Here is a 57,671-nt window from a genome sequence, read left to right as displayed (position 1 = left end):
GTTGCTGCGTCCGACACCGCCGGAGTCAGCAACATCCCTGATCCTGCGCGGATCTTGACGACGAGCCCGCCCCGACAGGCCGGAGCGAGGTCTGGGCGCCACCGCCCCTCAAGGTCACGCTCGAACCAGGATGTGGTGGCCTCACCGATGCACCGACACCACTACAACCAGGATGCTGCGCGATCTTGAGATCGGGACGCCCCGCACACGGGCATCCATGGCCGTTCCGGGCAGGCAAGCCGCAGCACCGCCCAGGCCCCCGTTGATCCACTCGGGTTCAAGGAAGTCGCGCTTTCCACCTCGCTCGAACACCGTGTTTTCAAGGAAGCCGAGTGGATCACGGTGCAAGCGCCGAGGCGGTGGTCACCCGGACACCGGTTCTGCTGGCCGCTGACACCAGGCACGGCCAGCGGCGACACCAGGCACGGCCGGCCGGTGTCACCCAGCACGACCAACGGCGACACCAGGCACGGCCGGCCGGTGTCACCAAGCACGACCAGCGGCAACACCGGGCACGGCGGGCGATGGCGATGAAGCCGGACCTGACCGTCGACACGGCCGACACGGCGCAGCCCGCCCACGGCCGGGCGGGTCTAGAGGGTCTGCACGGTGGCGATGCGTTCCTCAAGCTGCTCGATGGTGGCCTGGGCGCTCGGCGGGCCACCGCAGAGCCGGCGCAGCTCGGCATGGATCTTGCCGTGCGGCTGACCGGTGCGATGGTGTCGGGCGGCCACCAGAGCGTTCAGTTGGCGCCGGAGCGCCACGCGACGCTGGGCGGCGCTCATGGGTGCGGGTGGCGCCGCCGTGACCGCAGCGGCCGGCTGAGCGGCCCCGTCGGCCGTACGACGGCGTTGGGCGGCGAGCTGCGCGGCCTGCCGCTTGGTCAGCAGCAGCGAAACCTGGTCGGCGGTGAGCAGACCGGGCAGGCCGAGGTATTCCTCTTCCTCGGGGGTGCCGGCCTGGGCCGCGGTGCCGAACGACGCGCCGTCGAAGATCACCTGGTCCAGCTCGGCGGTGGCCGAGAGCGCCGCGAACCGCTTCTCCAGTTCCCCGCTGGCCTGGTCGTCGCGCTGCGCGCGTTCCAACAGGTCGTCGTCGAAACCGTCGGCTTCCTTGGGTTTACCGAGTACGTGGTCGCGCTCGGTCTCCATCTCGCTGGCCAACCCGAGCAGGTGCGGCACGCTGGGCAGGAACACCGACGCGGTCTCCCCGGACCGGCGGGCCCGCACGAACCGGCCGATCGCCTGGGCGAAGTAGAGCGGCGTGCTGGCGCTGGTGGCGTAGACCCCGACCGCCAGTCGCGGGATGTCGACCCCCTCGGACACCATCCGCACCGCTACCAACCACCGCTGGTCGGATGCCGCGAACGTCGCGATCCGGGCGGACGCGCCCTGGTCGTCGGACAGCACCACGGCGGCCTTCTCGCCGGTCACCTGCTCGATCAGCTTGGCGTACGAGCGGGCGGTCTGCTGGTCGGTGGCGATGATCAGACCACCGGCGTCGGCCATGCCCGCCTTGCGCAGCACCGTGAGTCGGGCGTCGGCGGCCCGCAGCACCTGTGGCATCCAGTCACCGGCCGGGTCCAGGGCGGTACGCCACGCCTGGGCCACCAGGTCCTGGGTCATCGGCTCACCCAGCCGGGCGGCCAGCTCCTCCCCCGCGTTGGTACGCCAGCGGGTCTCCCCGGAGTACGCCAGGAACAGCACCGGCCGGACCACCCCGTCGCGCAGCGCGTCGGAGTAGCCGTAGACCGAGTCGGCGCGGGAGCGCAGCAGCCCGTCCCCGCCCCGCTCGTAGCTGACGAACGGGATCGGGTTGTCGTCGGAGCGGAACGGCGTCCCGGTGAGCATCAGCCGGCGTACGGCGGGTTCGAAGGCGTTCTTCACCCCGTCGCCCCAGGACCGGGAGTCGCCGGCGTGGTGGATCTCGTCGAGGATGACCAGGGTGCGTCGGGTCATGGTGCGTCGCCGGTGCACCTGCGGGGCCATCCCCACCTGCGCGTAGGTGACCACAGCGCCGTGGAAGTCGGCCGCGGAGTGCAGGTCGGCGTTGCGGAACGCCGCGTCGAGTTGGATGCCCACCCGGGCCGCGGCGTCGGCCCACTGGTTCTTCAGGTGCTCGGTCGGCGCGACCACTGTGATGGCCTCCACGGTGCCGTCACCGAGCAGCTCGGCCGCGATCCGCAGGGCGAAGGTGGTCTTGCCGGCGCCGGGCGTGGCGACGGCTGTGAAGTCCTCGCTACGGCGACGCAGGTACTCCACCAGCGCCTTGCGCTGCCAGGCGCGTAGCGCCGGGAACGTCTCGAGCACCGGCGTCCGGGCTGCCACGCGAAGCTCCTCTCCGACCGCACGATGGCGGACCCCGGGCGAGGGCCACGAGGATCCGCCGCCCATGAAAACGCCTCCGCGCAGAAGCTGCCGCGAAGGCCGACTCAGCATAACCAGCACGGGCCGCCGGGCCCAGGCGACGCCACGCTGGTCACAATCCCGCACTCGAACGAGCGCCGGCCCGACCGTCTCACCACTCCCGGTCGGTGCGTGGATCCGCCCCGTCGGCGCGCGGCGGGCGCAGCGTGGCCACCGGCGCGGACCAGCGTCGACGCAGCGCGATCAGGCGTAGCCCGAAGACCAGGACGGCGGCGGCGGTGAGCGGCGCGGGGCCGGTCTGCCCGGTGACGTACAGCAGCACCACCAGGATCGAACCGGCCAGCGCGGCCAGCGCGTAGATCTCCCGGCGCAGCACGACCGGGATCTCGGCGGTGAGCAGGTCGCGGCCGAGGCCGCCGCCGATCGCGGTGAGCATGCCGATCAGGCAGGCGCCGACCGCCGGTACCCGGGCGTCGAGCGCCTTGAGCGTGCCGGTGACTGTGAACAGCGCCAGGCCGGCCGCGTCCAGCACCAGCACTGTGGTGCGCAGTCGGGCCAGTTGCGGGTGCAGCCAGAAGACGGCGAGTGCGGTGATCGCGGCCGTGGCCACATACCGCCAGTCGGCGAAGGCCAGCGGCGGCACCTCGTCGATGACCAGGTCCCGGAAGATCCCACCGCCGAGGGCGGCCACGAAGCCGACGAACGCGACGCCGAACAGGTCCAGTCGCTTGGCCACCGCCGCCGAGGCCCCGGACGCGGCGAACACCGCCACCCCGGTCAGGTCGGCGAGGAGCAGGGCGGTGGAGGTGGTCACCGCCGCAGGCTACGTCGCCGGTCGGAGCACCGGCCGAGGTTCACTCACGGTACGAGTCGTAGATCTCCTTGCACTTGGGGCAGACCGGCGAACCCGGCTTGGCCGCCTTGGTGACCGGGAAGGTCTCGCCGCAGAGAGCGACGACGAAAGTGCCCATGACGGCGCTCTCGGCGATCTTCTCCTTGCGGACGTAATGGAACATCTCTGGACCGGTATCGGCGTCCTTCAGCTCCGGACGCTCGAGAACCTCTGTGCTCACGTCTGCACCTCCAACCGACAAGTTTGGCAGGTCATCACGGCCGGGTCCACTTGAGGCCAGCCGAGGCCCCACCCCGTACGGTGCCCGTGTGACTGACTTTCACATCAGCTACGGCACCGAGGTCGCCGAAGCCCTGCGCGACGGCCGGCCCGTCGTCGCCCTGGAGAGCACCATCGTCTCGCACGGTCTGCCCCGACCGGAGAACCTGCGCGTGGCCAGGGAGATCGAGCGGACGGTTCGGGACGCCGGGGCCGTTCCGGCGACGATCGGCATGATCGCCGGCGAGCTCGTGGTCGGCCTGGACGACGCGCAGCTGACCCGGCTGGCCACCGTCGACGGCGTGACCAAGCTCTCCGTCCGCGACCTCGCGGTGGCCGCCGCGACCGGCGCGGACGGCGCGACCACGGTGGCCGCTACCAGCGCGGTGGCCGCGGCCGCCGGCATCGGCGTGTTCGCCACCGGCGGGCTGGGTGGGGTGCACCGGGAGGCCGCGCACACCTTCGACGAGTCGGCGGACCTGGTCACGCTGGCGCAGACCCCGATCGCGGTGGTCTGCGCCGGGGTCAAGTCGATCCTCGACGTGGGCGCGACGCTGGAGCGCCTGGAGACCCTCGGGGTCGCTGTGGTCGGTTACCGCACCCGCCGGTTCCCCGGCTTCTACCTCACCGACGCCGGCTTCGACCTGGACTGGTCGGTGGACTCGCCGGAGCAGGTCGCCGCAGTGCTCGCCGCCCGCGACGAGCACGCCGTGCACACCGGTGGGATGCTCATCGCCAACCCGCTGCCGGTCGACGAGCAGCTCGACCCGGAGCTGCACGACCGGACGCTCACCGAGGGTCTGGCCCTGCTGGAGCGGGACGGGATCACCGGAAAGGCCGTCACGCCGTACCTGCTCGCGCACTTCCACTCGGCCACCGAGGGCGCGAGCCTGGCGGTGAACGTGCGGATCATCCTGCGCAACGCCGACCTGGCCGCGCGGATCGCGGTCGCCTCGGTGGCCCGCGGCACCGCCGTCCCGGCATGACCCGACCGGCCCGGATGGTCGTCGTCGGGGACGTGATCACCGACGTGGTCGCCGTGTTGTCCGGGCCGCTCGCGGCCGGCTCGGACACCGGGGCCGCAATCAGTCTCGGCGGCGGCGGTCAGGCGGCCAACACCGCCGCCTGGATCGCCGCGCAGCGGGTGGACGTCACGCTCGTCGGGGCCGTCGGTCACGACGACGCCGGGCGGGACCGGGTGGCCGAGCTGGAGCGGGCGGGCGTCGACTGCGCCATCGAGCGGGTCGAGGGCGCCGCCACCGGCACTGTCATCGTGTTGGCCGCCGACGACGAGCGCACCATGGTCAGCCAGCGGGGCGCGAACCTGCGGCTGAGCGCCGCGCACGTCGAGCAGGCCCTCGCGGCGGCGCCCGGCGCTGGGCATCTGCACCTGTCCGCGTACACCCTGTTGGACGCGGAGTCGCGCGGCGCGGGGCTGCGGGCGTTGGCCGCCGCCCGCGAGCGCGGGCTGACCATCAGCGTCGACGCGGCCTCCGCGGCGCCGTTGCGGCGGGTCGGCGCGGCGGCGTTCCTGAGTTGGGTACGCGACATCGACCTGCTCCTGGTCAACGCGGACGAGGCCACGGTGCTGGCCGGTGGGTTGGACCCGGCGGCGCAGGGGCGGGTGCTGTCGGCGACGGCTCGGCGGGTGGTGGTGAAGCGCGGCGCGGCCGGCGCGGTCTGGGTGGACCGCACCACGCCGGTCTGCGTGGCTCCGGCCAACCGGGTGGCGGTGGTGGACGTCACGGGCGCGGGCGACGCCTTCGCGGCCGGTCTGCTCACCGCGTGGCTCGCCGGCGCCACCCCGACCGCGGCACTGAGCCGCGCCACCGACCTGGGCGCGCTTGCCGTCTCCACGGCCGGGGCTCGACCACAGGCGTAGCGGCTGTCACACGGCCACAGCCCCGACTGCTCGAACCCTGGCCCGTTGGCGGGTCAGGGTTCGACGTCGATGACCTTGTGTGGGCGCTCATCGGCGGTGAGGCTCATCGGCGGGGTGTCGTCCGTGTGCCGGCGGTGGAACCGATTGGCCAGCCGGTGCTCTTCCTTCGGCGGCCGGTCGTTGGCCAGCAGCACGGCCAGCCAGGGGATGAGCACCATGCCGAGGGCGCACAACGGCAGCCAGAGCCAGAGCAGTGGGGCGTTCGCACCGACCAGGATCGCGCCGACGATGATGCAGGCCACCCGGATGCCCATCATCAGGACATAGCGGCGCTGACGGCTGTTGAGCTGATCACCCTGGCTGCGCGAGGCGTCGGTGATCAGGATCGGCTGGTACGCCTGACGCTTCACCATGGACCTCCTCGAGGGGGTTACGCCTCATCCTGTCACCGCGGGTCCGTGATCAGCGAACTTCGACTCATCCCGCCGCGTGTTACGCGCGTGGTACGCTCCGCGATGTGGGCAGCAGGTTCAGCTTCACCGACGAGGCGTTGGCCAACCTGAGGGTCTACGACGTCACACCCGGGGAAGTCTGGGAGGCGCTGCACAGCGCCCGACGGGTGATCCGTCATCTGGGTGACGACGTGATGGTGGTCTACGCCGCCGCCCGTCGGGGCCGCAGGCTGGCGGTGCTGCTCGCCGAGGCCGATGGCACCGACAACGACTGGGACATTCTCTCCGCCCGCGAGTTGAGCGACGTCGAGTCCAAGCGCTACGACGAGGCCGTGCGGAGATCTCGGTAGATGAGGAGGCCGTGACGATGCACCGTAACGACGCGACCAAGCAGTTCCACGGAGGCGGCGAGCGCATCGCCGAGCTGATCGACGAGAGCCCGGCGGCGGAGCTGCCCACCCCCGACAGCGACGTGCCGATGGTGAGCCGCTCGGTGCGGCTGCCACTGGACACCTACGAGCGGGTCCGCGCCGCCGCCGACGCCCGGGGCATCGGGGTCACCACGCTGATGCGCCAGTGGATCGAGGCCGGCCTGGCCGACCTGGACGACTCGGCGACCGTCTCACTGGCCGACGTCCGGCGGGCGCTGGCCTCGCTGGCGCACCCCACCGCCGCCTGAACGGACGGCTCAGCCGCCGGCCGTCTTCGCCTTGGCCGCCGCCTTCATCTGCTGCTTGAACTCCCGCACCCGACGCAGCGAATCGGCGTCGGTGACGTCGGCCACCGACCGGTACGCGCCCGGGTCGCCGTAGTCTCCGGCCGCCTTCCGCCAGTCCTGCGGGGTCACCCCGAACCGCTTGCCGAGCAGTGCCACGAAGATCTGCGCCTTCTGCTTGCCGAAGCCAGGCAGCGCGGAGACCCGGCGCAGCAGCTCCGGCCCGTCGACGACCTCGGCCCAGAGCAGCGCCGCGTCACCGTCGTACCGCTCCACAAGCACCTGGCAGACCTCCTGCACCCGGGCCGCCATGGCCTTCGGAAACCGGTGCAGCGCGGGCGGCTGGGCGAAGAGCGCGACCAGGGCCTCCGGGTCGTACCCGGCCAGCTCCGCCGCGTCCGGCTCATGGCCGAGCCGCTGCGCCAGCACGTACGGCGACGAGAACGCCTTCTCCATCGGCACTTGTTGATCAAGAACCATGCCGAGCAGCAGGGCCAGCGGGCTGCGCTCCAGCAGCCGGTTGGCCTCCGGGTCGATGGGCAGAACAAGCGTCATGCGGACCATCCTGCCTGGCGTACCGAGCCGGGCGGACACCGACGCTCCGACACCTTCCGGCGGGTGACGCTGATCCGGGACGCGACGGGAGGCAGGATGTCGGGGTGGACGAACACGACATGCTGCTCTCCCCCGCCGGCGTCGACGCGCTGCGCGGCGCACTGACCCGGACCGGATTCACCAGCCACGGCATCGCCGAGCGGCTGGGCGCCCAGGCGACCGCTGCGGTCGCCCGCAACGACTACCGGGCCGCGCTGCGCGCCACCGAGGACGGCGACCCGCTCGGCACCCTGATCCGGCTGTTCATCTGCGCCCAGACCGAGTCGGAGGCTGCGGTGACCGCCGCGCTGGCGCCCCTGAGCCTGGCCGAGGCCCTCGCTGGCGGGCTGATCGAGCGGTACGGCGACGGCCTGCGTGCCGGCATCGACCTGGAGCCGTACGGCGAGGACTGGTGGGTGCTCGCCGACGTGCCGGCCAGCGCCCGACCGGGTCGCCCGTTGCACGCCGAGCACGTCCTCGGCGTCGGCGGGGCGACCCACACCCTGATCGGCGCGACCATGCGCCGGCCGGTCGACACCGCACTGGACCTGGGCACCGGCTCCGGCATCCAGGCCCTGCACCTGGGCACCCACGCCAGGTCGGTGACCGCCACCGACCTCTCCGAGCGGGCGCTGCGTTTCGCCGCGACCACCGCCGCCCTCAACGGTCAGGACTGGGAACTGCTCCGCGGCGACCTGGTCGCCCCGGTGGCCGGTCGGCGGTTCGACCTGGTGGTGAGCAACCCACCGTTCGTGGTCGGCCCCGGCACGACCACGCACGTGTACCGCGACTCCGGCCGGGTCGGTGACGCGATCGGCGCCGAACTCGCCGCCGCGGCCCCGGGCCTGCTCACCGAGGGCGGCACGATGCAGTACCTGGCGAACTGGGTGCACGTCGCGGGCGAGGAGTGGGACGAGCGGGTGGCCGGCTGGTTCGCCGGGACCGGCCTGGACGCCTGGGTGATCCAGCGGGAGGTGGCCGACCCGATGGCGTACGTCGACCTGTGGCTCACCGACGTCGGCGAGACCGCCGACCCGCAGCGGATGGCCGCCTGGCTGGACTGGTTCGACGCGCACAAGGTGGAGGGCATCGGCTTCGGCATCGTGTCGCTGCGTCGGGGCGGGCACGCCGACCCGGTGGTCCGGGTGGAGGATCTGCGCCAGCGGGTGCAGCCACCGCTGGGCGACCGGGTCGCCGCCTGGTTCGACCGCCAGGACTTTCTCCGGGTACGCGACACCGAGGCGTTGCTCGCCGAGCGCTACCGGGCCGCCGAAGGCCTCCAGCTGCGACAGGAGGCCACCATGGGCGACGACGGCTGGGGGGTGGACCGGCAGGTCCTCGCGATGCCGCACGGCCTGCGCTGGACCGAGGAGATCGACCCGCTGGTGCTGGCGCTGGTCGGTGGCGCCGACGGCCGGCTGCCGCTGCGTGACCAGCTCGCACTGCTCGCCGCCGCGCACGACGTCGAGCCCGACGAGATGGCCGAGGCCGCCGGCCCGATCGTGGCGCACCTGGTGGAGCGCGGCTTCATCGAGCCGGTGAACGCCTGATGCGGGCGGTGGTGCAGACCGTCGGGCGGGCCAGCGTGACGGTGGACGGCGAGGTGGTCGGCGCCATCGAGAACGGCCTGCTGGTGTTGCTCGGGGTGACCCACACTGACACCGTGGAGACCGCTCAGACGATGGCCCGCAAGGTGCACGAGGTGCGCATCCTGGACGGTGAGCGGTCCGCCGCCGACACCGGCGCGCCGATCCTGGTGGTCAGTCAGTTCACCCTCTACGGCGACGTCCGCAAGGGCCGCCGACCGAGCTGGACCGCCGCCGCTCCCGCCGAGGTCGCCGAGCCGCTGGTGACAGCGGTGGTCGACGCCCTACGGGAACGAGGAGCAAAGGTCGAGACCGGCCGTTTCCGCGCCCACATGCTGGTGGAAAGCATCAACATAGGCCCCCAAACCCTCCTCCTGGACCTCTGACCCCACCCCCACCCCCTGTTGATCATGAAGTTGTTACCCGCCGGCTCGGCGTGTCATGGCAATAACTTCATGATCGACGGACGGGGCTGGGGGTGCGGGGCTGGGTGGGATTAGGAGAAGAGGCCTCGGCGGGTTAGGGACTGGCGGAGCCAGTTGTCGAGTTCGGCGGTCCAGTCGGTGCGGTCGGCGGTGGCGTGGTCGACAGTGAACCGGCCGAAGGCGTCCCGGCCCTCGGTGAAGACACCGCCGCGCTTGTCGACCTCCAGCACCACCTGCATCTGCTGCGCGTCGGCGACGAAGGTGACCTCCAACTGGTTGATCGAGCGGGCGTACTGCGGCGCCGGGCTGAACTCGATCTCCTGGTAGAACGGCAACGTCTGGCGTACGCCGTAGATGTGACCACGCTCCACATCGGCGCGTGCGAACCGGAAGCCCAGCCGCAGCAGCGCGTCCAGCAGTCGCCCCTGCGCCGGCAGCGGGTGCACCGACACGGCGTCCAGGTCACCCTTGTCGACCGCGCGAGCGACCTCCAGCTCGGTACGCAGACCCATCGTCATCCCGTGCAGGTGCTGCCCGTACAGCTCGGTGACCGGCGTCTCCCACGGCACGTCGAAGCGGAACGGGATGTCGTAGCGCTGTCCGGGCTCCAGCCGGAACGCTCCGGTGACCTGCTGGCGGTGGAATTCCTGAGCGGTGTCGTAGTCGTTGTCGCCGCTCTCCACCTCGACCCGGGTGACCAGGCCGAGGGCGACGTGGTCGATGTCGACCTGGTGGTCGCCGCCCAACACCTGGATCCGGCCCTCCAACTGGCCGCCCGGGCGGCAGTTCGGGTTGGCCAGCACCGTCTCCACCGACGGACCACCGACGCCCATCGCCTTCATGAGCCGCTTGAAGACCACACCGTCCTCCAACTGTCGTTTCCAACCGACCAGAGGTGGCCGGCCGTCCGCAACGTAGCCGGGGCGGGCAACCACACACTCCGACGACACACCGCACCAGCGATCCGACGCGATTCCTGTCGGGTGCCCGATCGCCTCACTCCCGTTTTACGCCCCGCCCGCCAAGCTGTTGTTCACACCGGCACCACTGGGCCGGGAACACGGCACCGACGTGGAAACGGGGAGAGACAGAGATGGTTCTGCAGATGACGGAACACCGGACGCGCCCGGCCACCACGACCGACACCGACCGGGCCTCCGAGGCCCTCGTCGACCTGGACGCCACCGACGAGCGCGGCATCTCCACCGACCTGGTCCGGGCCTACCTCAACGGCATCGGCCGGACGAAGCTGCTGACCGCCGCGCAGGAGGTCGACCTGGCCCGGCGCATCGAGGCCGGCCTGTTCGCCGGCGAGAAACTGGCCACCTGCACCCCGGTCTCCGCGGAGCTGCGAGCCGACCTGGAGCTGATCGTCGCCGAGGGTCGGGCGGCCAAGGACCACCTGTTGGAGGCGAACCTGCGGCTGGTGGTCAGCATCGCCAAGCGCTACACCGGCCGTGGCATGGCGTTTCTCGACCTGATCCAGGAGGGCAACCTCGGTCTGATCCGGGCCGTGGAAAAGTTCGACTACGCCAAGGGCTACAAGTTCTCCACGTACGCCACCTGGTGGATCCGACAGGCCATCACCCGCGCCATGGCCGACCAGGCCCGCACCATCCGCATCCCCGTGCACATGGTCGAGCAGGTCAACCGGATGGTCCGGGCCCGCCGCGAACTGGCGGTGACGCTGGGCCGCGAACCGACGGTCGCCGAGGTGGCGCGCGCACTGGAGATCCCCGAGATCCAGGTCATCGAGCTGATCTCCTACGACCGGGAGCCGGTCAGCCTGGACCAGGCCGTCGGCGACGACGGTGAGAGCGCGCTCGGCGATTTCGTGGCGTCGGTGGACCCGCGCACCGAGCCGGGCGACGCCGCCGCCCAGGGCGAGCTGCGCAACGAGGTCAGCATCGTGCTCTCCACCCTGTCCCAGCGGGAACAGGCGGTCATCCGCCTCCGGTTCGGCCTGGACGACGGCCGCCAGCGCACCCTGGACGAGGTCGGTCGGGAGTTCGGCCTGTCCCGGGAGCGGATCCGGCAGATCGAGAAGGTGACGCTGCTGAAGCTGCGCGCGCCGGAGCGGGCCCAGCGCCTGGAGGCGTACGCCTGCTGACGCACCCGGTTCCACGGAAGGCCCCGGCGGTTCGCCGGGGCCTTCCGTGCTGTCGGGGTGCTTGACGAAGACGCTCCATCGCGATAGAACCAACTGGTTATAGAACCAGGAGGTTATTCGTGGCGGACACGGAGCTGTTGGATGCGACCTTCGCGGCGCTGGCCGACCCGACCCGGCGTGCCATCCTCGCCCGGCTCGCGGCCGGGGAGGCGACAGTGACAGAGCTGGCGGCACCCTTCGCGATGAGCCAGCCGGCCATCTCCAAGCATCTCAGGGTGCTGGAACGCGCTGGTCTCGTCAGCCGGGGGCGGGACGCCCAGCGCCGTCCGCGCCGATTGGAGGCCCGCCCGCTGCGGGAGGCGACGGCCTGGCTCGCCGACTACCGCGACTACTGGGCGGAGAGCTATCAGCGCCTCGACATACTGCTCGACGAACTCCAGTCCGTCGACCCCACCGGCACCGGGCGTCGGCCCGCCAGACCGAACGGAACGGGCGGTTGACCACCATCGACGATCCGCTCGTCGTCCACACCCCGGGCAAACGGGAGATCGTCTTGAGTCGGCTGTTCGAGGCACCGGCACAGCTGGTGTTCGCCGCCTTCACCCAACCCGGACTGCTGGTTCGGTGGTACGGCGCGCGCGGCTGGGGGCTGACGGAGTGCGACGTCGACCTGCGGGTCGGCGGGCGGTGGCGGTTCGTGTCGCGGGGCCCGGAGGGCGCACGGATGGTCCAGGCTGGGGTCTACCGGCAGATCGAGCCACCGCACCGTCTGCTCTACACCGAGCTGTTCGACGACCAGTCCTACCCGGGCGAGACGCTGGTCAGTCACGAGTTCTCCGAACTGGCCGGTCGGACGACGGTCACCACCACGCTGCTCTACGCCACCGCGGAGGGACGGAACATCGTGCTGCGCTATCCGATGGCGCGGGGCGTCGGGCAGAGCTTCACCCGACTGGCCGACCTGCTGCGGTCAACAACGACGACAGAGGAAGAGCAACCATGAACTGGACACTCGAAGTGGTGATCGTCCCGGTCTCCGATGTGGAGCGGGCGAAGAAGTTCTACGCCGACCAGCTCGGCTTCACTGTCGATCACGACACGGTGATCAGCGACGAGGCGCGCATCGTCCAGCTGACGCCGCCCGGCTCGGGCTGCTCGATCGTGATCGGCAAGGGCGTCGTCCCGGAGATGCCGCCCGGCTCGCTCAAGGGCCTGCAACTGGTAGTGCCGGACCTGAAGCGGGCCCACGATGAGCTGGTCGAACGTGGGGTGGAGGTGAGTGAGATCCAGGTGGTGGGTCAGAACCCCCGGCCGGTGCCGGATCCACTGGACAACGTCGGCTTCGTCTTCTTCGCCGACCCGGACGGCAACGCCTGGGGCGTCCAGCAGATCTCCAGCCGCGCCTGACCGGGCACGCTCACAGGCGGCGGGGGCCGGTGTCCGGGCGGGCGACCACGCCACCCACCCCCACCTGCGCGTGCAGGATCGAGATGCCATCCGGGCGGGCGAGCACCGGGTTGAGGGTCAGCGAGCGCACCCGGGGCTGTTCGTCGGCGAGCTGACCCACCCGTAGCAGCAGATCGGCCAGGGCCGCCCGGTCGACCGGTGCGGCCCCCCGGTGCCCCCGCAGAAGCGGCGCGGCCCGAGGCTCGTCGACCAGCTCGGCCGCGTCCCGGTCGGTCAGCGGCACCGCCCGCCAGGCCCGATCGCCGAGCAGCTCGGTGGCGACCCCGCCCAGGCCGAAGCCGACCACCGGCCCGAACGCGGGGTCTTCCACCACCTCCACCACGCAGGCCACGCCGGGCGGAACCATCGGCTGGACCAGCGCGTCCGGGCCGAAGGTCGCCGCCAGGTCGGTGTACGCCCGGCGGAGGGTCGGCTCGTCGGGCAGGTCCAGCCGGACCGCGCCGAGGTCGAGCCGGTGCCGCAGCCCGGGAGCGGCCGCCTTGAGCGCCACCGGGAAGCCCAGCCGCGCCGCCGCGTCGACGGCGGCGTCGACCGAGTCGACGGACACCGAGGCCACCACGTCGATGCCGTACGCGGCCAGCAGCGCGCCCGGGTCGGTGCCGTCGGCCCGGAGCGCGGCCTGCGCGGCGGCACGATCGAGGTCGGGCAGCTCCGGTGCCACCCCTGGCGGGCGGCGAAGCCACTCGGCGTACCGATGCGCGCGGGCGAGCGCGCGGACCGCCTCCTCCACGCCGCCGTACGCCGGCACCCCCGGTGGCAGCCGCCCGACCAGGAACGTCGCCACCGTCGGCTTGCCCAGCGCGAGGGCGGCCGGCAGCGCGGCGGTCACGTCGGCGTCCACAGCGGTCAGCTGGCCGGGTAGCGGCGGGGCGAAGACCACCACCAGGGCGTCCACCCGTTCGTCGGCGGCCGTCTCGGCGAGCGCGGCGGCGAACTCGGCGGCACCGGCGCTCGGCCCGACGTCGCGGGGATAGCCGTCGGCCACGCTCAGGCCGTGCCCGACGCAGGCGGTAGCGGCGAGCCCGGTGAGCGCCGAGGAGTTGCCGACCACACCGACCCGACCGCCGGCCGGCAACGGCTGGTTGGCCAGCAGCACACCCACGTCGAGCAGCTCCGGCACGGTGTCCACCCGAATCACACCGGACTGGGCGAACAACGCGGCCACCGCCACCTCGTCCGGCCCGGCGGCGTCACCGACCCCGGGTGGGCGGGCCGGCGAGGCGAGCGCGACGATCGGTTTGGCGCGGCCGATCCGCCGAGCCAACCGGGCGAACTTGCGCGGGTTCCCGAAGGTCTCCAGGTAGAGCATGATCACGTCGGTGCCGGGGTCGTCCTGCCAGTACTGCAGGAGGTCGTTGCCGGAGACGTCGGCCCGGTTGCCGGCCGAGACGAAGCTGGACAGCCCGAGGCCCCGCCGGTCCGCCTCGGCGAGCAGCGCCACCCCGAACGCACCGGACTGACTGAAGATGCCGACCCGACCGGTCGGCGGTAACGCCGGGGCGAGGGTGGCGTTGAGGCGTACCGTCGGGTCGGTGTTCGCCACGCCCAGGCAGTTCGGGCCGACGACACGCATCCCGGCCGCGTGCGCCGCGCGGACCAGCGCCCGCTGGGCAGCCGCGCCCTCGCCGCCGGCCTCGGCGAAGCCGGCCGAGATGACCACCAGGCCGTGCACCCCCGCGGCGGCGGCGTCGGCGACCACGGCGGTCGCCGCCTCCGGAGGGACCGCGACCACCGCCAGGTCCACCGGCGCACCGGCATCAACCGCCGACGGGTACGCGGGGAGGCCCGCCACTGTCGACGCGCTCGGATGCACAGGCACCACCGCACCGGTGAACCCGCCATCTCGCAGGTGCCCGAGCACCGCCGCGCCGACGCCCTGACCGGTGGCGCTGGCACCGTAGACGACGATGCCGCGCGGGGCGAGCAGCCGGGCGATCGAGCGGGCCTCGGTGCGGTGCTCCCGGCCGCGCTGCACCTCCAGGCTGGCCTCGGTGGGCGCGATGGGGAAGCTCAGGTGGACCACGCCGTCGGCGTACTCGCGCTGGACCTGGTAGCCGAAGTCGGCGAAGACCCGCAGCATCGTCCCGTTGGCCGGCAGCACCTCCGCGACGAAGCTCATGATCTCGTTGCGGCGGGCCGCGTCGGCCAGGTGTTCCATCAGCACCGAGCCGATCCCCCGCCCCTGGTAGGCGTCCTCCACCACGAAGGCCACCTCCGCCTCGGGGGCCTGCGGGCCGAGGCGCTCGTACCGGCCGACAGCGACGATCTGGTCGGCGGCCAGCACCACGAACGCCTCCCGGTCGTGGTGGTCCACAGTGACGAATCGGATCAGATCCCGCTCCGGGATGCGCGGGTACGGCGAGAAGTAGCGCAGGTAGCGGGTGCGCTCGGAGAACCGGCTGTGCATCGCCACGATGCCCGGCGCGTCGGCCGGGTCGATCTGTCGCAACTGGACCGTGCTGCCATCGCTGAGCAGCACGTCGACCGGCTGATCCACTGTCGTCACCGGAACGCCCTCCCCCCGGCCCGGCTCAGTCCCGTGGATCGTGCGGGTCGAGCCCGAGCAGCGGGAAGACCGTCTTGCGGGTGGCCGCGATCGCCCGGTCCACGGCGTTCGGCTCGCCGGTCGGCTGCCACGGCTCGTACGACGGGTCGGCGTCGTCGGTCATCCGCAGCGGTATCTCCCGGCCCAGACGGCGGGAGGCGACCAGGTCCCGCCACGCGGGTGGCGTGAGCGTGGCCGGGTCGATCGGGTCACCGGTGGCCACTGCCAGCAGGTGACTCCAGGCCCGGGGCACCACCTCGACGAGCGCGTACCCGCCGCCGCCGGTGGCCACCCACCGGCCTTCGCACAACTCGTCGGCGAGCGCCCGCATCGCCAGGTAGGTGGCCCGCTGCCCGTCCACCGTCAGGTTCAGGTCGGCCAGCGGATCCAGTCGGTGCCCGTCGGCGCCGCACTGGCTGACCAGCACCTGCGGCCGGAACGCGCGCAGCACCGACGGCACGATCGCGTGGAACGCGCGCTGCCAGCCGCTGTCGTCGACACCGGGCGGCAACGGCATGTTGACAGCGGTGCCCTGCGCACCCGGCCCACCCGTCTCGTCCGGGAAACCCGTGCCCGGGAAGAGCGCCAGCGGGGTCTCGTGCACGCTGACCGTCAGCACCCGCGGGTCGTTCCAGAAGATGTCCTGCACCCCGTCGCCGTGGTGCACGTCGACGTCCACGTACGCGACCCGCTCGGCGCCCAGGTCGAGCAGGCGGGCGATGGCCACCGCGGGGTCGTTGTAGACGCAGAAGCCGGAGGCTCGGGCGGACATCGCGTGGTGCAGCCCACCGGCCACGTTCACCGCCCGCCGGGCGTCGCCGCGCCAGACCGCCTCGGCGGCGGCAACCGTCGCCCCGGCGATGAGCGCGCTGGACTCGTGCATGCCCTCGAACACCGGGTTGTCCGAGGTGCCCAGCCCGTACCCGGCGAAGAGCGGGTCGCGCGGCGCGTTGCGCACAGCGGCGAGGTAGGCCGGCGCGTGCACCCGGGTGAGCAGGGCATCGTCGGCGGGCTCCGGCTTGACCATCCGCACCCCGGGCCGATTCAGGATGCCCAGCTCGCGGGCGAGCGCGATGGTCAGCTCCACCCGGACCGGGTCGAGTGGATGGTCACCCATGTCGTAGGCGAGCAGCGACTCGTCCCACACCACCACAGTGTCGTCGGACATGAGCCCATCGTCGCACGAGGATCGGCGCCGGCCCACCGCACGCGCTGGTCAGCGGCCGGGTGTCGACCCGGAGGCGACCGGTCGGGCCGGGTCCGCCACCCAGTTGCTCCACGATCCAACGTAGAGCGCGGCGTCCGTGCGGCCGGCCAGGTGCAGCGCGAGCACCGCCTGGGCGGCTGTCACTCCCGAGCCGCAGTACGCCCCGACGGCCCGCCCCTCGGCCACCCCGGCGGCGGCGAACCGCTCACTCAACACGTCGGCGGCCAGGAAACGGCCGTCCGGCCCGACGTACTCCCCGGCGGGCAGGTTCGCCGCTCCCGGCACGTGCCCGGCGACCGGGTCGATCGGCTCGACCTCGCCGCGGTAGCGGGGCGCCGTCCGTACGTCGAGCAACACGGCGTCGTCCGCGGCGGCCAGCACGGCGGCCTGCCCGGCCTCGAGCACCGGAAGATCACCGGGGCGCACCACGACGTCACCGGGAGGTGGGGTGGGCGCGTCGGTGGAGACGGGCCGGCCGGCGGCGACCCAGGCCGGGTAGCCGCCGTGCAGCAGGCGCACCGGCCGGTGACCCGCCCAGCGCAGCGTCCACCAGGCCCTCGATGCGGCCAGGCCGTCGCCGCCGTCGTACACCACCACTGGGTGACCGGCGCGGACGCCGGCGGCCCGCAGCGCGGCCTGCAACGCGGCCGGGTCGGGCAAGGGGTGCCGGCCGCCGGCGCCCGGCGGCCCACAGAGCGCGGTGTCCAGGTCGACGAAGACCGCCCCGGGCAGGTGGCCGGCGAGGTAGTCGTCGCGCCCGGGCGAGCCGATGAGCCGCCAGCGGACGTCGAGCAGGGTGGGCGGATCGGCCTGGTCGAGCTCGGCGACGAGCCGATCGACCTCGACCAACAGCTCCTGGGTACCGGACATGGCGACCATCCAACACCATTCGCGTAGACGGCACGCGGTTCGGCGAAGGTCACCAGCCGTTCGCCGAGGTAACATCGTGCACCGGAGGGCCGCTGACCTTATGAAGTCTCACGACCTGGTCGACACGACCGAAATGTACCTGCGCACCATCCTCGAGCTGGAAGAAGAGGGGGTGCCACCGCTGCGTGCCCGGATCGCCGAGAGGCTGCAGCAGAGTGGCCCCACAGTGAGCCAGACCGTCGCCCGGATGGAGCGCGACGGCCTGCTCACAGTCGAGGGAGACCGGCACCTGACGCTCACCGCACTGGGTCGCGGCAGCGCCGTGTCCGTGATGCGCAAGCACCGCCTCGCCGAACTGCTGCTGGTCAACGTCATCGGGATGCCCTACGAGGAGGCCCACGAGGAGGCCTGCCGCTGGGAGCACGTGATGAGCGACGCGGTGGAGAAGCGGGTCTACGACCTGCTCAACCGGCCGACCCGTTCCCCGTACGGCAACCCGATCCCCGGGCTTCAGGAGCTGGGTTCGCCGGCTGCGGAGACCACCGAGGCCGCCGAGGGCGAGCGCAACCTGGCCTTCCCCGGCCTTTCCGGGTCGGTAGTGGTGCGCCGGATCTGCGAGAGCGTGCAGAAGGACGCCGACGTGCTGCGCCAACTGCACGCCGCCGGTGTCGACCCGGGTGCCACTGTGACAGTGGCCCAGGAACGCGACGGGGTGTCGATCGACCGCTCCGGTGACCGGGTGCGGCTGCCCCGTGAGGTCGCCTCCCGGGTCTTCGTCGCCGCCAACTGAGCGAACGGGCTGAGCAACCGGGCATCCGGGCGTCACAACGCCCGGGTGTCCACCTTTTTCGCCAACGCGGTCAGGTCACCGGTCAGCTTCTCCACCACTGAGCGCTCACTGCCACGGGCAGTGGTCCAGCTCACCGTGGCCAGCCGTCCGTCGCCGGCCAGCCAGCCCACCTCGGCGACCGGCCCGTGCCCGCTCGCCGCGGCGGTGGTCCGCTTGTACGCCTGCTGGCCCAGCCCGGTGACCTTCGCCGCCTTGTCCGGCACCACGTCCGCGCCGAAGCTGGCCTTGTCGACAGTGGTCTCGGTCACGCTGAGCGTCAACTCCGGCAGGGTGGCACCCGCGGCCCGGACCACACAGGTGTGGGTGTCGCCCTGTTCGCTGGCCGCCGCCACGTCGAAGCGGACCTTCACCACCTGCTCGATCACCGCGAAGTCCAGCAGACGGCAGGCGCCGCCCGAGGAGGCCGCCGCCACGTCCACAGCGATCGGCACCGGCGGCGGCACCGCCACCGGTTCCGCCTCGTCGGCACAGCCACTCACCAGCAGCCCGGCCAGCCCGGCGACCACGATCCGACCGCGCACACTCCACCCTCTCGCCGAACCGACGGCGGAAGGCGCCCGCCAGATGTCCGTCGGACACCGTACGGGGTGTCGGTGTCGCGCGGAAGTCCTCGTCCACGCCTATTCCGAGGGTGGATCATCCACGTACGGACAGTGCCGGCAGCCGCGCCCACAGCACGTGCCCCGGCGGGCCAGGAAACCGGCGCTGAGCACGAACAGCCCGCTCGCCGGGTCGAGGTAACCGGCCTCACCGGCCGCCAACGCGGCGGTGTGCGCGGCGAGGATCCGGGCCCGGTCGGGATGGTCGGACGGCAGCCGGGACGGGTGCGGCTCGGTGAGCGGCCGGTCGGCCAGGGGTAGTCGCTCTCCGGTCACCGCAGCAGTCTAGGGACGGTTCGTGGTCGGCCTCCCGCTGCCTGGGGCGAGACATACCCTCGGCGTCGTCGCGGCGAGCGGTCGTTTCGTCGTACGGTCCGACGACGATCGGGTTCGACACCCGTCGACGCATACGGAGGAGACGCAATGCGAAAGATCGTTGTGCAGATGAGCGTGTCGTTGGACGGGTTCTTCGAGGGCCCCGGCGGCGACATCGGCTGGCACCAGGTCGACGAGGAGTTGCACCAACACTTCAACGACGTGATCGCCCCGATGGGCGGGTTCCTCAGCGGCCGGGTCAGCCACGAGATGATGGCCGCCTACTGGCCGACCGCCGATCAGGACCCGGCCGCCAGCGGCCCGGAGCGCGAGTTCGCCCGGATCTGGCGGGACATGCCGAAGATCGTCTACTCGCGCACCCTCGACCACGCCGACTGGAACGCCACTGTCGTACGCGAGGTCGACGTCGAGCAGGTCCGCAAGCTCACCGCCGAAGCGGGCGGAGACCTGGCGCTCGGTGGGGCCGACCTGGCCGCGACGTTCGCCCGGCACGACCTGATCGACGAGTACCGGATCTACGTCCACCCGGTGCTTGTCGGTAGGGGCCGTCGACTCTTCCCCGACACCGAGACTCCGACCGGTCTGCGGCTGGTGGAGAGCCGGGTCTTCGGCAACGGGGTGGTCCTGCTCCGTCACCAGAGGGTCCGCTGACCGATGAGCGCAGCGGCTTGAGTCTCCACCGGGGGGAGACACGAGGGTGGAGGCATGAGCGGGGAGACGCATCACACGATCGGCGAGCTGGCCCGGCGGACCGGCCTGACCGTCAAGACCATCCGGTACTACGCCGACAGCGGGATCGTGCCCCCGACGGACCGGAGCCCGGCCGGCTACCGCCGGTACGGTCCGGCGGACGTGGCCCGGTTGGAGCTGGTCCGGACGCTGCGTGAGCTGGGCCTGGACCTGGCCACCATCCGGCGGGTGGTCAACCAGGAGGTGACAGTGCCCGAGGTGGCCGCCGCGCACGCCGAGGCGCTCGCCGTGCAGATCCGGGTGCTGCGGCTGCGCCAGGCGGTGCTCACCGTCGCGGCGAGGCGCGGGTCGGGCCCGGCCGAGGTGGACGAGCTGCACCGGCTGGCCCGGCTCACCACCCGGGAACGGGGGCAGTTGGTGGCCGACTTCCTGGCAAGCGTCTTCGCCGGTCTCGGCGACCAACCCGCGTACCCGGGTGTGATCGTCTCGATGACACCGGAGCTTCCCGACGACCCGAGCACCGAGCAGGTCGAGGCGTGGCTGGAACTGGCCGAGCTGTGTCGGGAGCCGGAGTTCCGGGCCGGGATGCGGCAGCTGGTCCGGCAGCACGCCGCCGACCACGACGTGTCGGGTTTGCCCCGCCCGGACGCCGTCGCTGTGGTCCGGGACGCGGTGGCCCCCGCCCTCGCGGCCGGTCTCGACCCGACCAGCCCGGACGCCGACCCGGTGGTCGCAGCCGTCACCGGCCGGTACGCCAGCCTGCGCTGTCACTCCGACGACGCCGACCTGCGTCGGCGGTTGCTCGACCGGCTGGTGCCGGCCAACGATCCCCGCCGGGACCGCTACCTCGACCTGTTGGCGGTGATCAACGGCTGGTCGACAGGCGACGCGACCGCGCCGGCGGTGGACTGGTTCATCCGGGCCCTGCGCGCCCGGATGCCCGAGCTGACCCGTTGAGCTGACCGATAGTGGCGTCAGCCGAACCAGGTCATCGCCTGGCCGTGGCCCCTCGCCCAGGCCAGCGGCTTCCCGTCGAGCGCGAGAACGTTGTACAGCGCATCGTCGGGTGGCTCGGGCAACGCGTCGTACCGGAGCACCTCCGGCCCCTCGTTCGCGACCCAGTGCCCCGGCAGCTCGCGGACCAACCGGACGAACGCGTCCCGGCGCGGCGGCGGCACCTGATAGAGCACCGACGTGTGGAAGACCACGAGCGTCGCGTCGGTCGGCGCTCGCGCGGCCAGCGCCGGCAGGTCGTCCACCAGGTCGCCGCGGACCAGCAGCGGCGGGTCGGCGGCGGCGACGGCCGCCGCGGCGCGCAGCCGGGCCCGCCGGTGGGCGTGCTCCGGCCAGATCAGCGCGTCCAACCAGGACACGTCGTCGCTGTCGGTCACGTCGAGCGGGTTGAGGTCCAGGCCGGCCCGCCACACCACCCGGGGTACGCCTGCCGGCGGCACCAACCCGTCGGCCGCGCAGTCGAGGACCAGCTCACCGGAGCCGACCTGATGGTCGCCGTAGCGGTATGCGTACCGGTCGGGGTAGAGGCATAGCCCGGCCGACGCACCGACCTCCAGCAGGGCGAGGGGCTGCGGCAACGCGGCGAGCACCGGCAGTAGGACAGCGCACCGGCCCGCCTCGTTCGTCTGGGTGGCCCGGGTGCGCATCTGCGTCTCGATGGCCGGCCAGTGCGTCACCACGTAGTCGTGGAACGCGGCCGGGTCGTCGACCGGGCCACCGAGCCAACGGACGACGCCGAACAGCAGATTCGGTTGCCGCTTGGCCGACGGAAGCCCGCCGAGCAGGGTGAGCAGCTCGTCGTCGCCGGCGACGGCCTGCGACAGGCGCTCGTACGTGGGCGACACCCCGCGCGCCTCGCGGCTGCCGAACTCGGCGTACGTCTCAGCGGTCGTCATGCCTCATCGTCGCAGCCCATTCCTCGGTATTTCAGCCCCCGTTCCCGTGCGCTGGCTCACCCGCCTCGTAGAGTGCTGCGGCGGCTGGACCGTTGAGCAGCAGCTCAGTCGGGGTGCGGGCAGGGGCAACGGGGAGGAACGTGTCGTGCGGGGTGACGGTGTCCGGGTACTGATCGTCGGTGGAGGTGTCGCCGGACTGGCGGCGGTGGCCGCGCTACGCGAGTGGGGCGCGACGATCGACGTGGTCGAGCGGGCATCCGAGCCGACCGACTCCGGCACCGGCATCTACCTCACCGGCAACGCGACGCGGATGCTCGACGTACTCGGTCTGTGGGAGCCGGTCGCCGACGTCGCCGTGGAGGTCACCCGGCAGCGCAGCGCCAACCAGCGCGGGCGTCGCCTCTTCGACATCGACGTGGCCGCGCTGTGGCGGGGCGTCGGGCCGTGCGTGTCGCTGCCCCGGGCACAGCTGCATCGGGCGCTGCTCGACGGCGTCGGCGACGCCCCGATCCGCTGGGGCCGCCAGCCGGTCGCACTCCTGCAAGACGGCGACCAGGTCGCCGTCGAGTTCGACGACGACAGCACCGGACGGTACGACCTGGTGGTCGGCGCGGACGGGGTGAACTCGACGGTCCGCCGGCTCGCCTTCGACGGCCAGGTGGCCCGCGACCTCGGCCAGTACGCGTACCGGTGGGTCGCTCCCCGCCTCGGCGACGAACCGGTCTGGTCGGTGCAGTTGGGGCGCGGCAGGCAGTTCCTGACCATCCCGATCAGCGCCGAGCAGACGTACTGCTACTACAACGACGGCCCGGTGGCCGATCGGCCCGGCTGGCGCGACGAGCTGGCCGCGACGTTCACCGAGCCGGTGGCCACCATGCTCAAGGCCCTCGACTACGACGACAGCACCCTGCACGCCGGGCCGAACCAGGAGGTCGTGCTCGACTCCTGGTCCCGGGGGCCGGTGCTGCTGGTCGGCGACGCCGCCCACGCCACCTCGCCGAACATGGCCCAGGGCGCGGCGATGGCCGTGGAGGACGCGGTCGTGCTCGCGTTGTCGTTGGCCGCCGCCGATTCCGTCGCCGACGCGCTGCGTGGTTTCGAGGCGCGGCGTCGCCCGCGTACCAACTGGGTGCTCAGTCAGACCCACCGCCGGGACAGGGCCACCGGGCTCCCGCCCTCGCTGCGCGACCTGGTGATGCGCCGCCTCGGCGAGCAGATGTTCCGCTCGAACTACGGCCCCCTGTTCGCCCAGCCCTGACGGGTCCGAGGTGACCGGCCCGCTCACGGCAGCTGGCCCGGCCGGTCCACGATGGCGACGCGGAGTAGCGCGACAGCCGTGTGCAGGGACTCCTTGCCGTTGCGCACCACCGACCCACGGCGGCCCAGGAAGACGTGGGTGTCGCGGTCGAAGAGGAAGTCCTCGTTGCCACCGATCACGCCGGGCATCCGGATCGCCACCCCGTGTCGACCTGCGGCGTCCACCACGTCGCCCGATATGACGACCGCTCCGGGCTCCCGCGCCAGCAGTTCGAACAGCGCCGCCAGCGCTCGGGGCGGCACGTAGCCGTCGAGCATCGACCGCGCGGTGGTGTACACCATGCTCTCGTCCCCGTACACGGCCTCCTCATCGGCGCCTTCGGGGAGATGCAGGTCGACCGGGTTTTCCCGAAGGTATCGAAGCAGCTCATCCGGATCGGTGGGCAGGTTGCCGTGGTACGCGGGCGGCTGGAACGCGTCGAGCTTCTTCGTGGGATCGGCGGCATCGCCCATCCGGAGCTCCCTCAGCTCGCTCCACCCGTTCGGGTCGCTCTCCGGTCGGTAGCGTCCCTGCGTGTACGCGACCCCGCCGGCCGACTCCCACAGTTGGTTCCGAATGGTCTGGTAAGGGCCGCTGTCCGGCAGGTCCCGGATTGTCGCCAGGGATTCCGTGAAGACGTACTGATCGGGTCGGGCGGTGAGTTCCGGCTGCTGCCGGGCCGCGTCGGCGGCCAAGTGGAAGATCTCCGACGCGCTGGCCGTCGGCGGCGGCTGGTCGCCCACCCTGACCGTCTGCACCACCAGCGCACCGGCGGTCAGCGCGACCGCCAGCCCGAACGCTCCGGCAAGGCGCCAACCGCGCAGAAACCGGGTACGCCGTCCGGCGAGACGGGCCGCCGACGCCATCTCGGCCCGCTGGGCGACGTGTGCGGTCAGATCCCTGAGGAGCTGCTCCTCGAAACCCTGCGGCGACCGTTCGGTCTCGTTCATCGTCATCTCCGTCTCATCAGGCGAGGGTGGTGACCGGGCGGGCGAGCACGGCGCGGACGACCCGGCGGGCACGATGCAGGCGGACCCGAGCGGCGACCGGTGACATCCCGAGCACCGTCGCCGCCTCCGCGACGGTGAGGCCGTCCACGGCGACGAGTTCGACGAGCGTCCGGGTGCCCTCGGGCAGCTCGCTCAGTGCCCGATGGGTGCGGCGGGCCGCCGACTCGGCGTCGATCCGCTCCTCGATCCGGGCGATGTCGTCGGGGCCCAGGTCCCGTCGTCCGGCCAGCCGTCCGGTCACCCGCAGCCGTTGGGCCGCCCGACGCCGCTCGTCGCCGATGACGTTGCGGGCCACCCCGTACAGCCAGCCGATCTGGCTACCCCGGTCCGGTCGGTACCCGGCCGCCGACTCGATCACCGCCAGGAACACGTCGGCGGTGAGGTCGGCGGCGAGGTGTGGGTCGTCGACCCGCCGCGCCACGAACCGGCCCACGGCCTCCAGGTGCCGCCGGTAGAAGACCTCGAAGGCCACCGGATCGGTTCCGATGCCGGAAATGTCGTCGTCGGCTCGGCTCGGCTCACTCACAGGCCGTCCTCCCTCGTAGCCTTCACACCCCTTCTTCGTAAGCCGGAGCGCGGGTGTTACCGAACCATTCGGACGGCGGGTGCGGATCCGCCCGGCGCTGATGGCGGCGCTGCTGGTCCAGTTGGGCAACCGCCCTGGTGATGCGGCATCATCGAACCACCGGCGACTGGCGGCACGGGGATGGTGGAACCATCGGGGAGCCTCTCGCGGGCGTCGACCGCCTGGGCGCCTGCGTCGAGGAACCATCATGACCACGACCAGCGAATCCACAGAACAGCACACCCCGTCGGGCACGGCCCGCCTGCTGCCGGGGGCACCCGTCGCCGAAGCCGTCCTGGCCGAGACCGCCGACGCAGCCGCCCGCCTGCGCAACCGCGGGATCACACCGAGCCTCGCCACCATCCTCGTCGGCGACGACGACGCCAGCGCCGGCTACATCGCCATCAAGCAACGTCAGGCTGCCGCGCTCGGGTTCGCGTCCCCGCACGTGCATCTGCCGGCCACCGCCACCCAGGCCGAGCTACACCAGACCATTGCCCGATTCAACAACGATCCGGCCGTACACGGGCTGCTCGTGCAGTACCCCGTTCCGGGGCACCTGGACTACGACGCGGCGTTGCTGACCATCGATCCGGACAAGGACGTCGACGGCATGCATCCGCTGAACATGGGGCGTCTCGCCGTCGGCCTGCCCGGCCCGCTGCCGTGCACTCCCGCCGGCATCGAAGCCCTGCTGGCCTACTACGAGATCCCCGTCGCCGGTCGTGAGGTCGTCATCCTCGGCCGCGGCGCCACCCTGGGCCGCCCCCTGGCCATGCTGCTCGCTCAGAAGCGCCCGACCGCCAACGCCGCCGTCACCGTCGTCCACACAGGCGTGCCCGACTGGGCCCGCTACACCCGCCGCGCCGACATCCTCGTGGCCGCCGCCGGCGTACCCGGGATCGTGCGGCCTGAGCACGTCAAGCCCGGCGCCGTCGTCATCGGCGCTGGCGTCCGCTACGAAGGCCGGCGCCTCCTACCGGACGTGGACGAAGCGTGCGCCGAGGTCGCCGGCGCCATCACGCCCCGGGTCGGCGGGGTCGGTCCGACCACCGTCGCGATGCTGTTCCGCAATGCGGTGCGCGCCGCCGAGCGAGCGAGCTAGATCACCCGCCGTCCCGGCTTCCCTGAGCCGATGGCCCGCCTGGCAGCCCACCGCGCAACACCCTGACGAGCGTGATGCCTGTGAGTCATCAAGATGACTCACAGGCATCACGGCCAACGACAACATGCCCTCCCGCGCGAACCTCCAGGGGACCCGGAAACGGCGCTGCCCCGACTCCCTCGTGGGAGCCGGGGCAGCGCCGCGTTTCGCGTACGTCAGCTGCAGCCGCTGGTGGAGCCGCAGCCCTCGCAGACGTAGCAGCTACCGGCGGGGCGCATCTTCGTACCGCAGGTGAAGCAGAGCGGCGCGTCGGCGGCCTTGCCGATCACGGCCTCCAGCAGTTCGGTGCTGGAGCCCACGCTCGGAGCCGGCTTGGCGGCGGCCACGTCGGCCATCTCCTGGGCCGGCTGGGCGACAGCCTCCGGCTTGGCCGGGGTCGCCACCGGCGCGGAGGACGCCATCGCGGTGAGCTCGGCGCCGGTGACGCCGGCAGCCTCCGCGTCGGCCTCGGCCCGCAGCTGCGCGGCCCGCTCCGTGGCGGTGAAGATGCCCAGCTCGGCGCGACGCTCGTAGGGCAGGAAGTCCAGCGCCAGGCGACGGAAGATGTAGTCCATCACCGAGGCCGCCATCCGCACGTCCGGGTCGTCGGTCATACCGGCCGGCTCGAAGCGCATGTTGGTGAACTTGCTGACGAACGTCTCCAGCGGCACGCCGTACTGGAGGCCGATGCTGATGGCCACCGAGAAGGCGTCCATCACGCCGGCCAGGGTGGAGCCCTGCTTGGACATCTTCAGGAAGACCTCACCGAGGCCGTCGTCCGGGTAGGACGACGCGGTCAGGTAGCCCTCGGCGCCACCAACGGAGAAGCTGACCGTCTCGGACGGGCGCTTCTTCGGCAGGCGCTTACGCACCGGCCGGTACTCGATGACCTTCTCGACAGCGGCCGGCGCGGCCGCTGCGGTCTCGACGGCGGCCGGCTCGGTGGCCTTGTTCGACTTGGCCACCGAGAGCGGCTGGCCGACCTTGCAGTTGTCCCGATAGATCGCCAGCGCCTTGAGGCCGAGCTTCCAGCCCTCGAAGTAGATCTTCTCGACGTCCTCGACGGTGGCCGCCTCCGGCATGTTGACCGTCTTGGAGATGGCGCCGGAGACGAACGGCTGGATGGCCGCCATCATCCGCACGTGACCCATCGGGGCGATCGTCCGCTCCCCCATGGCGCAGTCGAAGACCGGGTAGTGCTCCGGCTTGAGGCCGGGGGCGTCCACCACGTGGCCGTGGTCGGCGATGTGCTCGACGATCGCCTCGACCTGCTCCTCGGGGTAGCCGAGGCTGCGCAGGGCCCGCGGCACCGTCTGGTTGACGATCTGCATCGAGCCGCCGCCGACCAGCTTCTTGAACTTGACCAGCGCCAGGTCCGGCTCCACGCCGGTCGTGTCGCAGTCCATCATGAAGCCGATCGTGCCGGTCGGGGCGAGGACGCTCGCCTGCGCGTTGCGCCAACCGTTCTTATCACCGATCTTGTTGCCCTGGGTCCACTGCTTGGTCGCCTCGCGGACGATCGCGGTGGCCACCGGACTGGTCGGCTTGATCTCGTCGTTGGCCGCGGCGTGCTTACGCATGACCCGCTTGTGCGGCTCGGCGTTGCGGGCGTAGCCGTCGTACGGGCCGACGACGCCGGCCAGCTCGGCCGAACGGCGGTAGGCGGTGCCGGTCATCAGGGACGTGATCGACGCGGCGACCGAGCGGCCCTGGTCCGAGTCGTACGGCAGGCCGGTCGCCATCAGCAGGGCGCCCAGGTTGGCGTAGCCGATGCCGAGCTGCCGGTAGGCGCGGGACGTCTCACCGATCTTCTCGGTCGGGAAGTCCGCGAAGCAGATCGAGATGTCCATCGCGGTGATGACGAACTCGACGGACTTGACGAACTTCTCCACCTCGAAGCCACCGTCGGCGCGGAGGAACTTCATCAGGTTGAGCGAGGCCAGGTTGCACGAGGAGTTGTCCAGGTGCAGGTACTCCGAGCACGGGTTCGACGCGGTGATCCGCCCGGTCTCCGGGCAGGTGTGCCAGTCGTTGATCGTGTCGTCGTACTGCAGACCGGGGTCGGCGCACTCCCAGGCTGCCTGGGAGATGGAGCGGAACAGGTTCTTGGCGTCGACGGTCTCGATCACCGAGCCGTCCAGCCGGCCCCGCAGGTCGAAGCCCTTGCCGTTCTCGACCGCCGACATGAACTCGTCGGAGACCCGGACCGAGTTGTTGGCGTTCTGGTACTGCACGCTGACGATGTCGGAGCCACCGAGGTCCATGTCGAACCCGGCATCACGCAGCGCGCGGATCTTGTCCTCCTCGCGCGCCTTCGTGACAACGAACTCCTGAATGTCCGGGTGGTCGACGTCGATGATGACCATCTTGGCCGCCCGGCGGGTCGCGCCGCCGGACTTGATGGTGCCGGCGGAGGCGTCCGCGCCGCGCATGAAGCTGACCGGCCCGGAGGCGTTGCCGCCGGAGGAGAGCAGCTCACGGGACGAGCGGATCCGCGACAGGTTGACCCCGGAGCCGGAGCCGCCCTTGAAGATCAGCCCCTCCTCCTTGTACCAGTCGAGGATCGAGTCCATCGAGTCGTCGACGGCCAGGATGAAGCAGGCACTGACCTGCTGCGGCGACGGCGTGCCGACGTTGAACCAGACCGGCGAGTTGAAGCTGAACACCTGGTTCAGCAGCATCCAGGTCAGCTCGTGCGCGAACACCTCGGCGTCGGCCGGGCTGGCGAAGTAGCCGTACTCCTCACCCGCGGTGCGGTAGGTGGTGACCACCCGGTCGATCAACTGCCTGAGCGACCACTCCCGCTCCGGGGTCCCCACCGCTCCCCGGAAGTACTTGGTGGTCACGATGTTCGCCGCGTTGACGCTCCACGACTCCGGGAACTCCACCCCACGCTGCTCGAAGTTGATCGAGCCGTCCCGCCAGTTCGTCATCACGACGTCACGGCGCTCCCAGGAGACCTCGTCGTACGGGTGGACCCCCTCGGTCGTCCACACCCGCTCGATCTTCAGCCCCGCGCCTGCCTTGCTTCGTGAACGGCTAGTAGTCACGCCGTCGCCCCCCTCGTCTGCGCGGTCACCCACCGCGCGTCCCAATCTCTTGAAAAACCGTGAAGTCTCAGCTGGTACGGCCGGCGGCCTCAACCGCATCGGCCCGGCCCTGCTCCCGGGCTCGCGCCGCGGCCCGCAACGTCTCGATCTCGCGCTCGAAGTCGGCGAGCGAGTCGAACGAGCGGTAGACGCTGGCGAACCGCAGGTAGGCGATCTCGTCCAGGTCGCGTAGCGGACCCAGGATCGCCAGGCCCACGTCGTGGCTGGGGATCTCGGCGGCCCCCTTGGCCCGGACCGTCTCCTCCACCCGCTGCGCGAGCAGCGCGAGCGAGTCGTCGTCCACCGGCCGGCCCTGGCACGCCTTACGCACCCCGCCGATGATCTTCGTGCGACTGAACGGCTCGGTCACCCCGCTGCGCTTGACGACCGCGAGGACCGCCTCCTCGACGGTGGTGAACCGCTTGCCGCACTCCGGGCAGGACCGCCGCCGTCGGATGAGCTGGCCGTCGTCGGCCTCCCGCGAGTCGACCACCCGGGAGTCAGCGTGCCGGCAGTACGGACACCGCATCGCCCACCTCCAAATAATGATCAACCGCGAGCACACCGGAACACACCCCCGGGCACGACTCACCACGACGGTGCCATCCTCGGATGACGCCCGCCGTGATCGACGTTACGGGAGTGCGGTCGGTAGTCAGACCCAACCTGTAGGCAACTTACGCCCGTGTCACTACTACATCTAGGGGTCGACCGTATGTCGCTGGGGAAGCCGGGTCAAGTTGGCCGGCGTGTCCGGCGCGTCACGGACCAACCGGTCACCAACGCACCGCACAACGCCCGAAGACCCAACGTCACGATGCCGCTCGGGTTACCGGCCAACCGGCCGAACACGGCCGGAAAATGATCCAGGATCGAACACCAGTGCTACCTGACGTACCATTTATCAGAACATCCGTACGACCGGAGCGCTTTTTCACCCCGACACGCCGGTGAGAGGTCGTACAGATGTTTGAAAATGACTGATCTCACCTATACGGTCATGAACAACGTGGCACCACCGCACGCACCACGAGCCGACGAGGCACCCAGCGCCGACCAGGGAGGACGGACGTGACCGAGGACCGGGCCAGCCGGCCGAAGAGCCCGCAGCAGATCACCGAGGCGGGCCCGCCAGCCACCCGACGCCGCAGCGCCGCGCGCAGCCGGACGGGTCAGCCCGCCGTGCGTCCGGTCACCCCGGTGGTCAGCGCTTTCCCCGACCCGGCGACGGTTGACCTGACCGCCCGGCAACGGCGCATCCTGGAATTCATCCGCAACTGGGTGGAACGTCACGGCTACCCGCCGAGCGTCCGCGAGATCGGCGAGGCGGTCGGCCTGGTGTCGCCGTCCAGCGTCGCCTACCAGCTCAAGGAGCTGGAGAAGAAGGGCTTCCTGCGCCGCGACCCGAACCGGCCGCGCGCGGTGGACGTCCGCGCCCCCAGCGAGGCGATCGACGACGAGCTGTCGAGGGCACAGCGGCCCACCCCGGCGTACGTGCCGATGCTCGGCCGGATCGCCGCCGGTGGGCCGATCCTCGCCGAACAGGCAGTGGAGGACATCTTCCCGCTCCCCCGCGAACTGGTGGGTGAGGGCGAGGTCTTCATGCTCCAGGTCAAGGGCGACTCAATGCTCGACGCGGCGATCTGCGACGGCGACTGGGTGGTCGTCCGGCAGCAGCCGACCGCCGACTCCGGCGAGATCGTGGCCGCCATGCTCGACGGCGAGGCGACAGTGAAGACCTACCGGCGGCGCGACGGGCACGTCTGGCTGATGCCGCAGAACCCGGCCTTCGACCCGATCCCCGGCGATGACGCCACCATCATGGGCCGGGTCGTGGCGGTGCTACGCCGGATCTGACCTTGGCGGGTGGGTGCCGACGGCGCTCACCCGCACCACTCGTCAGGGCGGGTGAGCGCCTCAGCGTCGATCAGTAACGGTCGCCTCGGGGACCGCGACCGCCCCCGGGATACTGCCCGTACGGGTCCACAGGCGCGTCGTCGTCACGTCGGCGGCCGGGCCGCTGGCCACGGTGGTCGGGCTCCTGCCCTCCGCGCCGGGGCGGCTCCGCGCGACCGGGCTGACCGCCGTCGCCGCCGTAGACGCCACCGCCAGGACGGCCACCACCGCCCTGCGGACGACCGCCACCACTGGCCGGGGGACGGCCACCGCCGCCAGCCGGGGGACGACCGCCACCGCCAGCCGGGGGACGACCACCGCCACCAGCCGGGGGACGACCGCCGCCACCAGCCGGGGGACGACCGCCACCGCCGTAAACGCCTGGACCGCCGCCGTCCGGTCGCGCCGCACCGTAGCCGCCGTCAGCCGAGGGCGGCCGGCCGCCGCCGCCGTACACGGCACCACCCGCCGGGGCCGGGCCGCCACGAGCCGCACCGCCCGCCGGGGCCGGGCCACCACGACCCGCACCGCCGCCGTAGACCGCGCCGCCGGCCGGCGCGCCACCCCCGTAGACACCACCCCTGCGGTCGTCGTCGGCCGGGAACCCGTCAACGGCGCGGCCGGCGCGCGGGCCGAACGGTTCACCGTCCGGCTCCGACGGGTCGGACTCGTCAGCGGTCGGCGGCCGACGGCGGGCGCGAACGATGCCGAAGATTCCGGCGGCGACCAGCAGAAGGCCGATCAGCCCGACCGCCCCGACCAGGTACGTGATGTCGTCGAGGCTCAGCCCGTCGGTCCAGGACTTCGAGGCGGCCGGCTTGCCGCCGTCCTCGGCACTCAGCGGCGCGGCGGTCGACGTGGACGGGGTGTAGCCGAGGATGTCGACCGGCTCGTCTTCGGTGAACCGGCCCGCGTCGGAGACGGTGAGGAACGACTTTCCGTCCGAGGTGTAGCTGATGGCCTCGCCGAACGGGTCGGCCAGCGGCGTCACCCGCGGCTTGCCGGTGGTGAGCGCGCCCACGATGTCGCCACCGGTCACGTCGAACTCGAAGGCGTCCGCGTACGTGCGCAGAACCACCCGGGAGCCGTCCGGTGCCCTCGATGCGCCGGTGATGGCAATCCGGCCGAACGTGTTGAGGGTGTTCTCCGTCTGGGTCTTCGGCAGCGTGAGCTCGCCGGCCTTACGCATCGGCACCGGGTCGGTGTCGCCGCTCTTGAGGGCCGCCGACGGCGTGTAGATCTCGGCCTTGCCACTGGTCACCTTGGTGATGATCAGCGGTTTTCCGTCGTCGCCGATGAGCAACGCCTCAGCGTCGTGCGGTTTGGCCTCCGGGTAGGAGAGCCGGTGCAGCGTCGGCTGCTTGGCGCCGGTGACCGGCATCGACCAGAGTGCGACGCGGCTGCGGCGCTCCTTCGAGTCGGGGTTGTCACCGGTGTCGGCGATCCAGAGGGTGCGGCCGTCCTTGGACAGGGCGAGATCCTCGGTGTCGAACGGACCCTGCCCCGAGTAGCGGACCGGCTCCTTCGAGATCTTGCACTTGCTGTCGAGGAAGAACACACGCTTGCGCGCCGCGACGTCGGTGCCGTCGTTGATGACGATGTAGCCACTCTTGGTGGCCACCAGCCCGGACAGCTCCCGTAGGCGCTCGTCGGCGATCGTGCATCGCTTCTGGCCAGGGTTCGCTGCGGGCGGCCCGGACGCCCCAGGGGCGGGAGCCGCTGCGGCGACTCCGGCGAGCGCCACGGTTGCCCCGAGCAGGCCGAGGGCAACCGTGACCGAGGAAACAACGCGGCGCATTCGGCCAGTGTCGCATGCCGCGCGTTTCCGGTGGATGACGCCGTGGCCGCTCAGGACCGGCTGCCGGCCGCCTGCCCCTGCCGCTCCACGTCGAAGGCCGTCAGCTCCGCCGCAAGCTCCGCGCCGACGCGGACGTGCAGCAGAGTGCCCTCCGGCAGGTGCGACGTGCTGAGCACCTCACCAGTGCGGTGCGCCCGAGCGACCAGGTCACCCCGGTCGTACGGCAGCACGGCCCGGACCTCCACGGCCGGACTCGGTAGCCGCTCCTCGATCGCCGCGCGCAGCTCGTCCATGCCGCGCCCCGAGTGCGCGGACACGAAGATCGCGTCCGGCCAGAGCCGCTTGAGCCGCAGCAGAGTGTCCTCGTCGGCCGCGTCGGTCTTGTTGACCACCAACAGCTCGGGAAGCCGGTCCGCGCTGACCTCGGCAAGCACCGCGTGGACCGCCCGGACCTGCTCCTCCGGATCCGGGTGGGTGCCGTCCACGACGTGCACCACCAGATCCGCCTCCGCGACCTCCTCCAGCGTCGAACGGAACGCCTCGACGATCTGGTGCGGGAGGTGTCGGACGAAGCCGACGGTGTCGGAGAGGGTGTAGAGCCGCCCGTCCGAGGTGGTGGCCTTGCGGGTCGTCGGGTCCAGCGTGGCGAACAGCGCGTTCTCCACCAGCACGCCCGCGCCGGTCAGCCGGTTGAGCAGGCTGGACTTGCCGGCGTTGGTGTAGCCGGCGATGGCGACCGCGGGAACGGAGTTGCGGGAACGCCGGGCACGCTTGGTCACGCGGACCGTCTTCATGCTCTTGATCTCACGACGCAGCCGGGAGATGCGGTGACGGATGCGCCGCCGGTCGGTCTCCAGCTTGGTCTCACCGGGACCACGAACACCCACACCGCCACCGGCGCCACCACCGCGGCCGGAACCACCGGTCTGCCGGGAGAGCGTCTCACCCCAACCGCGCAGTCGGGGCAGCAGGTATTGGAGCTGGGCCAGCTCGACCTGCGCCTTACCTTCCTTGCTCTTGGCGTGCTGGGCGAAGATGTCGAGGATCAGCGCGGTGCGGTCGACGACCTTGACCTTGGTGCGCTGCTCCAGGTTGCGCAGCTGCGACGGGGACAGCTCACCGTCACAGATGACCGTGTCGGCGCCGGTGGAAAGCACCACCGCGCCAAGGTCGTCGACCTTGCCACGGCCGATGTACGTGGCCGGGTCGGGTCGGGTACGACGTTGGATGAGCCCTTCAAGCACCTGCGAACCGGCGGTCTCGGCCAGCGCGGCGAGCTCGGTCAGCGAGTTTTCCGCGTCGGTGACAGTGCCTTCGGTCCAGACGCCCACCAGGACGACCCGCTCCAGCCGCAGCTGGCGGTATTCCACCTCGGTGACGTCGGTGAGCTCGGTTGACAGGCCCGGGACGCGTCGGAGGGACTGCCGCTCCGACAGCTCCATCTCGCCGGTGGTGACGTCGTCGAGCTCGTCCTCGACGGGGACAAAGCTCTCCTGGTCTCGCAAGCGGTTCTCCTGTCCGTTTTGATAAGTAGAACGTAATCCTGACATGACACAACGCCGAACGCACCTGCTATATGCCCATGGTGAAGGTCGCCAAAAGTGGGGGCGAATGCTGGTCGGCCGCGACAACCCGGTAGAAATGCGGGCGGCGGCCGAACGGCCGCACAGCCGTTACGGAGGGATCCCGTGGCCATCACCCGACTGCCCAGCGCCGGATTTTCGATCACCATCCGGATCGCCGTGACCGCGGACGCCTCCTCGATCGGCCGACTCACCACCTCCGTCGGCGAGGCCGGGGCGATCGTCACGGCGCTGGACGTGGTGGACTCGGACCCGACCCACGTGATCGTCGACCTGACCTGCGACACCGCCGACGCCGGGCACGCCGACCAGGTGGTCGACGCGCTGACCGCGCTGGATGGCGTGGACGTGCGCAAGGTGTCGGACCGGACGTTCCTGCTGCACCTGGGCGGCAAGATCGAGGTGACCTCGAAGGTCGCGCTGCGCAACCGCGACGAGCTGTCGCGCGCGTACACCCCGGGGGTGGCCCGGGTCTGCATGGCGATCGCCGAGAACCCGGCCGACGCCCGGCGACTGACCATCAAGCGCAACACCGTCGCTGTGGTCAGCGACGGCTCGGCGGTGCTTGGCCTGGGCAACCTCGGGCCGGCCGCGTCGCTGCCGGTGATGGAGGGCAAGGCCGCGCTGTTCAAGCGTTTCGGCGGGGTGGACGCCTGGCCGGTGGTGCTGGACACCCAGGACACAGACGAGATCGTGCAGATCGTCAAGGCGATCGCGCCGGCCTACGGCGGCATCAACCTGGAGGACATCGCTGCGCCGCGCTGCTTCGAGATCGAGGCCCGGCTGCGCGAGGCGCTGGACATCCCGGTCTTCCACGACGATCAGCACGGCACCGCGATCTGCGTGCTGGCCGCGCTGACCAACGCGCTGCGGGTGGTGGGCAAGCGGCTCGAGGACGTCCGGGTGGTCGTCTCCGGAGCCGGCGCGGCCGGCACCGCGATCATGAAGCTGCTGCTGCGCCAGGGCGTCGGCGACATCATCGCGTGCGACCGGGAGGGCGCCCTGCACCGTGGGCTGACCGGGCTCAACTCGGCGTGGCAGTGGCTGGCGGAGAACACCAACAAGGAGAACTACGCAGGCGACCTGCCCGGTGCCATCCGTGGCGCCGACGTGTTCATCGGGGTCAGCGCGCCGAACCTGCTCACCGGCGACGACATCGCGCAGATGGCGAAGGACTCGATCGTCTTCGCCCTGGCCAACCCCGACCCGGAGGTCGACCCACGGGAGGCGCGCAAGCACGCCGCAGTGGTCGCTACCGGCCGATCGGACCAGCCGAACCAGATCAACAACGTGCTCGCGTTCCCCGGGGTGTTCCGCGGCATGCTGGACGCGCACGCCGAGGAGTTCACCGAGGAGATGGCCCTCGCGGCCGCCCGGGCCATCGCGGACGTGGTCGGCGAAGAGAAGATCAACCCGACGGTGATCGTGCCGAGCGTGTTCGACTCCCGGGTCGCCCCGGCGGTCGCCGCCGCCGTGCGCGCCGCCGCGCACAACCCGAGCCCGCTCCCGGCCGCCGACCCCGGCCCCGCCGACCTCCCCGAGATCGCGGCAAGCGCCAGCGCCACCCCGTAACGCGCCAACGACCCAACCCCACCAACCGCGCCGTTGATCAAGAGGTTTGCGTCAGGAAGTACGCGAAACTTGACGCAAACCTCTTGATCAACACGGGTGGGGGTGGGGGTGGGGGGCTGTTAGGGGCGGAGCGCTGTTGGGTTCAGCTCGCCGGTGGCCACCAGGACGGCGGGGCCGGAGAGCCAGCAGGAGTCGGCGGTGACCGTCACGGTGAGGCGGCCTCCGGGCACGTCGACCGCAACCACGCCGGTGTTTCGCCCGGCGTCGCGCAGCGCCACGGCACCCACCGCGCAGGCACCGGTGCCGCAGGACAGGGTCTCGGCGCTACCGCGCTCGTACACCCGCATCAGGCTGTGCTCGTCGCTGCCGTCGACCGGGTCACCCGCCACGATGAACTCCACGTTCACCCCACTCGGGAAGACCACCGGGTCGAACCCGGGCGCGACGGTCAGGTCCAGCGCCGACAGCTCCACGCCGGCCGGCAACACGCAGACCAGATGCGGGTTGCCCACGTCCACGACCGCACCGGCCAGGGTCAGCCCGCCGAGGGTGGCGGCGGAACTGTCGTACACCTGGGGTCGGCGCATCTCGACGGACACGACGTCGCCCTCGACCAGCGCACGCACGACGCCGGCCCGGGTCGCCACCGGCAGCGCCGCGCCGGCCGGCGTGGCCAACCCGGTGTCGAGCAGGTAGCGCACGAAGACCCGGGCGCCGTTGCCACACATCTCGGCGAACGAGCCGTCGGCGTTCCAGTAGTCCATGAACCACTCGGCCTCGCCGGCCAGACCCGCGCCGTCCGGATGCTTGGCCGCGCGGACCACCCGCAGCACGCCGTCCGCGCCGATGCCCCGACGCCTGTCGCAGAGCGCCGCGACCAGCTCCGGGGTCAGGTCGAGCTGACCGTCCGGGTCGGGAAGAAGGACGAAGTCGTTGCCGGTGCCGTGGCCCTTGGTGAACTCCACGCCCCCATCATCGCGCAGCGGCCGGCACCAGACGCAGGGCGGCCCCGATCAGGTCCGGGGTCGTCGAGTCCAGCCAGTGGATCCGCGGGTCACGGCGGAACCAGGACCGCTGCCGGCGGACGAAGCGCCGGGTCGCCCGGACCGTCTCCTCGTGCGCCTGCGCCTCGGTCAGCTCACCGGCGAGCAGGCGCAGCACCTGCTGGTAGCCGAGCGCCCGACTCGCCGTCCGCCCCCCGGCCAGCCCGCGCCCGACCAGCTCACGGGTCTCCGGCACCAGGCCGTCGGCCCACATCCGGTCGACCCGCAGGGCGATCCGCTCGTCGAGCAGGCCGGTGTCCAGGTCGACGCCGAGCTGCACCGACGGGTAGTACGGCGTGGGCTGCGGCAGCGAGGCGGCGAACGGCGCGCCGGTGAGCTCGATCACCTCCAGCGCCCGCACGATCCGCCGACCGTTGCCAGGCAGGATGCCCTCGGCGGCGACCGGGTCGGCGGCGCGCAGCCGCGCGTACAGCGGGGCGGGGCCGACCTCGGCCAACTCCCGTTCCAGCCGGTCCCGCAGCGCCGCGTCCGTGCCGGGGAACTCGAAGCGCTCCAGCACCGCCCGTACGTACAGCCCGGAGCCACCGACCAGCAACGGCACCCGCCCTCGGGACAGGATGTCGTCCACCGCCGCGCGGGCCAGTCGCTGGTACTCCGCGACGCTCGCCGGCTCGGTGACGTCCCAGACGTCCAGCAGGTGATGCGGCACCCCGTCCCGCTCGGCGAGGGTCAGCTTCGCGGTGCCGATGTCCATGCCCCGGTAGAGCTGCATCGAGTCCGCATTGACCACCTCGCCGTCCAAGGCGTGCGCCAACGCGATGCTCAGCGCGGACTTGCCAGCCGCGGTCGGGCCGACCACAGCGACAACCGTGCCCGTCACACCCGCTCCCAGGACGCCACGAAGTAGGCCACCCCGTAGGGAGCGGAGTCGTGCAGCAACTCGCCACGCCACCCACCGCCAGCCGCGCGGGCCGCGCCGGCGAGCACCTGCCAGGGGGCGCGACCGGCGGCCTTCAGCTCCGTCGACACCACCGGGTCGAGGCCGAGCAGGGCGTCCAGGTCCGCGTCGGCCAGCGCCGCGGCGACACTCTGGTCGTACGGGAGGGCGCGCGCGTCGTCGTACCCGGGTGCTTTCTCTCCCCGGCAGGCCGACCCGTCCCCGAGCACCAGCGACGCCACCCGGTCACCGGCGGCGCCGACCTCGTCGGCGAGCGCGGCCAGCTCGGCCGGGCCGGCGTCGGCGGCCACCTGCACTGCCGTCACCGGCGGTCGGGTGTCGTGACGGGCCAGCAACCACGCGCCGATGGTCAGGCTCAACGGCAGCACCGCGCCCCGGTCCGGAAGGCCTGGCACCAACGGCACGTCCAGGTCGACACCCCAGGGCTGGAGAGAACCGGTCGCCGGGGTGCGGATCGGGCCGGTCACCGGGCCGGTGCCCACCAGCACCACAATGTCCGGATCGGCGGCCAACAGCCGGCGTACGGCGGTGTCGCAGGCCGCCCGCAGACCGTCCAACTCCGGGGCTGCGGAGCCGGCCACCTCGGGCACGAGCAGGGGCGGATGCGGGCAGACGGCGGCAGCGACCAGTGGCACCCGTCCACCGTAGCGGGAATCCCCGGTGCGTCTCCGCGCCGATCCGGTCATTCGGCCCCTAGGACACCGTATGGTCACGGTCGGCGATAGGCGCTCGACGCGGACCGGGTCGGACCTGTGACAATGCCGGAAGCAACTTGGCTGCGCCGTGGCGGCGACGGGGGATCGATCCCTCGACGCCGGGAGAACGAGGATGGGTACATGAGCGACTGGACTGCCTTCGGACGGGTGGACGCGGACGGCACCGTGTACGTCAAGACCACCGAGGGAGAGCGGGTGGTCGGATCCTGGCAGGCGGGAGCACCGGAGGAGGGCCTGGCACACTTCGCCCGTCGCTTCGCCGACCTGGTGACCGAGGTGGACCTGACCGAGGCGCGACTCAAGTCGGGTGCGGCGGACGCCGGGCACTCCTTGAGCACGATCCGGCGGATCCGTGCCACGCTGCCCGAGGCCAACGTGGTCGGCGACATCGACGCGCTGGCCACCCGCCTGGACAAGCTGGCGACCCTCGCCGAGGAGAAGGCCGGCGAGGCGCGCGCCGCCCGGGACGCCGCTCGCGGCGAGGCCCTGGCCCGCAAGACCGCGCTGGTCGAGGAGGCCGAGAAGCTGGCCGCCGAATCCACCGGGTGGAAGACCGCCGGGGACCGGCTCAAGGAGATCCTCGACGAGTGGAAGACCATCCGCGGGGTCGACAAGAAGGCCGACGGTGAGCTGTGGAAGCGGTTCGCCGCCGCCCGGGACGGCTTCACCCGCCGCCGCGGCGCCCACTTCGCGTCCCTGGACTCGCAGCGCAAGCAGGCCCAGACCGCCAAGGAGGAGTTGGTCGCCGAAGCGGAGAAGCTCTCCGACTCCACCGACTGGGCCGCCACCGCCAACCAGCTCAAGGACCTGATGACCCAGTGGAAGGCCGCTCCGCGCGCCTCCAAGGAGGCCGAGCAGAAGCTCTGGGAACGGTTCCGGGGTGCGCAGGACGCCTTCTTCAGCCGGCGCAGCGAGGTCTTCTCCGCACGGGACAACGAGCAGCGCGGCAACCTGGAGCGCAAGCAGGCCCTGATCGCCGAGGCCGAGGCGTTGGACATCGACGCCGACCCGAAGGGCGCCCAGGCCAAGCTGCGGGAGATCCAGGCCCAGTGGCACGAGGCCGGCCGGGTGCCCCGCGAGGCAGCCGCCGGGCTGGAACGCCGACTGCGCGTCATCGACGACAAGGTCCGTGACGTGATGGACTCGGCGTGGCGCCGCACCACCAAGGAGGACAACCCGCTGCTCGCCCAGATGCGGGCGCAGGTGGCGGAGGCCGAGGACCGGCTGGCCCGGGCGCAGAGCGCCGGGGACGCACGCCGGATCAAGGAGGCTGAGCAGGCCCTCGCCTCCAAGCGGCAGTTCCTCCAACTCGCCGAGCAGGCCGGCTGAGCTGACGACGTCCGGAGCCCCCGGTCCCCCAGCGGGACCGGGGGCTCCCGCGTGTCCGCCCCTGATGGTGGGCGGCTCTCGACGACCAGCAGGGGGTGCTGGGGGATCGGGAGCCGGGTTCGGCGCATCCGCGCCCACCAAGGTCATGCTCGATCCAGGATGTAGTGGCCACCTGGTGCCGGGAAACCACTACATCCAGGTTGGAGCACGATCATGTGCGGGGGAGCGCGTTGGGAACGGACGCGCGGCGCGGGCAGCGCCACTCCACACCACGCCAGGCCGGGCGGTACGGGCGGGCGGTGTGAGCGGGCAGGTTGACGCATTGACGTGGGCTGATCAGAATGAGCGACGGAGCCAGGTAGGGCCACCGGCGCGAGGGCGACGAAGGCGGAACATCCGCCGTCGAGGGCCGCCGGTGAGCTTCCGCGAGTGACCACGTCCGCGTGACATGGGCCGTCGTGTGCTGTCCGCGTACCCCTTGGGGGACCGCGACGTGCCGACGGCCGCCCGCCGGCGTCGTTCCTGGACGGCGTCGGACCTCCGAAGTGGAGCTCGAATTGTTCCGTCCTCAAGCTCTCGGCGGCGCGCTCACCGCGCTCGTCACCGTCGCGGCCGGCGTGTTCCTCGCCGCCGCCGTCAGCACCAGCCCGGCCGTCGCCGCCGGCACCGGTACGGGTTATCTGCGTACCAGTGGCAACCAGATCGTGGACAGCACCGGTACGACGGTCCGGTTGACCGGCATCAACTGGTTCGGCATGGAGACCGACAACAAGACCTTCCACGGGCTGTGGTCGAACAACCCGTGGCGGGGACAGCTCGACACGATGGCCCGGCTGGGTTACAACACGTTGCGGGTGCCGTACTCGAACGACGCGCTGAAGCCGGGTGCGACCGCCAGTGGGATCAACGACTTCGTCAACCCGGACCTGATCGGGTTGTCGCCGTTGCAGATCCTGGACAAGGTGATCGACTACGCCGGCAGCAAGGGCATGCGGATCATCCTGGACCGGCACCGGCCGACGGCGGCCGGGCAGTCGCCACTCTGGTACACGTCGACGGTTTCCGAGGCGACCTGGATCAACGACTGGAAGATGCTCGCCCAGCGGTACGCGGGCAACCCGACGGTGATCGGCGCCGACCTGCACAACGAGCCGCACGCGGAGGGCACCAACCCGGCGGCCACCGGCGCGTGCTGGGGCTGTGGCGACACCACCCGGGACTGGCGGCTCGCCGCCGAACGGGCCGGGAACGCCATCCTCGGCGTCCAGCCCAACTGGTTGATCTTCGTGGAGGGGGTGAGCTGCCCGAGCGGTGGCCTCTCCAACGTCTGGGACGGCGACACCAGCAACGACGAGGACTGCGGTTGGTGGGGCGGCAACCTGTCGAAGGCGGGTCAGTTCCCGGTCCGGCTGAGCGTGGCGAACCGGTTGGTCTACTCGCCGCACGAGTACGCCACCTCGGTGTACCGGCAGACCTGGTTCGACGCCCCGGACTACCCGGCGAACATGCCGGCCATCTGGGACAAGTACTTCGGTTACCTCTACAAGCAGAACATCGCCCCGATCATGATGGGTGAGTTCGGCAGCACACTGGTCGACCCGAAGGACAAGGTGTGGCTGGAGAAGCTGATGGCGTACACCGGGACCGGGGTGACCGGGATGTCCTTCACCTACTGGTCGTGGAATCCCAACTCGGGTGACACCGGCGGGATCGCGCTCGACGACTGGACGAACGTCAACACCGCCAAGCAGGCGATCCTCCAGCCGTACCTGATCGCGCCGTCCGGTGGCGGCACCGGTGAGCCGACGGATCCGCCGACGGATCCGCCGACGGACCCACCGACCGGCGCCTGCACGGCCACCTACCGGCAGGTCAACGCCTGGCAGGGCGGCTTCCAGGGCGAGTTGACAGTGAAGAACACCGGCTCGGGCGCTGTGAACCCGTGGTCGGTCGCCTGGAGTTGGCCCTCCGGGGTGACGTTGGGCAGTGGCTGGAACGCCACCGTCACGCAGTCCGGTACGACGGTCACCGCGGCGGCTCCGAGCCATGCCCCGTCCCTGCCGGCGGGCGGGTCGGTGACGGTGGGCTTCACCGCCAACGGCACGGCCAGCGCGCCGGGCACCGTGAAACTCAGCGGCACCGGCTGCTGATCCACCGGGACGGCCGGTGCGCAGCGCACCGGCCGTCCCGGCAGCAGCGCACCGGCCGTCCCGGCCATTTACATTCAGATACTTCTATGTTCTTATCGGGAAAGCGCTTGCCTCTTCGTTGGCGGGCGCGAGCGCGGGAGCCGCTTTCCTTCACGAACCTGCACTGGCGGGCCCGAGGACCACTGGTCCCGGCCGAGACTCGCCGCCCACGGGCATGGGCGTCGCGACACCTCCGTCCGCCTTCTCGAAAGGAAGCAGCATGCGCACAGGACGGCGTCGAATGACGCTGATCGCCACCACTGCCGCAGCCACCGCCACCCTGGTCAGCGCTGCGCTGTTGACCTCCGTGTCCGCCCAGGCGGCCGCCGGCTGCCAGGTGGCCTACTCGGTCGCCAGCCAGTGGCCGGGCGGGTTCACCGGCAACGTCACTGTCACCAACCTCGGCGACCCGGTCTCCGGGTGGACACTGCGCTGGTCGTACGGGGCCGGTCAGCAGGTCAGCCAGGCGTGGGGCGCCACCGCCTCGCAGAGCGGCAGCCAGGTCTCCGCGACAAACGTCGACTACAACGGCAACCTGGCGACAAACGCCAGCGCCACGTTCGGCTTCAACGCGAGCTGGAACAGCTCCAGCAACCCGGCTCCGAGCAGCTTCAGCCTGAACGACGTCGCCTGCACCGGCAGCACCACACCGACCACCCCACCGCCGACCGACCCGCCACCGTCGAGCACTCCCCCGCCCAGCACGCAGCCGCCGTCGACACTTGTCGGCTGGGCCACCCAGAACGGCGGCACCACCGGTGGCGGCAACGCCGCCACCACCACCGTCACCACCGCCTCGGCCCTGACCAGCGCACTGAACGCGACAGGCGCCGCGGTGATCCGGGTGTCCGGAACGATCACCTGCTCGGGCATGCTGCGGGTCCGGTCCAACAAGACCATCCTCGGCAACTACGGCGCGACCATCGCCGGCTGCGGGCTCAACGTCAGCGGTGACCGCAACGTGATCATCCGCAACCTGACCTTCCGCAGCTGGAACGACGACGCGATCAATGTGCAGGAGTCGGCCACCAACATCTGGATCGACCACAACAGCTTCAGCAACGGGTACGACGGGGCCGTCGACATCAAGCGCGGCTCGGACTTCGTCACCGTCTCGTGGAACCGGGTCTTCAGCCACGACAAGACAATGCTGCTCGGCCACAGCGACGACAACGCCAGCCAGGACGTCGGTCACCTGCGGGTGAGCTACCACCACAACTGGTTCGACGGCAGCAACCAGCGCAACCCCCGGGTGCGCTTCGGCAACCCGGTGCACGTGTACAACAACTACTACCGGGCCAACGGCGGCTACGGCGTGGCGTCCACGGAGAACGCCGGGGTGCTCGTCGAGGGCAACTACTTCGAGAACGTCGACGACCCGTACCACCGTGGCGAGGGGGACTCGGGGCCCGGCAACCTGGTCGCCCGCAACAACCACTTCGTCAACTCGCCCACCGGCCAGGCCGGCGGCAGCGTGGCCAGCATCCCGTACTCCTACCAACTGGACACCGCGAGCAACGTCAAGTCCATCGTGACGGCGGGCGCCGGCGCCGGCCGGATCACCGTCTGACTCGACCCTTCACGGAAGGGCCCCTCGTCCAGGGGCCCTTCCGTGCGGTCAGTGGGTGGCGCAGCCAGCGGCGGGGGCGGCCACGACCGGCGGTGCGCCGATCGTCGGCAGACCGAGCAACACCCCGGGGGTACGCGGGGAGCGACCCGCCTCGGCCGCGTCGCCGGCGCGGGTGCGACGGTGCGCCACCGGCGGTCCGTCGGCGTTCAGGTGGTGCGGGGCGGCGTACGTGACAGTGGTGTGCACGATGTCGCCCGGCCGGATCTGACCGGCGAGGGACTCCCCGTCGGCGGTCTCGGTCGCGAAGTGCACCAGTCGACCGTCGCGCGCCCGACCGGACATCCGGCCGGTCCGCTCGTCCTTGCGGCCCTCACCGACGGCGACCAGCACCTCGACGGTCTCACCGACGAGGCGCTTGTTCTCCGCCCAGGTGATGTCCTCGACGCAGGCGATCAACCGCTCGTAGCGTTCCTGCACGACCTGCTTGGGCAGCTGATCGCCCATTGTCGCGGCAGGGGTGCCGGGCCGCTTCGAGTACTGGAAGGTGAAGGCCGAGGAGAACCGGGCCTCCCGGACCACGTCCAGGGTGCGCTGGAAGTCGGCCTCGGTCTCACCGGGGAAGCCGACGATGATGTCGGTGGTGATCGCCGCGTCCGGCATCGCCGCGCGGACCTTCTCGATGATCCCCAGGTAGCGCTCGGAGCGGTAGGACCGGCGCATCGCCCGGAGCACGTCGTCGGAGCCGGACTGCAACGGCATGTGCAGCGAGTGGCAGACGTTCGGCGTCTCGGCCATGGCGGCGATCACGTCGTCGGTGAAGTCCTTCGGGTGCGGGCTGGTGAAGCGCACGCGCTCCAACCCGTCGATGTCGCCGCAGGCCCGCAGCAGCTTGCCGAACGCGAACCGGTCGCCGAACTCCACGCCGTACGAGTTGACGTTCTGCCCGAGCAGGGTCACCTCCAGCACGCCCTCGTCGACCAGGGCGCGCACCTCGGAGAGGATGTCGCCGGGGCGCCGGTCCTTCTCCTTGCCGCGCAGCGCCGGCACGATGCAGAACGTGCAGGTGTTGTTGCACCCCACCGAGATCGACACCCAGCCGGCGTACGTGGACTCGCGGCGGGTGGGCAGCGTGGACGGGAAGACGTCGAGCGACTCCAGGATCTCCACCTCGGCGGCGGCGTTGTGCCGGGCCCGCTCCAACAGCACCGGCAACGCGCCGATGTTGTGGGTGCCGAAGACCACGTCCACCCAGGGGGCCTTGCGGACGATGTCGCCCCGATCCTTCTGAGCGAGGCAGCCGCCGACCGCGATCTGCATCCCGGGATGCTTGTCCTTCACCGGGCGCAGACGACCGAGGTTGCCGTAGAGCCGGTTGTCCGCGTTCTCTCGCACCGCGCAGGTGTTGAAGACGACGATGTCCGGGGTGTCGTCGGTCGGCACCGCGCGCACGTAGCCGGCCTGTTCGAGCAGGCCGGAGATCCGCTCAGAATCGTGCACGTTCATCTGGCAGCCGTACGTCACGACGTTGTAGGTCCTAGCCACCCTCTTGGTGCCCCTTCCCCTCGGGCTACCAGGGTAGCGGCCCGTTCGGGTGGCCCAACCCACCGGCATTGACCCGCTGGCCCATGGCGGGCATCCACGACGGGCAGTACGCTGCACAACAAGGATGTGTTCTGGGCGATTTCGGGGGCTTTGCACTCGGTGCCGACGATGCGCCGGCTCCGTTCACGGGGGAGCACATGACGACCCGCGGGAGGCCAACCGTGACGCGACAAGATGCGACACAGCGCACCGTCACGACCCCGGACGGGCGGCGCCTCGCGGTGGAGACCTCGGGAGCGCCGGACGGGCCGGCGGTCTTCCTGCTGCACGGCACCCCGGGCAGCCGCAGCGGCCCTCGCCCCCGGGGCATCGTCGTCTACCGCCTCGGCGTGCACCTCGTCTGCTACGACCGACCCGGGTACGGCGACTCCGACCGGCACGAGGGCCGGCGGGTGGCCGACGCCGCCGCCGACGTGGCGGCGATCGCCGACGACCTCGGCATCGACAGGTTCGCGGTGGTGGGCCGATCCGGTGGCGGGCCCCACGCCCTGGCCTGCGCCGCGCTGCTGCCGGACCGGGTCACCAGGGCCGCCGTGCTGGTGGGGCTCGCCCCGGCCGGCGCACCCGATTTGGACTGGTACGCGGGCATGGCGGAATCGAACGTGGAGGACTACGGGCAGGCCGACGAGGACCTCGCCGAACTCACGCTCAATCTGAAGGTTCGTGCGGACGAGGCCCGCCGGGACCCGATGACGCTTCTGGACTTCCTCCGCCCCCAACTGCCCGACGAGGACATCCGGGTCGTCGACGACATCGCGATCCGCCGACTGCTGACCGACATGTACTCCGAGGCACTACGACACGGCCCCGAGGGTTGGATCGACGACGTGCTGGCGATCCGGCGCGGCTGGGGGTTCGACCTGGGCGCCATCCGCGCGGAGGTCCGGCTCTGGCACGGCGAACAGGACCGCTTCTCTCCCGTGGAGCACTCACACTGGCTCGCCTCGCGGATCTCGCGCGCCGAGGTGCAGGTGCAGCCCGGCGCCGCGCACTTCGGGGCGGTGGAGATCCTGCCGCAGACCCTGACCTGGCTGGCCACGCCGGACCTCGCGACCAGCCCGCGGCTCTGAGCGCCAGGCCCACAGCTCTGCGCCCGGCCCGCAGCTCTGGGCGCCCGGCCCGGCCGGGCCGGCGGGTCGGCCCGGACAGCCGGCCGCCCGCCGAACGCCCCGCTCAGATGGTGTGTGGGTCGATCACCCGGACCACGAACCGCCGTTCGCGCAGGGTCTGCACTGTGGGATGTTCCAGACCGATCACCTCGGCCAGCCGGTCCGCCACGGCGCCGACGTCCTCGGTGGCCGGGCCGTCGCCGGCCCGCCTCGCCACCAGGGCGAGATCGCCGAGGCAGCGCAGCGTGTCGGGGTGTTCCGCACCGATCACCGCGGCCAGTCGGCCGGCGGTTTCCCGCAGGCGGTCCCGCGCCGACTCCCAGTCACCCTCCTCGGCGAGACACACCGCCTGGTTGACCTCCGCCGCGAGGGTGTGCGGGTGGTCCGGCCCGAGCACCTTGCGCAACTCGCCGACCGCCCGGGACGCCGACGCGAGCGCGTCCGACCTGCGCCCGAGCGCGCGCTCCGCCGCCGAGATGTTACTCACCGTCGCCAATGCGTGCGGGTGTTCCGGGCCGAGCCGGAGCTGCTCCTCGAACGCCACCCGCACGGCGTTCATCTCGGTCAGCGCCCGAGCCGCGTCGCCGACGGCCAACAGGTTCGCCGCACGACTCGACCGGCACGCCACCGTGTCCGGGTTGTCCGCCCCGAAGCGTTCGTCGAGTTCGCGGTAGGCCGTCTCGAACATCGGCGCGGCCTCGCTGCCCCGACCGGAGCTGCGCAGGGACACCGCCAGGTTGACCTGGGCGGCGAGACTCTGGCCGTCATCCGGCCCGAGCACCTCGCAGTACGTGTCGTACACGGTGCGCAGCAGGGTGGCCGACCTTTCGTACTCGCCAGCTTCCCGCAGGTCGCTGCCGAGCCGCACGGCGGAGACGAGTGTGTAGGGATGCGTGGGGCCGAGAACCAGCCGCCGCCGCTGGTGCACCTCGTCGTCCCACCGACGGGCCGACCGGTAGTCGCCGACCAGCCGGTACGAGACGGCGAGGTTGTTGGCCGCGCTCAACGTCCGAGGGTGGTCCTCGCCGAACACCTGGAGCCAGGAGGCGTAGGTGGACCGGTCCCGTTCCAGGGCCTCGGCGTAGCGGCCGAGCGCCCGCAGGTCACCGCCGAGGCTGCCGGCGGTCATCAGACTGTGCGGGTGCAGCGGGCCCAGCAGGCGGCGTTGCTCGGCCAGCACCGCCTCGTCCAGGTCCCGTGCCTCGTTGAACCGGCCCAGACTGCGCAGGATGTTCGCCCGGTTGAACCGCAGGTGCAGCAGTTGGCGGCCCAGCGCCGACGCCTCGACCTCGTCGTGCGTGTCCCCGAGCCGGGCGCTCCAGGTGTCGTCCACCTCCTGGCTGAACGTGTCGGCCTGGTCCAGACCACCGCGCTGCCACAGATAGCGGACCCGGTCGATCAGTAGCTGACACACCGGCTCGTCCGGGCAGGTCAGCGCCTCGGAGACCTCCAGGTGCGGCCAGAGCATGCGCAGCCGGGCCCAGGTGGTCGGGTCGTCCACGTCGCCTCGGGGCCGGGACGCGGCCAGCACCAGGTGCACCTGGTGTCGGGCGGCGGTGATCTCGTCGTCGGTCATCCGGTCGCGGACCACCGCCTGCAACAGCCGGTGCACCTGGACCCGACCGCCCTGGACATCGAGTTTGAGCAGTGCCAGGCGGTTGATCTGCTGGACCAGGGCGCCGCGCACCAGCCGCTCGGAAACCGACGGGTCGAACGGCACGAGGGCCGCCGCCATCTCGTCGCTGTAGATGAGTTCGAGGGCGATCTCCGGGGCCAGCACCGAACAGAGCTGCAACAGCCGGTAGGCGGCCGGCGCCTGCTCCAGCAGCCGGTTCAATGACAGGTCCCAGGTCGCCTCCACGGAAAGGGCGCTGGGGCCGTGCCGCTCGATCTGCCGCAGGTAGTCGGCGACCGACGTGCCGGTGTCGGCGAGCCAGGCGCCCGCCGCGGCCACCGCGATCGGAAGGTCGCCGAGCGCCTCGGCCACCCGGTCGGCCTCCTCGGCGCTGATCGTGGGCACCCGCTGGGCGAGGTGCGCCACACTCTCGGTGCGGTCGAAGACGTCCACCTGGATCGGGTTCGCCCGGTCGCCCCAGGCGCGGTTGCGGGAGGTCAGCAGGACGTGCCCGGGGCCCTGCGGCAGGAAGGGCTCGATCTGGTCGAGTTCCTCGGCGTTGTCCAAGACGACGAGCCACCGCTCGTACGGCTCACCACGGCCGAGCACCTGGAGCACCGACCGGACCGTGTCGGGCAGGGTCGGCCCGACGAGGATGCCGAGGCGACCGGCGAGGTCGGCGAGGGCCGTGTCGACGAACTGCGGCGGGTCCGCCACGATCCACCAGACCACGTCGTACCCGGCCTTGAACCGGTGCACGTATTCCAGAGCCACCTGCGTCTTACCGACGCCGCCCATACCCTGCAGGGCGACCGGCAGCACCACCGCGCTGCCCCCGCTCTGCAACTGCGCGCGCAGCCTCGCCAGGTCGTCCTCCCGGCCGGTGAACCGGGCGTTTCGGTTGGGAGCGTTGAAGATCAACGGCTCGGTGCCGGGGTAACGGGCACTCCCACCCGCTGGGCCGTCCGCCGACGACGGCACCGGTCGGCCGACCAGCCGCAACACCCGCTCCACGGCGGTCGCGGCGCTCACGTTGACCAGGTTGGTGGAGCTCTGGGACGGAAACTCGGCCAGCGGGCGCAGGTCGGCGACGTACACGGCCAGGGCCGTGGAGCCGGTGCTCGTGTCCCGGTCGGGCAGGCCACCGGACGGGGTCGCCACGTAGGCCGGCGAGACCACTGTGAGCGTGCGCGGGGCCGGCGTACCGGCGGACCCGACGGCGGCCGTGGGCTCCACCACCCGCAGCCCGGCCGAGCTGAGCACCCGCTCCAGCCACTCGGCCCAGATGGCGTCCTCCGGCGCATACCGGAGCACGATCTGGTCGTCGATCGCCTCGGTGCGTCGGCGGAACCGGGCCTTGCCCCGCTCCCGCACCGACTCGTCCATCACCGGCAGCGCGGTCACCGCGCCGTCGGTGAGGATCCCGGTCAACGTCTCGAACGCGGCCAGCAGCGACGTCGGTGAGCCCGGCGGGTCGCCGAACGTCGCGAGGGTCTCCTCGTACGCGTAGAACGGCCGGTACGGGACCTCCACGGCGGCCCAGTAACGCCGCCGTTCCGCCTCGGTCATGCCGGCCGGCAACCCGGCGAACCGGCGCATGGCCAGCAGGCGACCCGCCTCGGCCCGCTCCTTCTCGGCCTGGTCGACACGCATCGGCACCGGCAGGACCCGGATGTCGCGCCGCCGGTACCGGTCCCGTACCGAGTGCGCCACCCGGGCCGCGCCGTCGATGCCCTGGTCGCTGAGGGTGAAACAGTCGACAAGGGTGTCCGGTAGGTGCAGGGTGCAGATGTCGGCGACGTCGCTCAACCCCGTCCGGCTGTCGATCAGGGTGAAGTCGTACTGGCGCTTCATGTCCGCCCGCAGCGCCTCGAAGAACTGCGCGCCGCCCAGCCGGTTGTAGAAGTTGTCCCAGTCCAGCCCGCTCACCGAGACGGCGTAGTCGCTGTTCTGCCGGCCGGCGGAGAGGAAGTCGAGGCCGCCGCCGTCGGGGAAGTTCCAGCGCAGCGAGAACGCGTGCCGCCCGACCCGGGCATACTGCTCCATCCAGCGGTCCGGCCGGTCGTTGACCCGGGTGGTCTCCCACTCGTAGTCGCGAATCATGTCGATCACACCGCTGGTGCCCTGGATCGCCTCGGCGTCGAGGAACGGGTGGAAGAAGCGGTGCAGCCCGGGCGACTCGAGGTCCCAGTCGGCGACGAGCACACGCCGGCCGCTGGCCGCCAGGATCCAGGCCACGTTGGCCAGCGCCATCGTTCGGCCCGTTCCACCCTTGAACGAGTAGAAGGTGACGACCTGGCCTTCGCGATCGTTGTTCATCGGTTTTCTCCGTGGGGACGCGGTGGGGCCGGATCATCAGGCGGGGACGCCGGGTCGGTCGAGCCGGCGGCGGGCAGGCCATCGCGCAGGCTCGGCACCGGCTCCGGCGGTGGTTCGAAGGGGACGACCGGGCCGTACTTGAGGAACTGACGGCGCGCCTCGGTGACCAGCGCGGGCATCAGGTCGACGAACTCGGGCATGTTGCACGCCCGCTTCACCTGGGGCAGGCCGGCGTCGTGCAACAGCTGCGTCACCTCGGTGGCCCAGCGGGTGGCGTCCTGACTGTCGTCGTCGTCGGTGACCACCAGCGGAACGACCCACTCCCGCAGGCCGTGCAGCATCCGGGCGAGAACGCCGGCCGCGTCCGGCGCCGCCGCGATCCACGGGTCGACCAACAGCACGGCCGGCCGCCGATCGAGCAACGCGGAGGCCTGCGCGAAGTCCTCGGTACGGGCCGACAGCCCGAGCCGCTCGGCGGTGCTGACCGCGTACTCGGCGGCGGGTAGTTGCTGGCTGCGCCCGTACGGCCGCCAGAGCCGGCCGCTGGCCGCGTAGCCGGCGGGGTCGCGATCGCTCGGCAGCCGGTCCCGGGTCGGGGCCAGGACGGCGACGACGAAGTCCGGGTCGGTCGGCGCCGGACGGACCACCTCGTCCAGGCCGGGCGCCCGGGACGGGCCCATCGGACGCCGCTCGGCGGTGTGCACGATCCGGCTCGCCAGGCGGCTCAGCATCAGCTCGTACTGGGCCCGGTAGGAGGCCAGCATGCAGAACGCGCGCAGGCCGTCCGCTGCGTACTCCGGGACGTCCCGGCCCAGGTCCAGGGCGCCGTCCAGCTCCGGGTGGGCCTCCCACGGGGGGAACGGGATCCACAGCACCGGTGTGAGATGGCCGGCGGTGATCCGGGTCGACCCGGCGGCGGCCAGCCGGGCCCGGAAGGACTCCTGCTCCCCCAGCGCCCAGGGGCGGCTGAAGTAGCCGGGCGAATAGAGCGGGACGAAGACCTCAGCGTCACCGAGCGCCTCGGCGAGGGCGGCCTTCCAGTCGGCGCCCAACGGGATGTGCTGGTCGAAGAAGCCGATCCGCATCCCGGCGACCGGTCGCGCCTGACGCCGCACCTCGTCGGTCAGGTCGGCGAAGAACTGGCCGACCCAGACGTCGGCGTCGGCCCGGGCGCCCGGCGGCGGCGCCGAGTGTGCGTAGCTCAGGAAGAAGTACGTCCCGCGGGCCCCTGGTCGGCGTCGGGCCGTCGGGGGGCTCACTCCGACTCCTCGGCGAACCGGTTGCACAGCTCGTCCACGCTCGCCGGCACCCAGGGTTCGACCAGGTACGAACGGTGGATGGCCACGATGCGTTGCGCGAGCCGCCAGACCACCGCCCGGTACGCGTTCTCCCACTGCATGGTCAGCAAGCCGTAGACCCCGTCCCGCTGGTAGTGCACCGCGATGTCGGGATCCGGCATCGCGGTCGGGGTGAAGCGCTGGATGTCGCGGAGCACCCGAGGCAGTGCCGTGCCGTTCGTCGGCGACCAGGTGACCGGCACGATCGCTGTCTCGTGGATCGAGGCCGAGCGGTGTCGCGGGGTGATCCGTCGGCGGGAGAACGCGTCCCACTCCCGGCCGCACCAGTCGCTGCCGAGCAGCGCGCTGGAGACCAGCGGAACGAAGACCTGGCAGGTGCCGGCGGCCTGGAGAAGCTCCGGGCTCCAGCGTTCACCGCCGGCGATGGAGCTGTCCAGGAAGCCGGCGTCCACTCCGGTCACCGGGCCGACCAGTTCGCTGACGTGGACGGAGAGGTCCTCGAAGAAACGGGAGACGTACTCGGCGGGTTTGCCGGTGGCCCGGCCGACCGGCGCCCGCGAATAGCTGATGAAGAAGAGTGGGGCGCGTGCTTGGGAGGGTGCGTCCACTGTGCTCACCGCTGACCCTCCGCCCTCCCCACGCGGCCGGATCATCAGCGTAGTCCCCGCGTCAACGTCGCGCCGCCAACCGGTTCGTGGTGAACCAACCAGTCGCGAAGTCGACAGCGGCCCGGGCCGGCAGCAGGCGGGCGTCGGCCCGCCCCACCCGACCGTGCCGCACCAACGGCGTGTCGTCGAGCGCGGCGCCCACCATCGGGAAGTCCCGGTCGTCCAGGTCGAGGGCCCGGAAGTCGAGGCGGACCCGCCGACCGTCGACGAGCCGGAAGCAGCGGTAGTCCCGCTCGGGCGGTGGCACCGGCAGCCGGTACTCGGCCAGGTGCAGGGCGCTGCACACCTCGTAGCCGATGCCGAGCAGCAGGATCTGCCCGTCCGCCGCGTAGAGGCCGCCGACCGGTGAGCGCTCCCCCAGGTGACAGGTGAGGTCATGGCCGTCGGTGAGCTGCCGGGCCCGCGGGCCGAGCGCGGCGAACGAGGTCTGCGGATGGTCACTGCGCACGGCGCCGGGGGTGCACCGGACGTACTCGGCGAGCGCCCCCATCCGATGGGAGGGGGTGGTCCGGCGGTCCCAGCCCGGCAGCGCCGCCTCGTACCGTTCGCGCTGCGCCCGGTCCATGCCCGCGGTGGCCGCCAGGTGGACCCGGGAGGTGGTCGAGTTGCCGTCGGTCTGGGTGGGCACCAGCAGCGTGCCGGCCGGGCCGAGGACGTCGCGCAGCGCGCCGGCGAGGGTCGCCGGGCCGTGTTCCAACGGGCCCACCCGGCGCAGGCCGCAGTGCACCAGTAGGCACACCCCCGGGCGTACGCCCAGCGCCCGCAGGTCGTCGGCGAGGCGGCGACGGCCGAGTCTGGGCGGTGGGTGCTCATCTGGACCCGACACGGGTCGCCTCCAGGGCGTGGCGCAGCTGGCCGACGAACCGCTCACCCGCAGCGGTGAGCGACCGGCTGGCCAGCAGCGCGTCGACGCCGTCCCGGGTCCACGCCAGGAAGTGGGCCGCGTGCGCCGACGCGCCCGGATCGTCGGTGACCGCCCGGGACTGCCAGACCTGGGTGACGGCAAGATGGGCGTACACCCCCTGGAGGACGCCCTCCGGTGGCCGCGGGTCGGGGCGCCACGGCACCCGGATCCGAAGGCCCTGCCCGGGTTCGACGAGGTCGTACAGGTCGAGCACCGCACCCAGCTTCGCGTGCTGCCACTCGTGCACGAGCAGCACCGCCATCGTCTCCGGATCGGGATGGGGGGTGACGGCGACCGCGCCGAACGCGTGTCGGGCGGTCGCGCTCCGCAGTGGTCGCGCCGGGTCGGGCGCCAACGGAACGACGGCACGCAGGCCGCCGTCGAGCGCTGCCGCGTGCGCCGGCACGTCCCGGTGCACCACCCGCCAGGCGGCCGCCAGGGTACGGCCGAACGCCCGCGCCGCCGGACCGTCCAGGCGGGACTCCACCGGCTGGCCGTAGCAGTCGCGGTACGGGTCACCGTCCTCAAGGAGCAACCGGTTGCCGGGCACCGACACGTCGCGGGTCGGAAACCAGCCGGTCGACGGCGGCGCCAGTGGATCGAGGAGCACCGTCTGCGCGACCGACCCGCCCCGGACCTGGAACTCGCCGGGCCGGGCTGTCACCTCGGCGCTCTCCCCGAGGCCGGGCAGCACCAGGCTGCCGAGCGTGGGCAACGTGATCCTGTCGGCCAGCACCGGGACGTGCAACGCGGCCGGGACACCGGCCCGCAGCGCCGCGGCGATGGCGATGGCCGGCAGTGGGTCGACAGCCGCGCCGAGGGTGGGCGGGGCAGACGAGTCCAGGCGATGCACCAGCCCGGGCCGGACGAAGGGGTGCGCCAGCACCGCCCGCACCGCCTCCGGCGCCGCCTGGTCGAGGTGGACGAGCAGCTCCCAGGCGGCAGTGGTGCCCGACCCGTCCCGACAGGCCGCCAGCAGCGCCCGGGTGATGGAGAGCTGGGTGTCGGCGAGCAGCGCGAGCGTCGACGCCGAGCCGTGCCCGGTCGCCAGGTCGTCCAGCAACCCGTCGACGGGCGAGGTGGTCGACCCTTCGCCCGACGCGGATGCGGTGGGCGGCGGGTAGGCGTCCGCGGTGTCGATCAGGCGGAGCAGATCGGCGCAGTACACCGAGGGGTTGTCGAAGCCGGAGCCGGTGCGCCAGCGGTGGGCGTACAGGCCGCCGCCGCACCGGTCCACCACCGGGCAGGCCCGGCAGGTCGCGCAGAGCCCTTCCACGCCGTCCTGCCGGACGGCGACCCCGGGGTGCCGCGTGACCTCGTCCACCGAGTGGTCGAAAACGTCGAAACCAGTGCCGGCCGCGCCGTGGTACGCGGTCTTCAGTGAGTCGACCTGCTCCCAAGTCCCGTCGGCCTCGATGACCAGCACATCGGCTGGTGCGAGGCCGAACGCCTCGGTGCCGCCGCCGCCCGGGCGCAGCGCCTCGAACATCCGGATCGACACCGGCCGCCCGTCGTCCACCCATCGCCGGTGAATCCGCCCCAGCCAGTCCGCGTACGGGGTGGGCGCGGACCCGGGGCGCTCCGGCGGATCGTCCCAGGTGGCGTGCGGCAGCAACAGGTCGACCCGGGGCGGGCTCTCGGCCAGCAGGGCCTCGTACACCCGGTCGGGATCGTTGCGGACGTCGATCGTGCAGAGGATGCCGGCGTAGCTGGCGCGGTGCTCCGGCTGTCGGAGCAGGGCCAGCGCCCGGCGGACGTGGTCGTGGCTGCTGCCGCCGTGGGCGAAGACCCGGTGGCGGTCGTTGGCGGCCCGGTCGCCGTCGAAGGAGACCCCGACCCGCACGTCGTACTCGACGAACAGCCGACACAGTTCCTCGTCGAGCAGCACGCCGTTGGTCTGCATGCGCAGGTCGAGTCGCGCCCACGGGGTGATCGCCCTGCGCAGCTCGGCCAACACCTCCCGTAACCCGGCGGCCCCCAGCAGCAGCGGCTCACCCCCGTGCAGCACCACGTGCACGACCGGCAACTCGTGCTCGCGGGCGTGCTCGGCGATGCGCCGTGCGGCGGCCTGGACGGTGGCCGGCGGCATCCGCGTCGGACGGCCACGCCAGGTCTGGTCTGCGTGCTGGTAGACGTAGCAGTGGTCGCAGCTGAGGTCGCACCGGCTGTGCACCTTCAACACGAACTGGCTGATCCGCCGGCAGGATCCGCCCATTCCGGGCGGACCGCACCGGCAGACCATCACTCAGATGGACGAGTTGAAGGCGGCGACGGCAACGATGCCGGACGGCACGGAGTCGTTGGTGACGACTCGGCTGCGCACCGACTCGATCAGATCGGCGTGCTCGACGGCGATCCGTTCCAGCGGAACGCGCAGGCTACGGGTGAGATCGTCTAGGTCGGGACGGGATGGGCGGGTGGGGGCATGGTCCACAATGAGTCTCCGGGGGCCCGGGTCGCTGGGAGCGCGAGCGGCGGCTGTGGCTCGAACGGCTCTGGTCCGTGACCAGGATAGACAAATATCGACCCAGTGTCACCGTCGGTACCACCGCCGGCACGGCGAGTGGCAGTCAGCGGTGGACGGAGGAGGAGCTGACATGTGCCGAAGCATCAAGACGCTGCGTGAGCCGTTCACCCCGCAGGTGACCGACGCGGACGTCGAGGCGGCAGCGTTGCAGTACGTCCGGAAGATCTCTGGCTTCCGAGCGCCCGCCGCGCACAACGCCGCCGCGTTCGACGCCGCGGTGGCCGCCGTGGCCGAGGCGACCCGCACCCTGCTCGACCAACTGGTGGTGCGGGGCGCCGGATCGGGCACCACCGACCGGTCGGCCACCACCGCCAGCTGATCGCCGCTGACCGGCACGGCACCCGGCCGGGCCTGACCCTGAAGAGGGTCAGGCCGCGGCGAGCGCCGGCGCGACGGTGTCGGGCGCCCAGCGCGAGCGGTGGCACTGCGACCAGCCCCGACAACCCGGGTCACCCAGCGAGCAGAGCCGCAGCCTGCTGAGCACCTCACCGTCCTCGGTGTCCCGCACGTCGAAGTGCACCGGACGGACAGTGCCGTCCGGAGCGACGAGCAGGTGCCGGCCCGCGTCGAGCGTGTCGTCGCGCAACAGGCAGTTGCGGCCCAGCAATCGGGCCAGTGCGGCGATGCTCGCGTGCTCGGAGAGCTGCTCGGGCACCCCGTAGCAGTCCACCACCGTCGCGAATTCGCCCGGCGCCTGCCAGACGTCACACACCACCGCGTACGCCGGCAGCCGCGCCGGGTCGGCCACCGCCAGCGGCATCACCACCCGACCAAGCGCCTCCGCCAACGCCGGGTAGACCTCCACGGGTTGAGCCCCGTCGATTCTCCAGTTCCACAGCTCGGTCATTCCGCCTCCTCGCTGCGTTCGTCCCCACCGGCCTCCGGATCGGGCCTTACACACGATGGTGGGGGGCATTTGACCCCAGCCGGGGGCAAGTTACCGGTCTGTGACCATTCCGGGCAAAATTTCCCTGAGCGGCATTGCTCCGAGTAGCGGGAAGGTGACAGTTTATCGGGTACGGTGGCCCATCCCCACCACCGCCACCGCGTGTCCTGCCGCAGGTCGACCGCCCCCGGTCAGCGCAGGACGACCCGGTGCTCGCCCTGGGGCAGCAGCTCGCCCACCACCGGAGCGCCGGGCACCTCGCCGGCGACCAGCAGGCCACCGGAGGTCTGCGCGTCGGCCAGCAGCAGCCGCTCCGCCTCGTCCGCCGCACCGAAGTCGGTCCACGGGGTCACCCACTCCAGGTTGCGCCGGCTACCGCCGCTGACGAACCCGTCGCGCAGCGCCTCCCGCGCGCCGGCCAGATAGGGCACCCGGGCGGTGTCGATGGCCACCGTGACCTGGCTGGCCCGGGCCAGCTTCGAGGCGTGCCCGAGCAGCCCGAACCCGGTCACGTCGGTGCCACACCGGATGCCGGCGGCGACCGCCGCACGGGCGGCCTCCCGATTGAGCGCGCTCATCGTGGCCACCGCCTCCGGGAAGCTCTCCCCGGTCGCCTTGTGCCGGGTGTTCAGCACACCCACCCCGAGCGGCTTGGTCAGGGACAACGGCACCCCGGCCCGCCCGGCGTCGAGGGTGATCAGCTCCTCCGGTCGGACCGTGCCGGTGACCGCGAGACCGTACTTCGGGCCGTCGTCGTCCACGCTGTGGCCGCCGGCCAGGTGACAGCCGGCCTCCCGCGCCACGTCCTGGCCGCCGCGAAGCACCTCACGAGCCAATTCCAGCGGCAACACGTCGCGCGGCCAGCAGAGCAGGTTGAGCGCCACCAGCGGGGTGCCGCCCATCGCGTACACGTCGGAGAGCGCGTTGGCCGCGGCGATCCGACCCCAGTCGTACGCGTCGTCGACCACCGGGGTGAAGAAGTCGGCGGTGCTGACCAGGCCGGTCCGCTCATCCAGGCGCACCACCGCCGCGTCGTCGCCGTGGTCCAACCCGACCAGCAACTCGGCGGTGCCGGTCGCCGGGCCGAGACCGGCCACCATGATCTCCAGCTCGCCCGGCGGGATCTTGCAGGCGCAGCCACCGCCGCGGGCGTACTTGGTCAACCGTACGGGTTCGGTCATCCACCCATGATCGCGACAGAGCGCCACGATCGCCACCGCGACCGCCCATCCGGTGACCAAAATCGGACGCCTGACAACGATCGTGACCGGTGTTACCGCTCCGTGACCCGCTGGGTTGCGTTCTGCC

Annotated in this window: 52 protein-coding genes and 1 riboswitch; of the genes, 22 read left to right on the top strand and 30 right to left on the bottom strand. The window is 71.7% G+C overall.

The genetic code is table 11. The annotated features are described in order from the left end of the window. Positions 1-593: 593 nt before the first annotated feature. The 3 genes from OHB44_RS08795 to OHB44_RS08785 all read right to left on the bottom strand — a co-directional run bounded on the left by OHB44_RS08795 (position 594) and on the right by OHB44_RS08785 (position 3,439). Positions 594-2,327 (bottom strand): DEAD/DEAH box helicase, encoded by a 1,734-nt coding sequence (locus OHB44_RS08795; RefSeq protein WP_330440262.1) that lies wholly within the window; start codon positions 2,325-2,327, stop codon positions 594-596. A 190-nt stretch (positions 2,328-2,517) separates the two neighbouring features. Beyond that, on the bottom strand, positions 2,518-3,180 hold the full coding sequence (locus tag OHB44_RS08790) for a trimeric intracellular cation channel family protein (protein ID WP_238683360.1): 663 nt from the start codon (positions 3,178-3,180) through the stop codon (positions 2,518-2,520). A 40-nt stretch (positions 3,181-3,220) separates the two neighbouring features. Then, a complete protein-coding gene (locus OHB44_RS08785; protein ID WP_007456912.1) occupies positions 3,221-3,439 on the bottom strand; it encodes a DUF3039 domain-containing protein in 219 nt (72 codons plus the stop codon). An 88-nt stretch (positions 3,440-3,527) separates the two neighbouring features. On the opposite strand from OHB44_RS08785, the gene OHB44_RS08780 reads away from it, so the two are divergent. Next, positions 3,528-4,463, top strand: a complete 936-nt coding sequence (locus tag OHB44_RS08780) for a pseudouridine-5'-phosphate glycosidase (RefSeq protein ID WP_266303337.1) — start codon at positions 3,528-3,530, stop codon at positions 4,461-4,463. After that, positions 4,460-5,359, top strand: coding sequence for a carbohydrate kinase family protein (locus OHB44_RS08775; RefSeq protein WP_330440259.1), 900 nt, complete (start codon positions 4,460-4,462; stop codon positions 5,357-5,359). The genes OHB44_RS08780 and OHB44_RS08775 overlap by 4 nt, the downstream gene beginning before the upstream one ends. A gap of 53 nt (positions 5,360-5,412) precedes the next feature. Here OHB44_RS08775 and OHB44_RS08770 read toward each other — a convergent pair whose 3' ends face one another. Continuing rightward, entirely contained in the window at positions 5,413-5,772 is a 360-nt protein-coding gene (locus tag OHB44_RS08770) for a DUF3099 domain-containing protein (protein ID WP_330440258.1), read from the bottom strand. A gap of 104 nt (positions 5,773-5,876) precedes the next feature. Between OHB44_RS08770 and OHB44_RS08765 the strand changes: the two genes are divergently transcribed. After that, on the top strand, positions 5,877-6,161 hold the full coding sequence (locus OHB44_RS08765) for a hypothetical protein (RefSeq protein WP_030489374.1): 285 nt from the start codon (positions 5,877-5,879) through the stop codon (positions 6,159-6,161). 17 nt (positions 6,162-6,178) lie between these two features. After that, complete coding sequence (locus OHB44_RS08760) at positions 6,179-6,490, top strand: hypothetical protein (RefSeq protein WP_124858894.1); 312 nt, start codon at positions 6,179-6,181, stop codon at positions 6,488-6,490. A 9-nt stretch (positions 6,491-6,499) separates the two neighbouring features. On the opposite strand, the gene OHB44_RS08755 is transcribed toward OHB44_RS08760, so the two are convergent. Next, entirely contained in the window at positions 6,500-7,090 is a 591-nt protein-coding gene (locus OHB44_RS08755; RefSeq protein WP_330440256.1) for an HhH-GPD-type base excision DNA repair protein, read from the bottom strand. A gap of 95 nt (positions 7,091-7,185) precedes the next feature. Here OHB44_RS08755 and OHB44_RS08750 point away from each other — a divergent pair, with 95 nt between their 5' ends. Together OHB44_RS08750 and dtd are read left to right on the top strand one after the other, a co-directional pair. Next, on the top strand, positions 7,186-8,670 hold the full coding sequence (locus OHB44_RS08750) for a DUF7782 domain-containing protein (RefSeq protein WP_330440255.1): 1,485 nt from the start codon (positions 7,186-7,188) through the stop codon (positions 8,668-8,670). Next, positions 8,670-9,092, top strand: coding sequence for a D-aminoacyl-tRNA deacylase (gene dtd, locus OHB44_RS08745; protein WP_238683365.1), 423 nt, complete (start codon positions 8,670-8,672; stop codon positions 9,090-9,092). The genes OHB44_RS08750 and dtd overlap by 1 nt, the downstream gene beginning before the upstream one ends. Before the next feature lie 110 nt (positions 9,093-9,202). On the opposite strand, the gene OHB44_RS08740 is transcribed toward dtd, so the two are convergent. Beyond that, entirely contained in the window at positions 9,203-9,991 is a 789-nt protein-coding gene (locus OHB44_RS08740; RefSeq protein WP_330441202.1) for a sporulation protein, read from the bottom strand. A gap of 233 nt (positions 9,992-10,224) precedes the next feature. Here OHB44_RS08740 and sigB point away from each other — a divergent pair, with 233 nt between their 5' ends. The 4 genes from sigB (at position 10,225) to OHB44_RS08720 (ending at position 12,648) form a co-directional block, all read left to right on the top strand. After that, positions 10,225-11,241, top strand: a complete 1,017-nt coding sequence (sigB, locus tag OHB44_RS08735) for an RNA polymerase sigma factor SigB (protein WP_372488283.1) — start codon at positions 10,225-10,227, stop codon at positions 11,239-11,241. A 119-nt stretch (positions 11,242-11,360) separates the two neighbouring features. Further along, positions 11,361-11,741, top strand: coding sequence for an ArsR/SmtB family transcription factor (locus tag OHB44_RS08730; RefSeq protein ID WP_330440254.1), 381 nt, complete (start codon positions 11,361-11,363; stop codon positions 11,739-11,741). A 5-nt stretch (positions 11,742-11,746) separates the two neighbouring features. Continuing rightward, complete coding sequence (locus OHB44_RS08725; RefSeq protein ID WP_330441201.1) at positions 11,747-12,244, top strand: SRPBCC domain-containing protein; 498 nt, start codon at positions 11,747-11,749, stop codon at positions 12,242-12,244. After that, positions 12,241-12,648: a VOC family protein gene (locus OHB44_RS08720; protein WP_238683368.1), complete on the top strand. Its 408-nt coding sequence runs from the start codon at positions 12,241-12,243 to the stop codon at positions 12,646-12,648. The genes OHB44_RS08725 and OHB44_RS08720 overlap by 4 nt, the downstream gene beginning before the upstream one ends. A 10-nt stretch (positions 12,649-12,658) precedes the next feature. Here the strand turns inward: OHB44_RS08720 and OHB44_RS08715 are convergent, their stop codons facing one another. From OHB44_RS08715 to OHB44_RS08705, 3 genes are read right to left on the bottom strand one after another with little or no spacing between them, the layout of a single operon-like run. Then, positions 12,659-15,214 carry a bifunctional acetate--CoA ligase family protein/GNAT family N-acetyltransferase gene (locus OHB44_RS08715; RefSeq protein ID WP_330440252.1) on the bottom strand — a complete coding sequence of 852 codons (2,556 nt, stop codon included), beginning with the start codon at positions 15,212-15,214 and terminating at the stop codon, positions 12,659-12,661. Positions 15,215-15,239: 25 nt separating this feature from the next. Then, complete coding sequence (locus tag OHB44_RS08710; protein WP_238683370.1) at positions 15,240-16,421, bottom strand: acetoin utilization protein AcuC; 1,182 nt, start codon at positions 16,419-16,421, stop codon at positions 15,240-15,242. A gap of 48 nt (positions 16,422-16,469) precedes the next feature. Continuing rightward, positions 16,470-17,330 (bottom strand): sulfurtransferase, encoded by an 861-nt coding sequence (locus tag OHB44_RS08705; protein WP_238683371.1) that lies wholly within the window; start codon positions 17,328-17,330, stop codon positions 16,470-16,472. 100 nt (positions 17,331-17,430) lie between these two features. Here OHB44_RS08705 and OHB44_RS08700 point away from each other — a divergent pair, with 100 nt between their 5' ends. Next, entirely contained in the window at positions 17,431-18,120 is a 690-nt protein-coding gene (locus OHB44_RS08700) for a metal-dependent transcriptional regulator (RefSeq protein ID WP_091400569.1), read from the top strand. A 32-nt stretch (positions 18,121-18,152) separates the two neighbouring features. Here the strand turns inward: OHB44_RS08700 and OHB44_RS08695 are convergent, their stop codons facing one another. Next, entirely contained in the window at positions 18,153-18,701 is a 549-nt protein-coding gene (locus OHB44_RS08695) for a hypothetical protein (protein ID WP_238683372.1), read from the bottom strand. Between the two features lie 99 nt (positions 18,702-18,800). Then, positions 18,801-19,055 (bottom strand): DUF5522 domain-containing protein, encoded by a 255-nt coding sequence (locus OHB44_RS08690; protein ID WP_238683373.1) that lies wholly within the window; start codon positions 19,053-19,055, stop codon positions 18,801-18,803. Positions 19,056-19,202: 147 nt separating this feature from the next. Between OHB44_RS08690 and OHB44_RS08685 the strand changes: the two genes are divergently transcribed. Next, entirely contained in the window at positions 19,203-19,766 is a 564-nt protein-coding gene (locus OHB44_RS08685) for a dihydrofolate reductase family protein (RefSeq protein WP_330440250.1), read from the top strand. Positions 19,767-19,820: 54 nt separating this feature from the next. After that, positions 19,821-20,762 (top strand): MerR family transcriptional regulator, encoded by a 942-nt coding sequence (locus OHB44_RS08680; protein WP_330440249.1) that lies wholly within the window; start codon positions 19,821-19,823, stop codon positions 20,760-20,762. A gap of 17 nt (positions 20,763-20,779) precedes the next feature. Here the strand turns inward: OHB44_RS08680 and OHB44_RS08675 are convergent, their stop codons facing one another. After that, on the bottom strand, positions 20,780-21,715 hold the full coding sequence (locus OHB44_RS08675) for a DUF2332 domain-containing protein (RefSeq protein WP_330440248.1): 936 nt from the start codon (positions 21,713-21,715) through the stop codon (positions 20,780-20,782). 145 nt (positions 21,716-21,860) lie between these two features. Here OHB44_RS08675 and OHB44_RS08670 point away from each other — a divergent pair, with 145 nt between their 5' ends. Then, positions 21,861-22,973 (top strand): FAD-dependent monooxygenase, encoded by a 1,113-nt coding sequence (locus tag OHB44_RS08670; protein ID WP_330440247.1) that lies wholly within the window; start codon positions 21,861-21,863, stop codon positions 22,971-22,973. Between the two features lie 23 nt (positions 22,974-22,996). On the opposite strand, the gene OHB44_RS08665 is transcribed toward OHB44_RS08670, so the two are convergent. Next, positions 22,997-23,962, bottom strand: a complete 966-nt coding sequence (locus tag OHB44_RS08665) for a CU044_5270 family protein (protein WP_330440246.1) — start codon at positions 23,960-23,962, stop codon at positions 22,997-22,999. A 16-nt stretch (positions 23,963-23,978) separates the two neighbouring features. Then, on the bottom strand, positions 23,979-24,548 hold the full coding sequence (locus tag OHB44_RS08660; protein ID WP_238683379.1) for an RNA polymerase sigma factor: 570 nt from the start codon (positions 24,546-24,548) through the stop codon (positions 23,979-23,981). 152 nt (positions 24,549-24,700) lie between these two features. Continuing rightward, a riboswitch (ZMP/ZTP riboswitch) is annotated at positions 24,701-24,782 on the top strand. A gap of 13 nt (positions 24,783-24,795) precedes the next feature. Between OHB44_RS08660 and OHB44_RS08655 the strand changes: the two genes are divergently transcribed. Next, positions 24,796-25,692 (top strand): bifunctional 5,10-methylenetetrahydrofolate dehydrogenase/5,10-methenyltetrahydrofolate cyclohydrolase, encoded by an 897-nt coding sequence (locus tag OHB44_RS08655; protein WP_330440245.1) that lies wholly within the window; start codon positions 24,796-24,798, stop codon positions 25,690-25,692. A gap of 215 nt (positions 25,693-25,907) precedes the next feature. On the opposite strand, the gene OHB44_RS08650 is transcribed toward OHB44_RS08655, so the two are convergent. Then, on the bottom strand, positions 25,908-28,781 hold the full coding sequence (locus OHB44_RS08650; RefSeq protein WP_372488285.1) for a vitamin B12-dependent ribonucleotide reductase: 2,874 nt from the start codon (positions 28,779-28,781) through the stop codon (positions 25,908-25,910). 67 nt (positions 28,782-28,848) lie between these two features. Next, complete coding sequence (gene nrdR, locus OHB44_RS08645; RefSeq protein WP_091400542.1) at positions 28,849-29,349, bottom strand: transcriptional regulator NrdR; 501 nt, start codon at positions 29,347-29,349, stop codon at positions 28,849-28,851. Positions 29,350-29,891: 542 nt separating this feature from the next. Between nrdR and lexA the strand changes: the two genes are divergently transcribed. Further along, on the top strand, positions 29,892-30,677 hold the full coding sequence (gene lexA / locus OHB44_RS08640) for a transcriptional repressor LexA (protein ID WP_030489395.1): 786 nt from the start codon (positions 29,892-29,894) through the stop codon (positions 30,675-30,677). Positions 30,678-30,747: 70 nt separating this feature from the next. On the opposite strand, the gene OHB44_RS08635 is transcribed toward lexA, so the two are convergent. Then, on the bottom strand, positions 30,748-32,514 hold the full coding sequence (locus OHB44_RS08635) for a hypothetical protein (protein ID WP_330440244.1): 1,767 nt from the start codon (positions 32,512-32,514) through the stop codon (positions 30,748-30,750). Positions 32,515-32,564: 50 nt separating this feature from the next. Continuing rightward, on the bottom strand, positions 32,565-34,019 hold the full coding sequence (gene hflX / locus OHB44_RS08630) for a GTPase HflX (protein ID WP_238683384.1): 1,455 nt from the start codon (positions 34,017-34,019) through the stop codon (positions 32,565-32,567). 183 nt (positions 34,020-34,202) lie between these two features. Between hflX and OHB44_RS08625 the strand changes: the two genes are divergently transcribed. Beyond that, the gene (locus OHB44_RS08625) at positions 34,203-35,669 is read left to right on the top strand and encodes an NAD-dependent malic enzyme (RefSeq protein WP_330440243.1); all 1,467 of its coding nucleotides are present in this window, start codon (positions 34,203-34,205) and stop codon (positions 35,667-35,669) included. 119 nt (positions 35,670-35,788) lie between these two features. Here the strand turns inward: OHB44_RS08625 and dapF are convergent, their stop codons facing one another. From dapF to OHB44_RS08610, 3 genes are read right to left on the bottom strand one after another with little or no spacing between them, the layout of a single operon-like run. Continuing rightward, positions 35,789-36,634 carry a diaminopimelate epimerase gene (gene dapF / locus OHB44_RS08620; RefSeq protein WP_330440242.1) on the bottom strand — a complete coding sequence of 282 codons (846 nt, stop codon included), beginning with the start codon at positions 36,632-36,634 and terminating at the stop codon, positions 35,789-35,791. A 7-nt stretch (positions 36,635-36,641) separates the two neighbouring features. Continuing rightward, positions 36,642-37,565, bottom strand: coding sequence for a tRNA (adenosine(37)-N6)-dimethylallyltransferase MiaA (gene miaA, locus OHB44_RS08615; protein ID WP_372488414.1), 924 nt, complete (start codon positions 37,563-37,565; stop codon positions 36,642-36,644). Further along, positions 37,550-38,317: a hypothetical protein gene (locus OHB44_RS08610; RefSeq protein ID WP_238687091.1), complete on the bottom strand. Its 768-nt coding sequence runs from the start codon at positions 38,315-38,317 to the stop codon at positions 37,550-37,552. Before OHB44_RS08610 ends, miaA begins: the two co-directional genes overlap by 16 nt. 150 nt (positions 38,318-38,467) lie before the next feature. Here OHB44_RS08610 and OHB44_RS08605 point away from each other — a divergent pair, with 150 nt between their 5' ends. The 3 genes from OHB44_RS08605 (at position 38,468) to OHB44_RS08595 (ending at position 43,435) form a co-directional block, all read left to right on the top strand. Next, positions 38,468-39,676, top strand: a complete 1,209-nt coding sequence (locus OHB44_RS08605; RefSeq protein ID WP_238687092.1) for a DUF349 domain-containing protein — start codon at positions 38,468-38,470, stop codon at positions 39,674-39,676. 557 nt (positions 39,677-40,233) lie between these two features. Beyond that, a complete protein-coding gene (locus OHB44_RS08600) occupies positions 40,234-41,826 on the top strand; it encodes a cellulase family glycosylhydrolase (protein WP_238687107.1) in 1,593 nt (530 codons plus the stop codon). 259 nt (positions 41,827-42,085) lie between these two features. Then, entirely contained in the window at positions 42,086-43,435 is a 1,350-nt protein-coding gene (locus OHB44_RS08595; RefSeq protein ID WP_238687093.1) for a pectate lyase family protein, read from the top strand. 48 nt (positions 43,436-43,483) lie between these two features. Here OHB44_RS08595 and miaB read toward each other — a convergent pair whose 3' ends face one another. Next, on the bottom strand, positions 43,484-44,977 hold the full coding sequence (gene miaB / locus OHB44_RS08590) for a tRNA (N6-isopentenyl adenosine(37)-C2)-methylthiotransferase MiaB (protein WP_266303352.1): 1,494 nt from the start codon (positions 44,975-44,977) through the stop codon (positions 43,484-43,486). Positions 44,978-45,198: 221 nt separating this feature from the next. Between miaB and OHB44_RS08585 the strand changes: the two genes are divergently transcribed. Then, positions 45,199-46,107 carry an alpha/beta fold hydrolase gene (locus OHB44_RS08585; RefSeq protein WP_238687094.1) on the top strand — a complete coding sequence of 303 codons (909 nt, stop codon included), beginning with the start codon at positions 45,199-45,201 and terminating at the stop codon, positions 46,105-46,107. Between the two features lie 103 nt (positions 46,108-46,210). Here OHB44_RS08585 and fxsT read toward each other — a convergent pair whose 3' ends face one another. Genes fxsT through OHB44_RS08555 form a run of 6 tightly spaced genes read right to left on the bottom strand, consistent with a single transcriptional unit; the run spans position 46,211 to position 55,384 of the window. Further along, positions 46,211-50,080: an FxSxx-COOH system tetratricopeptide repeat protein gene (gene fxsT, locus OHB44_RS08580; protein WP_266303353.1), complete on the bottom strand. Its 3,870-nt coding sequence runs from the start codon at positions 50,078-50,080 to the stop codon at positions 46,211-46,213. Continuing rightward, positions 50,077-51,339 (bottom strand): TIR-like protein FxsC, encoded by a 1,263-nt coding sequence (locus OHB44_RS08575; protein ID WP_238687096.1) that lies wholly within the window; start codon positions 51,337-51,339, stop codon positions 50,077-50,079. The genes fxsT and OHB44_RS08575 overlap by 4 nt, the downstream gene beginning before the upstream one ends. Next, positions 51,336-51,995 (bottom strand): TIR-like protein FxsC, encoded by a 660-nt coding sequence (locus OHB44_RS08570; protein WP_210785994.1) that lies wholly within the window; start codon positions 51,993-51,995, stop codon positions 51,336-51,338. Before OHB44_RS08570 ends, OHB44_RS08575 begins: the two co-directional genes overlap by 4 nt. A gap of 52 nt (positions 51,996-52,047) precedes the next feature. Continuing rightward, positions 52,048-52,872: an aminoglycoside N(3)-acetyltransferase gene (locus tag OHB44_RS08565; RefSeq protein ID WP_330440240.1), complete on the bottom strand. Its 825-nt coding sequence runs from the start codon at positions 52,870-52,872 to the stop codon at positions 52,048-52,050. Continuing rightward, positions 52,856-55,165, bottom strand: coding sequence for an FxsB family cyclophane-forming radical SAM/SPASM peptide maturase (locus tag OHB44_RS08560; RefSeq protein ID WP_330440239.1), 2,310 nt, complete (start codon positions 55,163-55,165; stop codon positions 52,856-52,858). The genes OHB44_RS08565 and OHB44_RS08560 overlap by 17 nt, the downstream gene beginning before the upstream one ends. Positions 55,166-55,195: 30 nt before the next feature. Next, a complete protein-coding gene (locus OHB44_RS08555) occupies positions 55,196-55,384 on the bottom strand; it encodes a hypothetical protein (RefSeq protein ID WP_238687099.1) in 189 nt (62 codons plus the stop codon). Positions 55,385-55,547: 163 nt separating this feature from the next. On the opposite strand from OHB44_RS08555, the gene OHB44_RS08550 reads away from it, so the two are divergent. Then, positions 55,548-55,796, top strand: a complete 249-nt coding sequence (locus OHB44_RS08550) for a DUF2277 family protein (protein WP_330440238.1) — start codon at positions 55,548-55,550, stop codon at positions 55,794-55,796. A gap of 48 nt (positions 55,797-55,844) precedes the next feature. Here OHB44_RS08550 and OHB44_RS08545 read toward each other — a convergent pair whose 3' ends face one another. Next, positions 55,845-56,324 carry a hypothetical protein gene (locus OHB44_RS08545; protein WP_091400520.1) on the bottom strand — a complete coding sequence of 160 codons (480 nt, stop codon included), beginning with the start codon at positions 56,322-56,324 and terminating at the stop codon, positions 55,845-55,847. Between the two features lie 230 nt (positions 56,325-56,554). After that, positions 56,555-57,544 carry a selenide, water dikinase SelD gene (selD, locus tag OHB44_RS08540; protein ID WP_238687101.1) on the bottom strand — a complete coding sequence of 330 codons (990 nt, stop codon included), beginning with the start codon at positions 57,542-57,544 and terminating at the stop codon, positions 56,555-56,557. Positions 57,545-57,671: the final 127 nt, after the last annotated feature.

This window comes from Micromonospora sp. NBC_00821, from assembly GCF_036347035.1.
In the GTDB taxonomy this organism is placed as follows: domain Bacteria; phylum Actinomycetota; class Actinomycetes; order Mycobacteriales; family Micromonosporaceae; genus Micromonospora; species Micromonospora hortensis.
This window is presented reverse-complemented; position numbering and strand designations above follow the sequence as displayed.

Excerpts from the sequence above, each read along its gene's own strand:
- OHB44_RS08775 (WP_330440259.1), top strand. The coding sequence starts at position 4,460 with ATGACCCGACCGGCCCGGATGGTCGTCGTCGGGGACGTGATCACCGAC.
- OHB44_RS08770 (WP_330440258.1), bottom strand. The coding sequence starts at position 5,772 with ATGGTGAAGCGTCAGGCGTACCAGCCGATCCTGATCACCGACGCCTCG.
- OHB44_RS08760 (WP_124858894.1), top strand. The coding sequence starts at position 6,179 with ATGCACCGTAACGACGCGACCAAGCAGTTCCACGGAGGCGGCGAGCGC.
- OHB44_RS08755 (WP_330440256.1), bottom strand. The coding sequence starts at position 7,090 with ATGGTCCGCATGACGCTTGTTCTGCCCATCGACCCGGAGGCCAACCGG.
- dtd (WP_238683365.1), top strand. The coding sequence starts at position 8,670 with ATGCGGGCGGTGGTGCAGACCGTCGGGCGGGCCAGCGTGACGGTGGAC.
- sigB (WP_372488283.1), top strand. The coding sequence starts at position 10,225 with ATGGTTCTGCAGATGACGGAACACCGGACGCGCCCGGCCACCACGACC.
- OHB44_RS08720 (WP_238683368.1), top strand. The coding sequence starts at position 12,241 with ATGAACTGGACACTCGAAGTGGTGATCGTCCCGGTCTCCGATGTGGAG.
- OHB44_RS08710 (WP_238683370.1), bottom strand. The coding sequence starts at position 16,421 with ATGTCCGACGACACTGTGGTGGTGTGGGACGAGTCGCTGCTCGCCTAC.
- OHB44_RS08705 (WP_238683371.1), bottom strand. The coding sequence starts at position 17,330 with ATGTCCGGTACCCAGGAGCTGTTGGTCGAGGTCGATCGGCTCGTCGCC.
- OHB44_RS08700 (WP_091400569.1), top strand. The coding sequence starts at position 17,431 with ATGAAGTCTCACGACCTGGTCGACACGACCGAAATGTACCTGCGCACC.
- OHB44_RS08685 (WP_330440250.1), top strand. The coding sequence starts at position 19,203 with ATGCGAAAGATCGTTGTGCAGATGAGCGTGTCGTTGGACGGGTTCTTC.
- OHB44_RS08680 (WP_330440249.1), top strand. The coding sequence starts at position 19,821 with ATGAGCGGGGAGACGCATCACACGATCGGCGAGCTGGCCCGGCGGACC.
- OHB44_RS08675 (WP_330440248.1), bottom strand. The coding sequence starts at position 21,715 with ATGACGACCGCTGAGACGTACGCCGAGTTCGGCAGCCGCGAGGCGCGC.
- OHB44_RS08665 (WP_330440246.1), bottom strand. The coding sequence starts at position 23,962 with ATGAACGAGACCGAACGGTCGCCGCAGGGTTTCGAGGAGCAGCTCCTC.
- OHB44_RS08655 (WP_330440245.1), top strand. The coding sequence starts at position 24,796 with ATGACCACGACCAGCGAATCCACAGAACAGCACACCCCGTCGGGCACG.
- nrdR (WP_091400542.1), bottom strand. The coding sequence starts at position 29,349 with ATGCGGTGTCCGTACTGCCGGCACGCTGACTCCCGGGTGGTCGACTCG.
- OHB44_RS08635 (WP_330440244.1), bottom strand. The coding sequence starts at position 32,514 with ATGCGCCGCGTTGTTTCCTCGGTCACGGTTGCCCTCGGCCTGCTCGGG.
- OHB44_RS08610 (WP_238687091.1), bottom strand. The coding sequence starts at position 38,317 with ATGACCGGATCGGCGCGGAGACGCACCGGGGATTCCCGCTACGGTGGA.
- OHB44_RS08605 (WP_238687092.1), top strand. The coding sequence starts at position 38,468 with ATGAGCGACTGGACTGCCTTCGGACGGGTGGACGCGGACGGCACCGTG.
- OHB44_RS08595 (WP_238687093.1), top strand. The coding sequence starts at position 42,086 with ATGCGCACAGGACGGCGTCGAATGACGCTGATCGCCACCACTGCCGCA.
- fxsT (WP_266303353.1), bottom strand. The coding sequence starts at position 50,080 with ATGAACAACGATCGCGAAGGCCAGGTCGTCACCTTCTACTCGTTCAAG.
- OHB44_RS08560 (WP_330440239.1), bottom strand. The coding sequence starts at position 55,165 with ATGGGCGGATCCTGCCGGCGGATCAGCCAGTTCGTGTTGAAGGTGCAC.
- OHB44_RS08550 (WP_330440238.1), top strand. The coding sequence starts at position 55,548 with ATGTGCCGAAGCATCAAGACGCTGCGTGAGCCGTTCACCCCGCAGGTG.
- OHB44_RS08545 (WP_091400520.1), bottom strand. The coding sequence starts at position 56,324 with ATGACCGAGCTGTGGAACTGGAGAATCGACGGGGCTCAACCCGTGGAG.
- selD (WP_238687101.1), bottom strand. The coding sequence starts at position 57,544 with ATGACCGAACCCGTACGGTTGACCAAGTACGCCCGCGGCGGTGGCTGC.